Raw genomic sequence first — 57,671 nt, 5'->3', positions numbered from 1 at the left:
CCTGTACCGATGGAGCCTCCAATGGCAATCATCGTCAGGTGACGCGCCTTCAGTTCACGACGTAGCGTGGGCGCTTCTGTGGTTTTAGTTTCGGAAACCATGTGAAAATGCTATCCATCCAAAAAATGAGGCGCGATTGTAGCAGACGAAACGGCATTCTTCCGGCACAAATGCGCTGTTATAAGAGACCTTCATGACTGGCCGCGGATTATAAGTAAAGCAGAAAATAGAGGGTGCAAGGCGGTTAAAACGTAACCGCCATTATGCAAAAAGGAGTCATTACGACAGTGAACGTCCTATTCCCCCTGCTCTACCTGGTCGCTGTAGCGCAAAAAGCGCGTAATGGCATTGGAGATATGTTTTTGTCGATGATGAACACGCCACAGCGTGCGGACCAAACGTGGAAGCGGCACAGGAACTTCGCTCAGCGTTCCCGCCTGTAACTGCTCGGCAATGACCCGCCGTGACAAACAGCTGATCCCGAGGCCATGGCGCACCGCATGCTTAATGGCCTCGGAGTTACCCAACTCCATTGCCATCTGAAATCTCGGCAAATGAGACAACAGCAGGTAATCCACCAGTTCACGCGTACCCGATCCTCGTTCACGCAGGATCCACGGCGAAGCAGCCAGTTGTTCCAGCGTAACGGGTCCCTTTGTAAGCGGTGACGACGGTGCGGCGAACACCACCAGCTCGTCTTCCAGCCACGGTTCAGAGATAATTTCCGTACTGTGACACGGCCCTTCAATCAGCCCGATGTCTACCCGGAAATCCAGCACCGCATTGATCACGTCCTGGCTGTTGCCCACGCTAAGCTCCAGCGGCAAATCGGGGAAATCATGCCGATAGCGGGCGATCATGGCAGGGAGAATATAGTTGCCAATGGTGCTACTGGCATAAACCCGGATAGCGCCATTATCTTCGCGGAAAAGCTGTTCGATTTCGGTCGTTTGCTCAAGTAGCGCCAGCGCCCGTGGGTAGAGCAAGCGCCCGTGTTCGTTGACCACCAGTCGTTTACCAACACGGTCAAACAGTTGCACGCCGAGTTGCCCTTCCAGATCGGTAAGTGCCGCACTCACCGCCGACTGCGACAATGCCAGCATGACAGACGCCTGGGTCGTTGAGCCGCTTTTTAATACCTCAGCAAACACTTCAAGTTGTCGCAGGGTGATATGCATAGTCGTTTTCCACCGGATAACCGTTACTTATACCCTAAATAATTCGAGTTGCAGCCAGCGCACATGCAACCTGAAGTATGACGGGTATACCACTTATATAGATTAATTATAAATATATAATCAATTTTATTTTTAAACCACTTCGCCGTACTCTTTTACCCAGATAAAGGAGAAGGATATGACAGAACTCACCTTGCAGACTCATCGTCGTACAGCGTGGCATTTTATTCCGGGGCTCGCCCTGAGTGCAGTTATCACTGGGGTCGCCTTATGGGGTGGATCCATTCCCGCCGTTGCAGGTGCCGGGTTCAGCGCCCTCACCTTAGCAATCTTACTGGGGATGGTTCTCGGCAACACCGTCTATCCGCACATCTGGAAAAGCTGTGACGGCGGTGTGCTGTTTGCTAAACAACATTTATTACGTCTGGGGATCATCCTCTACGGCTTCCGCCTCACCTTCGCGCAAATTGCTGACGTCGGCGTCAGCGGTATCGTGATTGATGTGTTAACGCTAAGCAGTACCTTTATGATTGCCTGTTTCCTGGGGCAAAAAGTGTTTGGTCTGGACCGCCACACCAGTTGGCTGATTGGCGCGGGGAGCAGCATTTGTGGTGCCGCCGCCGTGTTGGCAACCGAGCCTGTAGTGAAAGCGGAAGCCAGTAAGGTAACCGTCGCTGTCGCCACCGTAGTGATCTTCGGTACCATCGCTATCTTCCTGTATCCGGCAATGTATCCGCTGCTGGCACACTGGTTTAGCCCGGAAACCTACGGCATTTACATTGGTTCCACCATGCATGAAGTCGCTCAGGTTGTGGCTGCCGGTCACGCCATTAATCCGGATGCGGAAAATGCCGCAGTTATTGCCAAAATGCTGCGCGTCATGATGCTGGCACCGTTCCTTATCCTGTTGGCCGCTCGCGTTAAACAGCTGTCTCCGGCCTCCGGTGGTGAGAAGAGCAAAATCACCATTCCGTGGTTTGCCATCCTGTTTATTGTGGTCGCGATTTTTAACTCGTTCCACTTTCTGCCGCAGTCGGTAGTGAACATGCTGGTAACACTGGATACCATTTTGCTGGCAATGGCGATGGCCGCACTGGGGCTGACCACTCACGTTAGCGCCCTGAAAAAAGCCGGTGCTAAACCGTTACTGATGGCCCTGCTGCTGTTTGTCTGGCTGATTGTAGGCGGTGGCGCGATTAACCTCGCTATCCACGCGCTGATGGCATAAACGAGCACGACTCACCTCCATTAACCCGCTATACTTCCTCCTTTTGCATTTGAGTATGGCGGGTTTAATTTATGAAATACATCGGAGCGCACGTAAGCGCCGCTGGCGGTCTGGCTAACGCCGCTATTCGAGCCGCAGAAATCGAAGCGACCGCATTCGCCCTGTTCACCAAGAATCAGCGTCAGTGGCGTGCTGCGCCGCTGACCTCCGAAATCATTGATGATTTCAAATCTGCCTGCGAGAAGTATCACTATACTTCCGCGCAAATCCTGCCTCACGACAGCTACCTGATTAACCTCGGCCACCCGGTCAGCGATGCGCTGGAAAAATCGCGTGACGCGTTTCTTGATGAAATGCAACGCTGCGAACAGCTTGGCTTATCCCTGCTTAACTTTCACCCGGGCAGCCATTTGATGCAGATTCCGGAAGATGAATGTCTGGCGCGCATTGCGGAATCGATCAATATCGCCCTCGCCCAGACCCAGGGCGTTACGGCGGTCATTGAAAATACCGCCGGACAGGGCAGCAACCTTGGCTTTAAGTTTGAGCACCTGGCCGCCATTATCGACGGCGTAGAAGATAAATCCCGTGTCGGCGTCTGTATTGATACCTGCCACGCCTTCGCGGCCGGTTACGATTTGCGTTCCGTTGAGGAATGCGAAAAGACCTTTGCGGAATTTGAACGAATTGTCGGCTTCAAGTATCTGCGCGGTATGCACCTGAACGACGCCAAGAGCACGTTTGGCAGCCGCGTTGACCGTCACCACAGCTTAGGTGAAGGCAATATTGGCCACGATGCCTTCCGTTGGATCATGCAGGACAATCGTTTTGACGGCATTCCGCTGGTGTTGGAAACCATTAATCCGGACATTTGGGCAGAAGAGATTGCCTGGCTGAAAGCCCAGCAAACTGAAAAAGCGGTGGCCTAATCATGAACGACAGGGAAAAGCAGATCCTTAAGATCCTGCGCCGCAATCCGTTGATTCAGCAGAATGAAATCGCCGATATTTTGCAGATCAGCCGTTCACGCGTCGCTGCGCATATTATGGATTTAATGCGTAAAGGCATGATCAAAGGTAAAGGTTATATCCTTACCGAACAGGATTATTGCGTGGTTGTCGGTGCTATCAACATGGATATCCGGGGTGTTGCAGACATCCATTATCCGCAGGCAGCCTCTAACCCTGGCAGCATTCATTGCTCAGCAGGCGGTGTAGGACGTAACATCGCCCACAACCTGGCGCTGTTGGGCCGCGACGTACATTTAATTTCCGCTGTTGGCAGTGACTTCTATGGCGAAACATTGCTGGAACAAACGCGTCAGGCTGGGGTTAACGTTTCCAGCTGCATTCGTCTGCATGGACACAACACCTCAACCTACCTGTCGATCGCTAATCAACAGGAAGAGACCGTACTGGCCATTAACGATACCCATATCCTGCAACAATTGACGCCGCAGTTGCTTAACGGTTCGCGAGATTTGATTCGCCATTCCGGTGTCGTACTGGCCGATTGCAATCTGACCGCCGAAGCCATTGAGTGGGTCTTTACTATTGCCGATGATATTCCGGTATTCATTGACACCGTTTCAGAGTTCAAAGCGGAAAAAATGAAAACCTGGTTTACACGTATTCATACGCTAAAACCCACGCAGAAAGAGCTTGCGATTTTATGGGGCCAACCTATTCATACTGATGCGGATCGCGTACTGGCCGTCAATAGCCTGCATCAGCAAGGGGTAAAACGCATTTTTGTCTGCCTGGAAGATGAATCCGTTTTTTGCAGCGAAAAGGACGGCGAACAGTTTTTATTGACGCCGCCTGAGCATACGGTGGTAGACAGTTTTGGTGCCGATGACGCTTTTATGGCGGGATTACTGTACAGCTTTCTGGAAGGCAGTGAGTTTCGTGAAAGCGCGCGCTTTGCCATGGCCTGCGCAGCATTATCGCGGGCCAGCGTCAGTATCAACAACCCAACGCTCTCTGCGGATAACGCTCTGTATTTGCTGCAAACAGCTTGAATGTCTGCCGGATAGCGCGCCGCTTATCCGGCCTACAAACTTTATTTTATGCCAGTCCGATAAAGAAACCGGCTATTGTGGCGCTCATCAGGTTTGACAGCGTTGCTGCTGCCAGCGCACGCATTCCAAGTTGCGCGATTTCCGGCGCACGCTGTGGCGCAATCGCCGAAAATGCCCCGACCACGACGCCAATCGAACCGAAGTTCGCGAAACCACACAACGCAAACGAGATAATCGCGATGGTCTTCACGTCCAGCGTTCCGCCCGTTTGCAGATACGGCGAGAAGTTGAGATAAGCGACAAATTCGTTGATCGCCAGCTTCTGTCCAATCAGACTACCTGCCAGCGTCGCATCGCTCCAGTCCACGCCCATAATCCACGCCAGCGGGGCTAACACATAGCCAAAGATCCCTTCCAGAGTGGCGTGTCCAAAACCAAACCAACCGCCAATTCCGCCGATAATGCCGTTAATCAGCGCGATAATGGCGACAAATGCCATTACCACCGTCGCAACGCCTGCGGCAATCTTCAGCCCGGTCATAGCCCCACTGGCCGCCGCTTCGATGATGCTTTTCGGTGGTGTTTCAGTAAATGACAGGTTTTCAAAGGTGACGCGAGATTCTTCCGTTGCCGGACTCAGCATACGGGCGAACAAAATGCCGCCAGGGATTGCCATCAATGATGCCGCCAGCAAATAGTCAATCGGGACGCCCATTCCGGCGTAACCAATCATCATTGAGCCAGCAATCGAGGCCATCCCGCTACAAATAGCGGTAAACAGTTCATTACGATTAAGGCGGTCAATAAACGGTTTCACGATTGCCGGGATCTCGTTTTGCCCGAGGAAAATCGTGGTTACTGCGACAAATGACTCGATCTTACTGATGTTCAACGCCTTCTGGAAAATACCGCCGAGGATGCGGATCAATAGCCCCATCACGCCAATGTAATAGAGCAGACTGATGAGTGCGGTCACAAAAATGATGGCCGGGAGCACCCGGAAGGCGAAGATAAACCCTGCCCCGTCAAACAGCACATCCATTTTTGGCCCAACCAGGGAGCCGAAGATAAATGCGCTACCCGCGTCACTATATGACATCACCTTGTGGACGCCGAGCGCGGCCTGTTCAACCAGCCATTTTCCCGGCGGGAAATAGAGCATAATACCGCCGATGGCAATTTGCAGTACCAGCGCAGCCCCAACGGTGCGCAGACTAATACATTTTTTATTTACTGACAGCAGAAACGCGATGGCCAGTAATACCACCATACCCACAACACTTCTCATTATATCCATAATGAAATTCCCTTCATGCCAGGAAACCCGGCGTTATCGCCAGGTTTTGGTAGGTTTGATATTCGCGGGCGACCGCATTCTGCCCGGGAAATTCTGTCAGGCGAGGCGTTGATACTCCTTCGCAATTTCACAGGCCAGCACTGCGTTGTTGAACACCAGTTGAATATTTGATTTCAGGCTGTCGCCACCGGTCAGCTCCGCAACTCGCGCCAGCAGGAACGGCGTACTTTCTTTACCCACGACGCCCTGCTCTTCCGCTTCTTTTACCGCCCGATCTATTGCCGCATTAATTTTCTCTTCTGCCATGGCAAACTGCTCCGGGATTGGATTAGCGACAACCAGGCCTCCATTAAGACCCGTTTGCCATTTCACCGCCATCGCGCGGGCAATCTCTTTAGCGCTGTCCAGACGGATACTGACTTCAAACGGACTGGTACGACAGAAAAATGCCGGTAACGCTTGGGTTCGATATCCAATTAACGGCACGCCAAAGGTTTCTAAATATTCAGTCGTTAAGCCAAGATCCAGAATAGATTTAGCACCAGCACAAATTACCGTGACATTGGTATGTGCCAGTTCCTGCAGATCCGCGGAAATATCAAACGTATGTTCAGCACCACGATGAACGCCACCAATTCCCCCGGTCGCAAATACTTTAATTCCAGCCAGCGCGGCAATAATCATCGTAGAGGCAACGGTGGTGGCACCATTTTTCCCTGCCGCGACCACAAATGGCAAATCACGACGACTTACTTTCGTAACGCTATGTCCTTCTCGTCCAAGCAATTCAATTTCATCTTTACTTAAACCTACTTTCATTATTCCGCCGATAATGGCAATGGTCGCAGGAACAGCGCCGTGCTTACGAATAGTTTCTTCTACTTCAATCGCTGTCTGAGCATTCTGCGGAAATGGCATTCCATGAGAAATAATGGTTGATTCAAGCGCAACAATCGGTTTTTTACTGTTTAATGCTTCCTGGACTTCTGGTGATATTTGTAATAATTCAGAGGAAAGAGTTAATTCAGACATTCTGTGTTCTCCACTATTGAGCTAACATTCGCAACAGACAAATCAGGGTTATTGGTATATTCACAGGCTAATGCCATTGATGAACACCCCTGCGCAAATCGAACCGAATCAATAAAGGGCATGCCGTCTACCCAGCAGGCGGCCAGTCCAGCCATCATCGCATCACCAGCCCCTGTGACATTAATGACGCGAGTTTTAATGGGGAGCGACCAACCACAACTCCCCGCAATATCACTGTAATAAACGCCGTCGCCGCCCATGCTGAGCACCAGCCGGTTTAAGCCGCGATCATGAAACCACGCGGCGACTTTGCTAACGTCATCACGCCCAGAAAGCGCAATACCGCTGAGCGTTTCGGCTTCAAGGCGGTTTGGTTTGAGGGTGTGAATTTTTGCAAGGCGGCCGCGAATTTTTACGCACTTCCAGGCCGACACCGGGTCAACAAACACCGGAACATCTCCGGCGTTTTCCAGTACCCATGCCAGAGCGTCTTCGCTGATATTGCAATCGGCGATAATGACTTTTGCCTGCCTAATAAAATCAAAATGCTGTGATAAAAATTCTGCTGAAATATGCTCGGTGATACTCATATCATTAATAGCCACCAGCATTTCACCAGTATTATCAAGCAGCGATAAATAACTGGATGTATTCTCTCCGGAAACGATAAGACACTTGTCGACATGTACTCCTGATTGATTAGTTTGTGCCAATAATGATTGACCATAAAAATCGTTACCAACCGCTGTTAGCAACCAAGAATTTTTACCCAGCAGCGCGAGATTATGTGCGATATTGCGTCCAACGCCACCGGGAGTGAATTTTATCTTACCTGGATTCGAATCCGCATAATTTAGAGAAGCATGCGAATACCCAGCAACATCCATATTGGCCGAGCCAATCGTTACGATGTATTCCTTTTCACGCATAGCACGTCCCTTGGCAATTAATTTGCCACAAATGAGTTCGTTAAAAATAACCAACGCCACACATCAGGTTATTAGAGCACATGTTCACTATCAAACATGTGTTCATAGTAAGCGTGTTTTTGACAAAGTAAATCCATCCACAAGCTATAAAGTCGATAGATATGAACAGAATCACAATTTTTTATAGATACAGTTTGTCAGGGAGAGAGAAAATGAGAGGTAGTACACAAATTGATCAGGTTAAAAAGCATCTTTGGTCATAACCGAAGGTTTTTCAGACGCGCCAGGCGAACTGGCGCGTATCAACTAAGCGAAACCAGATCCTCTGGCATATGGTTGTACAAAATCCGCCAGAAGTGCTCAGCCGTTTTATTCAGGCGGGTATCCATTCTATAAATATAGGCCTGAATAGGCACCATCAACTCCGGCGTGTCCAGACAAACCAGGCGTTTATCCCGTAGTTCGTTCACGATCGTCCACGCTGGCAGCCAGGCAATACCATGCCCATCCAATGCCATATTCTTCAATAGCTCACTCATCGAAGACATAAACAGCGTACGCGCCGAAATACTACCCACCTCCGCCAGGTGACGGTTAACCAATCTTCCCATGTAGGATGTGCTGGTATAGTTCAGTATCGGCACCTGCGGCTGATAGATATCAAACAACGCCTTACCCTGTGAATCCGCAGCACAGACGGGATACAGCTCAGACTCAAACACCTTCAAGCCGCAGAAAGGTGACTGCATTAAGTCTTCATCGCGAAAGGAGATAATGAAATCACTTTTCCCCTCGCGCAGCGTATTCACTGCCTGGACTACGTCAATCGCTTCGACGTGGTATACAAACTCCTCACCCCATGCTGACATTGAATGTACTAATCTGGGCAACATCGTCAGCGACAGAGAATGCGCTGCCGCTATTTTGATATTGGGAACGCCAAGCAGGTTGTGACCACTAAGCTCATCTAAGTTACATTCCAGCTGTTGCAGCAGGCTACGGGTCTGCGAATGGAATAACTTACCCTCCTCCGTCAGCTGCAGTGGACTCGTCGTACGGTCAAACAGCAACACCCCAACGGCGGATTCGAGCGCCTTGATCCGCCGGCTAAATGCCGGTTGGGATAGGTTGCGCTCCTCCGCTGCCTGGGAAAAATGACGACACGCTTCCAGCGTCAAAAAGTCATATAACCATTTTGTCTCGATATTTTTCATGCCTGTCACGCGGATGTTTAAATATGTCAATTAGTCTTAAGCATCATGCCTGAATATGCCCAGAGATGATATTCAACATCAGCATCTGTTGATTCGTTTTTTGCATAAAACCTTCGTTTTTGACATTAACCTGTTTCTTTACCCATCGACCACGACAGCTTATCGCCGCGGAATTTCAGGCATCTGCCTGATTACTGGCCTGCTGAGGTGGCAAAAGAAACTGCACCCATGCAGTTTTTGCATTGAACCATACATTATTGCATTTCTCCTCACGACACACTGCTGTTAAACATAGACACCAGACACACACCAGCCCTGATATTAAATATCGGTAATAGAGGTATATATTGTGAAAGGTTTAATTGGCGTACTTGGTGGTATGGGACCTGCTGCAACCGTCGATCTTTTTAATAAATTCGTCACCTTTACCGCAGCGCAACGCGATCAGGAACATATCCCATTAATTATTTCATCCATCCCTGATATTCCAGATCGAACTGATGCGTTAATGCATCATGGTCATTCCCCACTTCCGGCAATGCGTGATTATATGCATAAACTGGAAGATGCTGGTGCGGAGTGTATTGTGATCCCCTGTAATACTGCCCACTTTTGGTTTAATGAATTAAAAGAGTGCTGTCATACAGAGTTACTCAGTATCGTTGAAACCACCATGGATGAAGTCAAAAACTGCGGAAAATCACGTATCGGTTTACTTGCTACCAACGCCACCCTTTACATGGGACTCTACCAAAAAGGCATAGAATCTCTTGGCTTAACCTGTGTCAGCCCTGATTCATCCGGTCAGGAAAAAGTCATGGATAGTATTTATTGCTTAAAAGCCGGCGATCTTAAGCGGGCACAAACGCTGATGAATGAACAGGCTGAAATGCTCTTTTCACGCGGTGCAGAAGTCATTGTACTGGGATGTACTGAAGTCCCCGTCATTCTTGCCAACGCAGTCAAAAACTCACCAGATAAATATATTGACTCAACCGGTTCATTAGTACGCGCCGGTATTAAATGGTACGAAAAGCGGGTTGGCAAACATCATCTTCTGGCGCAATAACAGCCGTCACCAGTTTAATAAAACATTAAACAAACACTTATTTTAATAACAAATTATTCTCTGGCGGAGGCCATTATGGTTTGGTTAGAAATTATCGTCGTGTTGGGTGCAATATTTTTTGGTATCCGCCTCGGCGGAATAGGTATCGGTTTATGCGGCGGGCTGGGGCTGGCTATTTTAACGTTGGGATTTGATCTACAAATTGGTTCGCCCCCCGTTGACGTTATTCTCATTATTATGACAGTTGTCGTGGCAGCATCGGCGCTACAGGCCGCCGGAGGTATGGATTATCTGGTTCGCGTAGCCGGTAATTTCATGCGGCGTAATCCTAAATATATCAATATTATTGCACCGATTATCACCTGGTCGATGACCATTATGGCCGGAACAGGGTTCATTGTATTTTCTACCCTACCGGTGATTGCCGAAGTCGCCAAAGAGTCCGGTATCCGCCCTTCTCGTACGCTCGCCGGCTCCGTGGTCGCCTCTCAGGTGGCGATATCCGGTTCGCCGATCAGTGCCGCAATGGCGGCGATGCTGACCATTATGGAAGGCAACGGTGTCACCTTTATCCAGGTTATGGCGGTATGTCTGCCAGCTTCGTTTGTTGCCGCGATGATCGCCGCTTTTATCGCCTCACGTCAGGGATGCGAGCTACAAGATGATGAAGTCTATCTTGAACGCCTGCAAAAAGGGTTGGTGCGTAAATATGAAGGGCAAAACAGCACTGTACCGGGTGCCAAACTCTCAGTCGCCTTGTTCATGTTGGCAACGGTCGTCATCGTTATTCTTGCCGCCTGCCCGCAGCTACGCCCCGGATTTGATGCCGGCAACCCAATGAATACCCGGGATATCATCATTATTTGTATGTTATCTGCCGCTTGCCTGATGGTGGTGTTATGCAAAACATCAACCGATGCTATTGTCCTGACCTCCACATTTCGAGCAGGGATGAGTTCACTGGCCGTCATTCTCGGGATTGTTACATTGGGAACGACCTTCATTGATGCCCACTTAGCGGAGATTAAGGATATCGCAGGCGATATTCTACGGGCTTATCCGATGCTGTTGGCGCTGGTGCTGTTTGGTACCTGCGCACTTCTCTACTCGCAAGGCGCCACAACGCCGCTGATTATCCCTCTGGCCGTTGCACTTGGCGTACCTACATGGGCGATTCTGGCCTCCTATGTGGCGGTAACCGGGGTGTTTGTTCTACCAACATACCCGACTTCGCTGGCGGCAATGGAGTTCGACACCACAGGGACAACACGCGTGGGCAAGTATGTCTTAAACCATCCGTTTATGCTGCCAGGACTGGGTGGGATCATTGCTGGCGTGGCCTTTGGTTTTATCATCGCGCCAATGATTGCCTGAACCGTTTTACATATCTATCTTCAGGCAGCAGTTAATCGATAAAAAAAGGGGCAGAGAAATCTCTGCCCCTGATGTCAGCATTAAATCATGCCGCTTTTGCCACAACCTCATCTTCCGGGCGCTTCAGCACCGCGTAGGAGAGACCGGCTACCAGCGTACCGGCAATAATGGCCAGCAGGTATCCCAGTACCGGCGTAATTGCGCCTGGAATTAACAGGACGAAAAGCCCGCCGTGTGGCGCCATCAGTTTCGCACCCACTGCCATCGAGATAGCACCGGTAATCGCACCACCAACGATACAGCAAGGCAGAACGCGCATCGGGTCACGTGCAGCGAATGGAATAGCCCCTTCGGTGATAAAGCACAGGCCCAGTACCAGCGCTGCTTTGCCGCCTTCCTGCTGCGCTTTGTCGAACTTACGGCGCGCAACCAGCGTTGCTAAACCCAGAGCCAGCGGGGGTACCATACCTGCCGCCATGATGGCCGCCATCGGCGCATAAGTTTGCGTACTCAGCAGACCCACACCGAAAGCATACGCCGCCTTGTTAACCGGACCACCCATATCGGTACACATCATGCCGCCAAGAATCGCTCCAAGCAGCACCGCATTCGCCGTACCCATGGTTTGCAGCCAGTGGGTCAGACCTTCCAGAATGCCAGCCACCGGTTTGCCGATCAGGTAAATCATAGCCAGACCAACCACCAGGCTTGAGAACAGCGGAATGATCAGGATCGGTTTCAGCGCTTCCATACTCTGCGGGAGTTTCAACTTCGTGCTGATAAGCTTCGCCACATAACCGGCAAGGAAACCAGCAATAATCCCGCCAATAAAGCCGGAACCGGTGCTCACCGCCAGCATACCGCCGATAAGACCCGGCGTCAGACCAGGTCGGTCAGCGATGGAAAACGCGATATAACCTGCCAAAACCGGCACCATCAGCGCAAAAGCTGAACCACCGCCAATCTGCATCAGCGCCGCCGCCAGCGTACCCTGCTCTTTAAACGCTTCGATACCAAAAGCGAACGAGAGTGCAATACACAGACCGCCAGCAACCACCATCGGCAGCATGTAAGAGACGCCCGTCAGCAGGTGACGATATGCCCCCGCGCTCTCTTTCGTACTTTCGGTTGCTGAAGTCTGTGCTTTACCGGTTGGCTGGTACGGTGTTGCTTCTTCCAGCGCTTTGTCCAGCTCCTGCTTGGTTTTCTTCAACGCAAGACCCGTAGAGGTGCGGTACATCGGTTTGCCGGCAAACTTCGCCAGATCAACTTCAATGTCAGCTGCCACAATCACCAGATCCGCCTGAGCCACTTCTTCCGGCGTAATGGCATTGCCTGCGCCAACAGAACCTCGGGTTTCAACCTTCACCCACCAGCCACGTTTTTTCGCTTCTGTTTCAATCGCTTCAGCAGCCATAAACGTATGAGCAACACCGGTCGGACACGCCGTCACTGCCACTACACGTTTTGGACCACTGCTGGCCACAGGTGCTGTTGCAACCGGGGCACTGTAAGGTTTTGCATGGCCCTTCGCTTCGCTGAGGAACAGTTCAGGGTGCGCAACCGCACGACCAATGTCGCCCAGCCAGACTTTTTTGCCGTTCAGCGAACTGTCGGCAGGAAGCGTATCGCCCAGAACAATTGCCAGTTCGGCATCATTCGGATTATCAATAATTTCCAGATGTGCTTTCTGTGCCGCCGCTCCAAGCAGGGTTTTCGCCATGTAAGCGCGAGCCTGGCCGAGATTAGCGTCAATAATCAGCAGCGTTTTCATTATGCCTCTCCTGCTGTCAGTTAAACGGTTTTAAGTCGACACGCGCCATCATTGCGGCCAACTGAGGACGATCGGTAATGCCTACATTACTTTGGCTTACTGCCAGGGCGGCAACAGCCGTCGCCAGACGCAGGGTATGTTCACTGGACTCACGCATCAGCAGGCCGTAAATCAGACCGCCAACCATTGAATCACCCGCGCCGACGGTGCTGACCACCTCAACTGACGGCGGTTTAGCAATCCATTCACCTGAAGCGTTAACCCACAGCGCACCTTCCGCGCCGAGTGAAATCACCACGTGAGCAATACCCTGCTCGCGCAGCGCATGCGCCGCATCAATCACATCTTTCATTTCCGGCAGTTTGCGGCCTGCCCAGATTTCCAGCTCACGACGGTTTGGTTTCACCAGCCACGGTGCCGCTTTCAGACCCGCCACCAACGCTTCACGACTACTATCAAAGATAATGCAAGGACACTGACTGCGCAGGCGCGTCATCCAGTCGGTGAAGGCTTCCGGGCTCACGCCGGTCGGCAAACTGCCGCTGACGCACACCATGTCGAACTGGCCCAGCCAGCTCAGCGAGTCATTCACAAAGCGTTCCCAGTCAGCCGGGGTGACTTCAAAGCCGGAGAAATTAAAGTCAGATACTTCACCGTCTTTTTCGGTCAGTTTGACGTTGATACGGGTACGCCCTTGTACAACCTGAAAACGGTTGGCAATACCCAGCTCGCTGAACAACTGCTGAAAACCATCCTGGTTGTCTTTACCCAGGAAGCCGCCCACAGTGACATCGATACCTAAATCCTTCAAAACCTTAGCGACGTTAATTCCTTTCCCTGCCGCGTGCAGACCGGTAGTTTTAACCAGGTTCACTTCACCGCGTTCAATTTCCGGGCAAAAACCCACCAGGTCGTAAGCCGGGTTAAGGGTTATAGTCGCAACACGTCTGCTCATTACGCGCCCTCCCCCAGACCTGCCGCGATGGCTTCGCCAATCGCCTTCAGCGCCTGTTCAGCATCTTCGCCCTGGGCGGTAAAGCGCAGGTGATGTCCTTTTTTCACACCTAATGCCACAACTTTCATCAGACTGCGTCCATTCGCCGGTTTGCCGGTTCCATCAAGATTTGTCACGGTAATTTCACTGTTAAATTGTTTAATCGTATTCACCAGCATGGTGCCCGGGCGGGCATGTAAACCATGCTCATTGCGCACAATAAATTCGGCGCTCAGTACATCATCAGTTAAGGCGTCATCGCTGGTCAGCAGCGCCAGCACCGTTGCCGCATCGGCTTTCAACAAACGGTCAGCTTTATTATTCAGCAGCAGATCGCCAAGGCGCTTCAGCACGGCAACCGGTTGATCGTCATTCATGGCGACGGTCACCAGCAGGGCTGCCGCTTCACCTTCTACATCGAATGTTGTTGCTGCACGGCTGACCGCAACAGCGCTACGCACGTTGCCTTCAGCACAGTCATTCAGCCAGATCCCCTGACCGAGATTCATCGGCTGCTCATTGATTGCTCTGGCCACAAAGGTGGCGTCAACCGCACCGACTTCTTTCAGTCGTGCCGCGTTGAGTGCCTGCAGCGTCACCAGCGAGTTGGCCACGACATCCAGCGACAGCGTTTCGTTATCAAGCTTCAGCTGTTCGCTTTGCTTTTCGCCCATCAGCAGCGCACGCAGTTCTTCCGCCGTGGTCGCAGATTTCAGCTGTTCAGCGACGGAGTCATCGCTCAGCACGTGTGTCAGCTGACGCAGTAAACCGAGATGTTCATCAGAGCTTGCGGCGATGCCGATTGCCACATAAGCAACCTGCCCTTCGCCCCAGGTCACGCCCTGCGGAAACTGAAAAACCTGCACACCGGTTTTCAGCACCTGATCGCGCGTGTCCGTCGTACCGTGAGGAATCGCAATACCGTTGCCGAGGAACGTGGACGTCTGTTGTTCGCGCGCCAGCATGCCATCGACGTAGCCTTCCGCGACGTTACCCGCCTGCACTAAGGCAGCGGCAACCTGGCGAATAGCCTCTTCTTTATTCCCGGCCTGTTCGCCCGGGTGAATATCCTGAACAGATAACTGGAACATGGTTCTCCTCTCCCGCTGATTTGAAACGATTCAGCTAACATGAGAAAAAAGGCGTCACCTGACTACATCAGTTATGGCGAGATGACGCTGAAACGTTTCAAGAAGTCTTGCTCTTTTTTCTTCAGCACACAAGTAAAGTTGACAAATTACTTGCTGAATTTAGAGATAACGCACATTTTCTCTGCGAGGGAGAAAAAACTGCTGACGGAAAAACGGCGTCAGCTTGTCAGATTCAGCAACGTCAGCAAACAGCATTCTTTGACTGAAATGCTATTTTGATTTTTGATGCCGATTTTGATTTGGCTCCCTGTTTATTTTCTGACAAGCGGCGTAAACTCCGCGTCTCTTCACATCATTGATATCAAAACATGCATAACACCCCCGTAGCCGCCACACCCAAGGCGTTTGATTTAACGTCTTCGGCGTTCCTGCTTGTCGCATTTCTGACGGGTATCGCCGGTGCGTTGCAGACGCCAACGCTTAGCCTTTTTCTGACGGATGAAGTCCATGCCCGTCCCGGCATGGTCGGGTTCTTTTTTACCGGCAGCGCCGTGATCGGCATTTTGGTGAGTCAGTTTCTGGCCGGGCGCTCGGATAAAAAAGGCGATCGCAAAAACCTGATTGTGTTTTGCTGCGTGCTGGGGATGCTGGCCTGCGTGCTGTTCGCCTGGAACCGTAACTATTTTATTCTGCTGTTTATCGGGGTATTCCTCAGCAGCTTTGGATCGACTGCCAACCCGCAAATGTTTGCTCTCGCCCGTGAACACGCCGATCGCACAGGTCGGGAAGCTGTCATGTTCAGCTCAATATTACGTGCGCAGGTTTCGCTGGCCTGGGTAATTGGCCCACCGCTGGCCTACGCGCTGGCCATGGGGTTCAGCTTTACGGTGATGTATCTCAGCGCAGCGGTGGCGTTTGTTGTCTGCGGCGTAATGGTCTGGTTATTTTTACCCTCGATGAGTAAAAACGTGCCGCTCGCAACAGGCGCAGTTGAAGCCCCGCGCCGCAATCGACGCGACACGCTGCTGCTGTTTGTTATCTGCACATTAATGTGGGGCACTAATAGTCTCTATATCATTAATATGCCGCTGTTTATCATCAACGAACTGCATCTGCCGGAAAAACTGGCTGGCATCATGATGGGTACCGCTGCCGGACTGGAAATCCCGACCATGTTGATTGCTGGCTATTTTGCAAAGCGTCTGGGCAAACGTCTGTTGATGAGAATTGCCGTCGTCGCCGGATTCTTCTTTTATGCCGGTATGCTGCTGGCTCACTCTCCGGCGATATTACTTGGCTTACAGCTGCTGAATGCGATTTATATCGGCATCCTCGGCGGAATTGGCATGCTCTATTTCCAGGATCTGATGCCAGGACAGGCAGGCTCAGCAACGACCCTGTATACGAATACCATTCGCGTGGGCTGGATTATTGCCGGATCGCTGGCGGGGATTGCCGCTGAAATCTGGAACTATCACGCGGTGTTCTGGTTTGCGCTGGTGATGATCGTCGCCACCGTCGTGTGCCTTGCGCGCATCAAGGACGTTTAAGGCGCGGTCAGCGCTTCAAGCTCGATGAGATAAACCATGGCCTGGTGCGTCGTCTGTCCGCACATTTCCGCACTGGGCTGTAAACCGCCGCACACTTTTGGTCGTAGCGGCGAAGCAAAAATTTTGCAACGCAGGGATTCATCCAGCTGAACGCATGGCGTATTAGCAGGTTTGCCATCAGGCATGCCAGGGATGGGACTGGAGATTGAAGGCGCGGTGCAGCATGCACCACAATCCGGACGGCATTCCATACAGTACTCTCTTTATCGTAAACCATCGGATTGTGCGGGAAGCGCACAGTACCACCTTTTTGGCACCAGCAAAAGCATCAATTCCGCTTGCCTGAATGCCCCGGCGCGAGTAGTTTTACGCGATATTTTAGACACTCCTCACTACAGGATTTATTCGATGCCAAGAGCGAACGAAATTAAAAAAGGTATGGTACTAAACTACAACGGCAAGCTGCTGATTGTAAAAGATATCGATATTCAATCACCATCCGCACGTGGTGCAGCTACTCTGTACAAAATGCGTTTTTCTGATGTGCGTACCGGTCTGAAAGTTGAAGAACGCTTCAAAGGCGACGATATCGTGGATACCGTCACCCTGAGCCGCCGCGGGGTTGATTTCTCCTACGTCGATGGCAACGAATACATCTTTATGGATAAAGAAGACTATACCCCGTATACCTTCACCAAAGACCAGATTGAAGAAGAGCTGCTGTTCATGCCGGAAGGCGGTATGCCGGATATGCAGGTACTGACCTGGGACGGCCAACTGCTGGCGCTTGAACTGCCGCAGACCGTAGACCTGGAAATCGTTGAAACCTCACCGGGTATTAAAGGTGCTTCAGCGAGTGCGCGCAACAAGCCCGCAACCCTGAGCACCGGTCTGGTGATCCAGGTTCCTGAGTATTTGAGTGCGGGTGAAAAAATCCGTATTCATATCGAAGAACGTCGCTATATGGGCCGCGCAGATTAATTTTCTACCGCTCGCTGACGATAAGGGACAGCTCGTCTTTTAAGCATATATGGTGAACATGTGATTCCGGCTCAGGGTTCCGTTCACCTCATGCTCATCATTTCTCTGAAGCGCAGATACCCGTGAACGTGCAAGGGAGGCTCACCGCCGCCTCCCTTGCAACCCAGGCTCCCGACGGGAAAATCGTCGCTACGCGAGTTATTCGTCTTATGTCGTCTGCCTGTTGGGTCGGTGCCGAGCCTGCATCCCTGCAGGCCGTCCCCTCTGCCCGCATCCCTGCGGGCAGCCCCGGTCAGCCGTCAACGCCTCATCGATTTTCAGCCGGACCGTGGTCACCGCTGCACAGCTCTGACTTCCAGTTAAATTTGTTTTGCTGTTCAGATATATTCAAATAAAAATACAGGTGGTTAGGTGTGGGCTGGTCCGGCTGAAAATTGCCGACGTGTTTCCGTAAGGCCGGGAGAGCCAGCATGGATGCTGGCTCAGGGCGCGCTTTGCAAGGACGCTTCCTCGCGCCCGGCCCGATAGCCTGGAGGAATAAGCGGAGGGTATTGCGTAGCAACAATTTTCCCGCCGGGAGCCGGGATTGTAAAGGGCGTGGCGGAGAACGCCCTTTACACGTTCACAGGAATCCGGATTCCAGAGAAACGATGAACATGAGGTGAACGGAACTCTTTCTCCGAGATAGCCTGTTCTTTACCTCCGCCAGCGCAGGCTGTCCCTTTGTCATTTTCAGCGCTGACTGCTGAAATAAAAATCATCCATCAGCAGCGACTCCAGATACTGTTCATCCTCTTGCATAAAACGCACTATCAGATTAACCGCCTGAGGATAAAACCCCTCGTTATCCCGCACCAGACAAGCGTCGCGAAATAACGGTGCCCAGCACAGAATATGATGATGCAAAAAGTAATACTGCGCGGAGAATTTCTCCTCTTTAGCAACCATCTTCGCCATTAATGCCAACTGTACGGCAATATGATCGGAGGGTTCATTCTCCCGCGCCGCCAGCCCTTGCTCAACCAGCAGCACATTCATTTGCAGACGTTCTTCTGCCGCCGTCGTGTGTGGATAGTGCCCCGCATAGGGAGAAACACTAGCCGGCGGGGCCAGCAGAAACAACGAGGCAAAATCTGCGGCCAACTCAAGCTGTCGGGAGTCGCGCCGCAGAACCCGGCCCAGGCTACGCTCAAAACGTTTAACATTGGCAGATAATCCGGGGATCGCCTCGAGTGAGGCAATCCATGCCTGGCTATTGCCATTTTCCAGACTGGCGAGCTGTTTTTCATCCAGCTCACGAAATAACAGTTGCGAAAACCACTGGTACACAGCCGCCCGCTGCTGATGAATTTGATTATGCTGCACTGGTCCCCTCCTCTTTCACAATCTGCGGACCACCGAAAGCCGTCACCTGCGGGGCTTTCTGCTGATAACGCTCGACCTCCACCAGCACGGTATGTGCTGAAGGCCCCTGGGCCAGCTGTGAAGTACCGATATCCGCACTCAGCACGTTCGGGTCGCCATAGGTGCATAATGTCCCGGCTTTCCCCCCTTCCTGCGGGGAGTACCACGCGCCTTCATGAATACGGACCACGCCAGGGGTAAAATCCGGACTGATTACCACGCCAGCCAGTACCTGACCACGAGCGTTAAAAACGCGGGCGATATCACCGGCTTTTAAGCCACGAGTGGTGGCATCCTGTTCGCTGATATAAAGCGGCTCTCTTCCGGCAACTGCATAGGTGTTGCGAAACGCCTCGCTTGAGCACAACTGGGAATGTAGACGTTTATCCGGATGGCAGGATTGCAAATGCAGCGGGTATTTATCTTTTTTGCCGCTATGGGTACGCTCAAAGGGTTCCATCCACACCGGATGCCCCGGACAATCCTCATAGGCAAAGCCTGCGATGGTTTTGCTGTAGATTTCAATAAGACCTGACGGCGTTCCCAGCGGATTCAGGTCTGGCTGCTCACGAAACTCGCCGTGACGTACCCACGGCTGACCCGGCGGATATTCAATATATCCGTCACCCTGCCAGAACGTTGTGAAGTCCGGTAAGGTAACACCGAGCGACGCCCCCATCTTCACACCTTCGTCATAAAGCGCCTGTATCCACTGCATTTCATTCCGGTTTTCACGGTACACCGCTTCCTTATCAAATCGCTTACACAGCCCGGCAAAGATGTCAAAATCATGCCGCGCTTCGTATTGCGGTTTAACAATCTGATGCAGCGCCATCAGCCCTTTATTCGAATGCGTGCCGAACTGCTCAATATCGTTACGTTCAAAACGGGTGGTCACAGGCAGAACGATATCGGCAAAACGGCACGACGCGGTCCATTGGTGATCTAACACCACCACGGTTTCCAGCTTTTTCCACGCGTCGATCATGCGGTTCCTGTCCTGCTGGGCGTGGAATGGATTGGCCGCACTGTAGATCGCCATTTTGATGTCAGGATACGTTAACGTCTCACCGTTGAAGGCAATCTTGTTGCCTGGCGCAAGCAGGCAGTCAACGATACGCGAAGTGGGGATATGCTCCGATGCGCCGCGAAAATCCGCTTTGTACTTCGCCTGCGGGGGATTCGTAATACTCCCCAGCCCGGAGAGCACTGGCCCGGTCGATGTTACCGTCCCACCCCCGTTATAGTGCCAGCCAAATCCGACCCCGCCGCCGGGCAAACCAATTTGACCGACCATACTGGCCAGTACCACCAGCATCCACGGATACTGCTCACCGTGGTGCATGCGTTGTACGCACCAACCGCCCATAAACTGTGTCCTGCCTTTCACCAACAGGCGGGCGAAGTCTCGGATCTGCTCTGCTGTCAGCCCGCAGATTTCAGCCGCCCATTCGGCATTTTTCGGCTGCTTATCACTCTCGCCCAGCAGGTACGGTAAAAACTGTTCAAAGCCGACGGTGTAATCGGTAATAAACGCCGTGTCGTACAGTTTTTCTTCGTACAGGGTATGCGCCAGTGCCAGCATTAACGCGACATCGGTTTGTGGCCGCAACGCCAATTGCTCGCAGCCAAGATAGTTTTGAGATTTGCTACGCACTGGATCAACGCTGATAACGCGCATCTTATTCTGCGCTACCGCCTCTTTAATCTGCTGCCAGTAGCCAAATGCATCGTGATCGGGAACCAAAAACTCGATCTGCAAGTTCTTGATCGGATCGCAACCCCACAACACGATGGTATTGCTGTTTTGAATCACCAGCGGGAGTGACGTCTGCTGCTCATAAACTTCCAGTGAACCAATCACATGCGGTAAAATGACCTGGGCCGCTGCCGCAGAATAGTCTCCGACAGTTGTCACATAGCTACCATGCAGGCCAAGTCCCCGGTCCATCGCCCCGCCCGCTTTATGGTATTTGCCTACCATTTGCCAGTCAGCAAGCCCGGTAAATACGCCTGATGAACCATAGGTTTTTTGCACCCGCTCCAGCTCTTCGTACAACAAATCCAGCGCCTGATCCCAACTGACCCGTACAAAACGGTTATCTCCGCGCTGGCTGCGATCCGACTCCTCACGTTTAAGCAGCCAGTCCAGACGCACCATCGGGTAGCGCACCCGCGACGGGTTGTAGACCACTTCACGCACCGCGTTCAGCATATCGCAGGGATATTTGTCATGTTTGAACGGACGGGTTTCGGTCCACTCACCGTTGACCACTTTGGCTTCAAAAGCGCCATAGTGCGAACCTGATTGAATCCACTGTTCGGGATTTTCCCCCGCTGCCCACACTTTTGATATCAGCGGATTAGGCGCCAGTGCGCTGGCAGCACCCACCGCCAACATACCGCTGAGAAAACGGCGGCGGGACGGATTAAAGTCATGAATATCCATACATTATCCTTACTTTTTGTTGGTGTCAGACACATCGCTGGCGTGGGTCTGGAGGTATTTCAACAACGTACGTTCCTCCACCGGATTAAGCCGGTAATAGGTCGACATGGCTTTCAATCCAGCGATCCAACCATTAGCGGTATATCGGGTCGTAGGAGGAGTGCTATGACAGGCGCTACAGGTGGATTGCAGCATTTGATCTGAGTACTCCCAGATTGGCGCAAGTGTGCTGATAAAGTCCTGATCGGTGGTCCAGGCGGTGACGCTCACCTGCTGCCATTCCTGATGTGAATCAGGATCGACCTGGGTTTGTAGCACTTTTACGTTCGCCATCAGGGGCTCATCGAGCACGGCGGAGAAAACGCGTTTCCCCATATACTGGGTGATCACCCGTCCACGCCCTTTGCTTTCACGCCAGCCCGTAATTTCGAGCTGGACGTTACTGCCTTCTTTTTTCAGCACCTTGGCCTCGGTGGCGGGAAATAACAGCGCCTTCCCTGCCGGACTTTCTGCCGTTGCCGCCAATGATTTTTCGCTTAATGAGAACAGTGTGGACGCATCCGTTGGCGTATCTCCCTGACGCTGTAGCTGCTTAAAGCGATCGCGAAAACCGCTGCTCATATCGGGTTTGTGATGGGCTATTCCTTTGTGGCAATCGATACAGTTACTGTCTTTTGCTGCCGCCGCGCTCATTTGCGCCGCCGCATTTGCCGATTGCTTGCCATGATCCATTGCCTCATAGCTATGGCAGGATTTACACGCCGCTGAATTATTCGCGCTCATGCGCGCCCACTCCCGTTGGGCCAGCTCCGAGCGTTTGGCAGCAAACTTTTCCGGAGTGTCGATAGAAGGAGAAATAAAGGTGTGATAGAGATCGTTTAAGGCTTCAGTTTTACGAATAAGCGTTGGAACAACGCCCGGTGGAATATGACAATCCTTACACTCAGCCCGCACGCCAGACGCGTTGCGAAAATGCACGCTGGTTTTATATTCCTCTCCAGCCGTGCGCATCGAGTGACACGATAAACAAAATTCGGTGGTACTGGTGTAATGAACGCCTTGCCACGTTCCCCAAATAGCCAAGGCCATTACTAACGCCCCGACGAATGCGCACCACAATGCGCTCTTTCTTATCCACGACATGCTTGCCTCCATTTTTTAATAGCGACACGCTAAGGGATAATAAAAATCAAAAATAGAGACAGCGAACGCAGATTATAGGAACAGCATCCACTCTATGAGGTGAGTCAAATAGTAAAGATCAGAAATTCGTAATATAGTGACCATCTGTAAATAAGGAATTTCTTATGCTAACACTGACGCTCAATAGAGAAAGCCGTACTCCGCTGCAACTGCAGATATTTCAATTTTATTTCCAGGCAATTCAGCAGGGTGATTTGCTTTGTGGAGACAAACTCCCCTCTATTCGCGAGCAGGCTCAGGTATTGCACGTTGCTAAAATAACGGTGGTGATGGCCTATGATAAGCTGATGGCGGCTGGGTTAATCAAGAGCCGACACGGCATTGGCTATGAAGTGATATTCACCACGCCTGTACGTATAACCCCAACTCATGTGCCCGTAACCCAAGGCTCCCCACCGGTAAAACCTAAAGCTGCCGGGGTCTCTACCGATGTTTACGCCGAGCCTGGACGAGAGTGCTACTGCCGGATGGGCGTCCCCGACCCCAACGCTTTTCCCTGGTCAAGCTGGCGGAAATGGAATAATGCTCCAAGCATACTTAAAGAACAATTATTTACCCGGTACCATTCACCAAATGGATTATTTTCACTACGTGAGCAACTGGTCAGATACCTTAATTTATCCCGCGGAATTAATACCCGAGCAGAGAACATCATCATTACCAACGGGATTCAGGAAGGATTATCACTGCTCAGCCAAATATTTATTATTCATCATGCTGCCAGTCAGCAAAAAAAGTGCCATATTGTGACCGAATCCCCTTGTTATTCTGGCGCATGGCATCTTTTTAATTATTACGGTGCAGACATTACGTCAATTGCCGTAGATAACCACGGGCTGCAAACAGATAATTTACCCGAGTATGAAACCCAGCTTTGTTATGTTACTCCAGCTCATCAGTATCCGATGGGAAGTGTGCTTTCGCTGGAGCGCCGTCAGTCATTATTAACGTGGGCGCAACGCGTCGGCGCTTACATCATTGAAGACGATTACGATGCCGTTTTTACCTATGGGGACAATCCCCTTCCCGCGCTGAAAGCCATGGATTATCACAACCGGGTTATCTATATGGGGACATTTTCTAAAACGCTGGGGCCAGGCGCACGGCTTGGCTATCTTATTTGCCCTGATGAACTGCTTCCGGCGGTACAGAATATGAAAGCGCTCAATAACAACGGCAGTCAGTGGTTGTTGCAGCAATTTTTAGCCGAACTGATGCAAAATCAGGTTTTTTATACGCATATCAGCAAGCTGGCCTGCAGCTATGCGACGCGCCTCACTCTGTTACGCGATGGCCTGTCCACTCTGTTTCCCGAAGGGAAAATCGCTGGCGCAACGGCAGGTCTGCACCTCTCGTTACGCATTGCCAGACATACCGAATTCATCGTCAGGTTGCAACAAAGCTGCTTGTTGGCTGGGATCCGTTTCGACACTCTGCCGGATATAGAAAATGGATCAGAAGCCGCATGGCGCAAAGAAAACAGCGATGCTGTTATGTTTTTTGGATTTGGTGGATTGCAGATACAGCAGATCAATAAAGTGCTGACAGTGCTGGAGCAGGCGCTCGCGCAGCCTTGATGAATAACAGGGATTGCACCTGTAGCGCAATCCCTGTTGTTAGACTTACAGCAGGTCGCGGAACTGCGTTTGTTTCAGCGCCAGCTCAACGCCGCGGACTTCTGCCAGTCCTTTCAGGCGACCAATCGCCGAGTAGCCCGGATTGGTTTTCTTGTGTAGATCGTCAAGCATCTGGTGTCCATGATCCGGACGCATCGGGATAGGACGCAGATCGCCCGCCTTTTTACGCCGCTGCTCTTCGCTCAAAATGGCAGCCACCACCGATACCATATCCACATCACCCTGCAGGTGCGCACCTTCGTGGAACGTTTTCGGGTTATCTTCACGGCAGGTCGAGCGCAGGTGCGTGAAGTGGATACGATCGCCAAAGGTTTCGATCATTTTCACCAGATCGTTATCAGCGCGCACGCCGTAAGAACCGGTACACATGGTGAAACCATTATTAATACTGTCGACGGTTTCTTTCAGCCACTGCATATCTTCGATAGTCGAAACGATACGCGGCAGACCGAGGATCGGGCGCGGCGGATCGTCAGGATGCACGGCCAGACGCACGCCGACTTCTTCTGCCACTGGCACAATCGCCCGCAGGAATACCGCCATATTTTCGCGCAGATCGTCTTTACTGATGCCGTCATATTCAGCAAGGCGCGCACGAAACTGATCCAGCGTATAGCCCTCTTCTGCACCAGGCAGGCCAGCAATAATATTGCGTGTCAGCTTTTCAATTTCTGCATCGCTCATGGCATTGAAATAGTCCAGCGCCTGGCGCTGTTCTTCGTAGGTATAATCCGCTTCAGCTCCCGGGCGTTGCAGAATGTGCAGCTCGAAAGCTGCAAAGGCAATCTGGTCAAAACGCAGCGCTTTGGAACCATCCGGCAGCTGATATTCGAGGTCGGTACGCGTCCAGTCGAGGATCGGCATGAAGTTATAGCACACGGTATCGATGCCGCAGGTCGCCAGATTACGGATACTCTGCTGATAGTTGGCAATCCACTTTTGATATTGACCTGAACGCGTTTTGATATCTTCGTGGACAGGGATACTTTCCACCACCGACCAGGTCAGCCCTTTTTCAGCCAGAATGGCCTGACGCTGTTGAATTTCTTCTACCGGCCACACTTCACCGTTAGGAATATGGTGCAAGGCAGTTACAACACCCGTTGCGCCAGCCTGACGCACATCATCAAGCGATACCGGATCGTTAGGTCCGTACCAACGCCAGGTTTGTTCCATTGTTTTACCCTACAAGTTGTTATACCAAATTAAATCACCTTAATGACGACTACCATACAGGCATCCGTTAGATGATCAACACATTGCCGATGATTGGTTGATCAAGCTCACATTCCCCGGATAAATGAGGCACACCAATTCAATTTGCTGTCATATAACTTTATACTGCCATTGTTAATTAATGGTTAATCAGGTGTATTTAATGAAAACTATTGCCTCAGCGCCACTGGCGGAAAATGTCATGATGCCGCAGTACGACCGCCAGCAATTAAAAACGCGGATTGTACATTTTGGTTTCGGTGCTTTTCACCGCGCCCATCAGGCGTTACTCACCGACAGGGTGCTGAATGCGCAGGGTGGAGACTGGGGTATTTGTGAGATCAGTCTGTTCAGCGGCGATCGACTGATGAGCCAACTGCGCGAACAGGATCATTTATTTACCGTGCTGGAGAAAGGGGCCAACGGCAACCAACCGATTGTTATCGGCTCCGTCAACGAATGTCTCAACGCCAGGCTGGATTCACTGGCGGCTATTATTGAAAAATTCTGCGAGCCTCAGGTGGCTATTGTCTCGTTAACCATTACGGAAAAAGGCTACTGCATCGATCCGGCTACAGGCTCGTTAGACCTCAGTAATCCACGTATTGCTCACGATCTGCAAACACCGACTGAACCGCACTCTGTCCCCGGAATTATTGTTGAAGCGCTACACCGCCGGCGTGAACGCGGGCTACAGCCGTTTACCGTCCTCTCTTGCGATAATATCCCGGACAATGGTCATGTGGTAAAAAACGCCGTACTGGGAATGGCGGAAAAACGTTCACCAGAACTGGCAACCTGGATTCAGGAGCATGTCAGCTTCCCGGGTACCATGGTGGATCGCATTGTTCCTGCCGCTACCGAAGAGTCACTGGCTGAAATCGCACGCGAGCTGGGCGTTGCTGATCCTTGCGCAATCAGCTGCGAACCGTTTATCCAGTGGGTGATTGAAGATAATTTTGTGTGTGGCCGCCCAGAATGGGAAACGGCGGGCGTCCAGATGGTCGAAAACGTCTTGCCGTGGGAACAAATGAAACTGAGGATGCTGAACGGCAGTCATTCGTTTCTCGCTTATCTCGGTTATCTGGCCGGGTTCCAGCACATCAGCGACTGTATGCAGGACAGCGCATTTCGTGAAGCCACCCACCGTCTGATGCTCAACGAACAGGCGCCTACGCTGCAAATTACCGACGTTGATTTAGACCAGTATGCCCTAAGCCTGTTGGAGCGTTTTGCCAACCCAGCGTTGAAACATAAAACCTGGCAAATTGCGATGGACGGTAGCCAGAAATTACCCCAGCGCATGTTGGAAGGTATCCGCGTACATTTAGCCCGCCAAAGCGAATGGCCGCTGCTGGCGCTCGGTGTCGCAGGCTGGATGCGTTATGTGAGCGGCGTGGATGACTCAGGCGCCGCAATTGATATTCGTGACCCACTAAGTGAGAAAATTGCCGCTCTGGTTAAACAGAGCACAGAGTCAGAACGTGTCAGCGCCCTGCTTTCGCTGCGCGAGATTTTCGCCACCGATCTCGTCCAGAATCCGCAGTTTGTCGCGGCCATTCAGCAGGCCTGGCAACGCATTGCCCAATACGGTGCGCATCAGGCTGTCATTGATACGTTAAAAAGTTAACGATTTCTGCCATTAAACAGGACGAAGCGCGTCTTCGTCCTCTCACCCCTTCTCTTTTTCACCGTTTTTCGCCAGGATTGTTAAATGCCATTACGGTAATTTATGAATCTGGAGTAAATGTGACTAAAACCAATCTCATCACCGGTTTTCTCGGCAGTGGCAAAACCACCTCTATTCTTCATTTATTGGCAAACAAAGATCCTGCTGAGAAGTGGGCCGTGCTGGTTAATGAGTTTGGCGAAGTTGGCATTGATGGCGCGCTACTGGCTAACAGCGGTGCGCTGTTAAAAGAGATCCCCGGCGGCTGTATGTGCTGCGTTAACGGTCTGCCGATGCAGGTTGGTCTCAATACGCTGCTGCGTCAGGGAAAACCTGACCGTCTGCTCATTGAACCCACCGGCCTCGGCCACCCTAAACAGATTCTGGATTTACTCACCGCACCGGTTTACGAACCGTGGATCGATCTGCGTGCGACCCTCTGTATTCTTGACCCGCGGCTGTTACTGGATGAAAAAAGCGTCGCCAATGACAATTTCCGCGACCAGCTGGCCGCCGCAGATATCATTGTTGCCAACAAAACCGACCGTGCCACGACGGAAAGCGAAGACGCCCTGCAAAGCTGGTGGCAACACTATGGAGGTAATCGCCAGTTAGTTCATGCCGACCATGGACAAATTGATGGACAGCTACTGGATTTGCCCCGACTAAACCTGGCAGAGCTTCCTGCAAGCGCGGAGCACGCCCATAGTCATGCCGACAAAAAGGGGCTAGCAGCGTTGAGTCTACCCGCACAGCAGCGCTGGCGTCGTAGCCTGAACAGCGGACAGGGCCATCAGGCCTGCGGTTGGATTTTTGACGCCGATACTGTGTTCGATACTATCGGTCTGCTGGAATGGTCGCGTCTTGCTCCTGTTGGACGAGTGAAGGGGGTAATGCGTATTAAAGAAGGACTGGTACGCATTAACCGCCAGGGAGACGACTGGCATATAGAGACGCAAAACGTCGCGCCACCAGATAGTCGTATTGAACTCATCGCCGATACCGAGACCGACTGGAATGCGCTACAGAGCGCATTGTTGAGACTTCGTTTAGGCGCTAGCGCGTAAGGTTGCCTTCGTTTTTTAGCAATGGTAAACGACGATGAAAACCCGATACCCTCTAATCCTCCTGCTTAATATTGTGGGCCTGGCACTGTTTCTGTCCTGGTATATTCCAGCCGGGCATGGGTTCTGGTCTTCACTGGATACGGGCGTTTTCCGCTTCTTTAATCATAAACTGGTGGAAAGTCCGCTGTTCTTATGGGTTGTTGCTATAACCAATAACCGGGCATTTGATGGCTGCTCATTGCTGGCAATGGGCGCATTGATGCTGCACTTTTGGCTCAAAGAGACATCGGAAGGTCGCCGACGCATTGTGGCTATCGGTTTGGTTATGCTGCTTACCGCAGTGATATTAAATCAGCTGGGCCAGGCGCTTATTCCCGTTAAACGTGCCAGCCCAACCCTGATGCTGGATAATATTTATCGCGTCAGCGAACTGCTGCATATTCCGACCAAAGATGCGTCGAAAGACAGTTTTCCTGGCGATCACGGCATGATGTTGCTTATTTTTTCCGCATTCATGCTGCGTTATTTCGGAAAAGTCGCAGGAATAATCGGCCTTATTATCGCTGTGGTTTTTGCCTTCCCACGCGTAATGATTGGCGCCCACTGGCTCACCGATATCGTGGTTGGTTCCATGACGGTGGTCTTGATTGGCCTTCCCTGGTGGCTAATGACGCCATTAAGCGACCGATTAGTCACTCTGTTCGTGAATTATCTACCCGGCAAAAACAAACAATTTTTAAACAAATAACGCAGAGTAATTAACATCATCAGGGATACTTCTGATTCCCTGATGATGCCTGGCAATATTTCATCATTCTGATTGTCATTCTCCTGTCATCTTATTCATGTTTAAAATGAGTAAGTTGCGTGTTTTTTACCCTGATTGTTCTTAATTTAGACAATGCCGTTTATTCACTTTCTGTATCAATTTTTCTTATAAGAAATCACGTAAAATCACTCGCATTGACCGGAACGATCGGGTAATCTCGAACACGTTTTGCCTCGCGGGATAATTATTCCCTTTCAGAATAAATTTGTGCGTTCTGCCACAGATTTGACCTTAAGGAATTGTCTCATCGTGCGATGGTAATTAGTCTCGTCACGTTTGGCATTTTTTATAACGATATTTATCGTTAAGGACTTCAAGGGAAAACAAACAAAATGGTCAAATCTCAACCGATTTTGAGATATATCTTGCGGGGCATACCCGCGATAGCAGTTGCGGTTCTGCTTTCTGCATGTAGCACAACGAACACCGCCAGGAATATGCATTCTGAGACGCATGCTGTGGGCAATGGAGATAACTCTTCACTGCAAGCCTCTCAGGATGAATTTGAAAATATGGTACGTAATATCGATGTTAAATCACGTATTATGGACCAATATGCTGACTGGAAAGGCGTGCGTTACCGCCTTGGCGGCAGCACCAAAAAAGGTATTGATTGTTCAAGCTTCGTACAACGTACGTTTCGTGAGCAATTTGGTTTAGAGCTTCCTCGCTCAACCTATGAACAACAGGAAACGGGTAAATCCGTTTCGCGCACTAATCTGCGTACAGGCGATCTGGTTCTGTTCCGTGCTGGCTCTACTGGCCGACACGTCGGTATTTATATCGGCAACAACCAGTTCGTACATGCCTCGACCAGCAGTGGCGTTATCATTTCCAGCATGAACGAGCCTTACTGGAAAAAACGTTACAACGAAGCTCGCCGGGTTCTGAGCCGCAGTTAATTTCGTTTGGCAGCTATCCCTTGGCTATCCTGATGAGACATATAAAAAAGCACTGCTACGGCGGTGCTTTTTTTTGCTTTGCCCTTGTGACTAAGAAAAATCTCACAACATGAGTCATTTCAGGTTATATTCATACAGGATAAGTGGTTACTTCAGGTAAACATAAGGAACTATGTTAAGGCGCTCCTCTTCTTCCGATCGGAAACTCCTGCTCACCTGCGTTATAACGGGGATAGTCGTCGCGTTACTCGTCAGCTCACTGCAGTTTTTTATGTCATGGCATCAACGAAACGCAAAGTACGACACGCTAACGTCTAACATACAAAACTATATTGAAAGTTTCTTCGCTGACCTTGAAACCACCACCAACACACTACAACCTCTGGTAAAAGACACCTGCTCGCAAGCTTCAGCTCAACTCACTTCCAGCGCCGCGTTTAGCCTGAATGTGCGGGCCTTTTTGCTGGTAAAAGACGGTATCGCTTTCTGCTCTTCAGCAACCGGTTCAATGAATACGCCTCTTCAGCAATTGGTTCCCGTGCTGGACATGACGAAAGATATCGATATGGATCTCCAGCCCGGTACGCCAATGATGCCGAATAAACCGGCAATACTCATTTGGTATCGCAATCATTCATTACAGAACAGCGGCGTTTTTGCCACCCTGAATGTTAACCTGGCACCCTATCTTCTCTATAACGCTCGGCAAGATGATTTCAACGGTGTGGCACTCATCGTCGGGAAGACGGCTATCACCACGTTTTCCAAACAATTAATCCCCGTGTCTGAACTCCCTGCTCTCCCATCATATAATGCAGCCTTGTCTACATTCCCGTTGGAGGTGCGTTTTTACGCGGATCGGTGGACGTATAAAGATGTGGGATACGCCATCATGCTCGGATGCATGGCCGGGATCATGACCGCTCTCCTTCTCTGGTACTACATCTATGCCGTCCGTTTACGCCCGGGGAAAGATATCCTTAACGCCATCAAACACAATCAGTTTTATGTGGTGTACCAGCCCGTGGTAGAGGTGCAAACGCTGGAGGTGAAAGGTGTTGAGGTACTATTACGCTGGCATCACCCGACCACCGGTGAGATCCCCCCGGATGCCTTTATTCATTACGCAGAATCACAGAAAATGATTGTGCCGCTAACCCAGCACCTCTTTAAGTTGATAGCCCAGGACGCGCCGATGCTGCAAAAAGTATTGCCCGAGGGCGCAAAACTGGGGATCAATATCGCGCCAACGCACTTACACGGCGAGACGTTTAAAGATGATATTCAACGCCTGTACGCCTGCCTTCCCGCGAACTATTTTCAACTGGTGCTGGAAATCACCGAGCGGGATATGCTGCATCAAAACAAGGCAATCGAACTATTTGAATGGCTGCATTCAGCAGGTTTTGAGATTGCCATTGATGATTTTGGCACCGGTCATAGCGCACTTATTTATCTGGAACGCTTTACCGTTGACTACCTGAAAATCGATCGCGGCTTTATTAACGCCATTGGGACGGAAACCCTGACCTCTCCGGTTCTGGACGCCGTGTTGACACTCTCTAAACGTCTTAATATGCTGACGGTTGCTGAAGGGGTAGAAACACCTGAGCAAGCCCGTTGGCTGCGCGAACGTGGAGTACATTTTTTCCAGGGATACTGGATTAGCCGACCATTAAAGCTTGCTGATTTCGTGCGTTGGATGGCACAGCCCAATAAGCCGACGTGGTGATCGCAGTATGCGATTCATATATTCTCACTCGCCGCTACATCCCTTATCTTTCAGGCATGATGCCCGTCGGGTTGTGGCAGGAAAAGGAAATCGCTTTTATATGATCCCTCGCGTACTGCTTCTGTTTATCGCCCTCATCGGGTTTAACGCTCAGGCGCAATCCATCAAAGAAAGCTATGCTTTTGCTGTACTGGGTGAACCTAAGTACGCATTTAACTTTAATCACTTCGATTATGTTAATCCCGCAGCCCCTAAAGGTGGTCAAATCACCCTCTCCGCCATTGGCACATTTGACAACTTTAACCGCTATGCAATGCGCGGTAATCCCGGCGCACGTACCGAAACGCTTTACGATACGCTGTTTACGACCTCTGACGATGAACCTGGTAGCTATTACCCACTCATTGCCGACAGCGCACGCTATGCTGACGACTATTCCTGGGTAGAAATTGCCATTAATCCACGAGCGCGTTTTCACGATGGATCACCCATTACCGCCCGCGACGTCGCATTCACTTTCCACAAATTTATGACTGAAGGCGTGCCGCAGTTTCGTCTGGTCTACAAGGGAACAACGGTAAAAGCCATCGCGCCATTAACCGTACGCATTGAATTAGCCAAACCGGGTAAAGAGGACATGCTCAGCCTGTTTTCATTACCCGTGATGCCAGAGAAGTACTGGAAAGATCATAAGCTCAGCGATCCCTTATCCTCGCCACCGCTCGCCAGCGGCCCTTATCGCATTACCAAATGGAAGATGGGCCAGTATATTGTCTATTCGCGCGTCAAAGATTATTGGGCCGCTAATCTCCCCGTCAATCGTGGACGCTGGAACTTCGATACCATCCGCTACGACTATTATCTGGATGATAACGTCGCCTTTGAAGCGTTTAAGGCCGGTGCGTTTGATCTGCGTCTTGAAAATGATGCCAAAAACTGGGCGACGCGTTATACCGGGAAAAATTTTGCGAATCATTACATCATCAAAGATGAACAAAAAAATGAATCCGCCCAGGATACGCGCTGGCTGGCCTTTAATATTCAGCGTCCGGTGTTCAGTGACCGACGGGTGCGGGAAGCCATCACGCTGGCCTTTGATTTTGAATGGATGAATAAAGCCCTGTTCTATAACGCCTGGAGCCGGGCCAACAGCTATTTTCAGAATACCGAATATGCTGCGACAAAATACCCCGATGCAGATGAACTGGTGATTCTCGCGCCCTTGAAAAAAGATCTCCCTCCTGAGGTCTTCAGCCAAATCTATCAGCCGCCAAAATCAAAAGGCGATGGCTACGATCGTGAGAACTTGCTGAAAGCCGATACCTTACTGGAACAAGCCGGATGGGTACTCAAGGGGCAGCAGCGCGTAAACAGCGTCAGCGGTAAACCTCTGAGCTTTGAACTATTGCTCCCGGCGGGCAGCAACAGTCAGTGGGTGTTGCCGTTCCAGCACAACCTGCAACGCTTAGGCATTACCATGAACATCCGCCAGGTTGATAACTCACAAATCACCAACCGCTTACGCAGTCGCGACTATGACATGATGCCAAGGTTGTATCGCGCAATGCCGTGGCCGAGTTCAGACCTGCAAATTCTGTGGGCTTCTCAATATATTGACTCCAGCTATAACGCCCCCGGTGTGCAAAGCCCTGTTATCGATAAGCTGATCGGTCAAATCATTGCCGCGCAAGGTGATAAAGCCAAACTGATCCCACTCGGCCGGGCACTGGACAGAGTTTTAACCTGGAATTACTACATGTTGCCGATGTGGTTTATGGCCGAGGATCGTATCGCCTGGTGGGACAAATTTTCGCATCCGGCTATTCGCCCAATTTATACCATTGGCCTCGACAACTGGTGGTATGACGTCAACAAAGCGGCGAAACTGCCCGCAGCCAGACGGCAGGGAGAATAGATGGGCGCTTATCTGATTCGACGTCTGCTGCTGGTGATCCCAACGCTTTGGGCCATCATCACCATCAACTTTTTTATCGTGCAAATTGCCCCCGGCGGTCCGGTTGAACAGGCCGTCGCCGCCATTGAGTTCGGGCAAAGCGGGGCATTACCTGGCGCGGGTAGCGAAGGCGTTCGCGCCAGCCATGCGCAAACCGGCGTTGGTAACATCAGCGACAGTAATTATCGCGGCGGCCGGGGTCTGGACCCGGAAGTCATCGCGGAAATCACTCGGCGCTACGGGTTCGATAAGCCCATTCATGAGCGTTATTTCAAAATGCTTTGGGACTATATTCGTTTCGATTTCGGCGACAGCCTGTTTCGTAGCGCCTCTGTGCTGACGCTTATCAAAGACAGCCTGCCGGTTTCCGTTACGCTGGGCCTATGGAGTACGCTCATCATCTATCTGGTGTCAATACCGCTTGGGATCCGCAAAGCGGTTCACAACGGCAGCCGGTTTGATGTCTGGAGTAGCGCATTTATTATTATTGGCTATGCCATTCCGGCCTTTCTGTTTGCCATTTTGCTGATCGTCTTTTTTGCCGGGGGCAGCTACTACGACCTGTTCCCGCTGCGCGGGCTGGTTTCCGCCAATTTTGACTCCCTGCCCTGGTATCAGAAAGTGACCGACTACCTTTGGCATATTACCCTGCCGGTGCTGGCGACGGTAGTTGGTGGGTTTGCCGCGCTGACTATGCTGACCAAGAACTCATTTCTGGATGAGGTGCGCAAACAGTATGTCGTCACCGCACGCGCTAAAGGGGTCAGCGAGAAAAATATTCTGTGGAAACATGTGTTTCGCAATGCCATGTTGCTGGTGATCGCCGGCTTCCCGGCGACGTTTATCAGCATGTTTTTTACCGGTTCGCTGCTGATTGAGGTGATGTTCTCGCTTAACGGTCTGGGACTACTGGGGTATGAATCCACCGTATCACGCGACTATCCGGTAATGTTTGGCACACTCTATATCTTCACCCTGATCGGTCTGCTGCTGAATATCCTCAGCGACATCAGCTATACGCTGGTCGATCCCCGTATTGATTTTGAGGGACGCTAATGTCGCGATTAAGCCCCGTCAATCAGGCCCGCTGGGCGCGCTTTCGCCACAACCGTCGCGGCTACTGGTCGCTGTGGATTTTTCTGGTGCTGTTCGGTCTTAGTCTGTGTTCAGAACTGATTGCCAATGATAAGCCGTTACTGGTGCGCTACGACAATAGCTGGTATTTCCCCCTGTTCAAAAACTACAGTGAAAGCGACTTCGGCGGACCGCTGGCGACCCGGGCTGATTATCAGGATCCGTGGCTACAGCAGCGCCTGGAAAACCAGGGCTGGATCCTGTGGGCACCAATACGCTTTGGGGCGACCAGCATTAACTTTGCCACCGATAAGCCCTTCCCTTCCCCGCCTTCTGCACAAAACTGGCTGGGAACAGACGCCAACGGCGGTGATGTACTGGCACGGATCCTCTACGGCACACGTATTTCTGTCTTATTTGGCTTAATGCTCACCCTATGTTCGAGCGTGATGGGCATTATGGCTGGCGCAATACAGGGCTATTATGGCGGCAAGGTGGACCTGTGGGGGCAACGATTCATTGAAGTTTGGTCCGGTATGCCAACGCTGTTTCTCATCATTCTACTGTCGAGCGTTGTCCAGCCTAACTTCTGGTGGCTGCTGGGTATTACCGTGCTGTTTGGCTGGATGAGCCTGGTTGGCGTGGTGCGCGCGGAGTTTTTACGTACCCGAAACTTTGATTATATTCGTGCCGCTCAGGCGCTCGGCGTGAGCGATAGCAGTATTATTCTGCGCCATATGCTACCCAATGCGATGGTTGCCGCTCTGACCTTTTTACCGTTTATTTTGTGCGCCTCGATAACCACTCTAACCTCGCTGGATTTTCTTGGGTTTGGCTTACCGCTTGGCTCGCCATCGCTCGGAGAACTTCTGTTACAGGGTAAAAACAACCTGCAGGCGCCGTGGCTTGGCATCACCGCGTTCATCTCCGTTGCCCTGCTCTTATCGCTTCTGATCTTTATTGGTGAAGCGGTACGCGACGCGTTCGATCCCAACAAGGCGATTTAAGATGACACAACCTCTGTTAGCTATTGACAATTTATCGGTAGGTTTTCGTCAACAAGAGACCGTGCGCACCGTGGTCAACAGTCTGTCACTGCGCGTTGATGCCGGACAAACGCTGGCGCTGGTGGGTGAGTCCGGCTCAGGTAAAAGCGTGACCGCGCTATCTATTTTACGGTTATTGCCCTCCCCTCCGGTCGTCTACCTTTCCGGCGACATCCGTTTTCATGGTGAATCATTACTTCACGCCGATGAGCAAACGCTTCGCGGCGTGCGGGGGAATAAAATCGCCATGATTTTCCAGGAACCAATGGTGTCACTGAACCCGCTTCACAATCTGGAAAAACAGCTTTATGAAGTGCTGTCGCTGCATAGGGGAATGCGTCGGGAGGCCGCGCGAGCAGAAATCCTGACCTGCCTGGATCGCGTTGGCATCCGTCAGGCGGCCAAACGTCTCGCAGACTACCCGCACCAACTGTCCGGCGGGGAACGCCAGCGCGTGATGATCGCCATGGCATTGCTAACACGACCGGAGCTGCTGATTGCCGATGAACCGACTACCGCGCTGGACGTTTCCGTTCAGGCACAGATCCTGCAACTGCTGAGGGAACTACAGCGCGAGCTGAACATGGGATTACTGTTCATCACCCACAACCTCAGTATTGTGAAAAAGCTGGCCGATACCGTGGCGGTCATGCAAAACGGTCAGTGCGTTGAGCAAAATAAAGCAGCACAGTTGCTCACTGCGCCCACGCATCCCTACACACAGAAGTTGCTAAACAGTGAACCTTCCGGCGACCCGGTACCTTTACCGGCCGGACAAGCCCCGCTGCTGGAAGTGGAAAAACTGCACGTCGCCTTCCCCATCCGCAAAGGTATCCTGAAGCGTGTGGTGGACCACAACGTCGTGGTTAACAATATCAGTTTCTCTCTGCGGCCCGGTGAAACGCTGGGGTTGGTAGGTGAGTCTGGGTCGGGGAAAAGCACTACCGGACTGGCGCTCCTGAGGTTAATATCCTCACAGGGAAGTATTGTGTTCGATGGTCAGGCGCTGCATACCTTAAATCGTCGCCAGCTGTTGCCGGTCCGTCACCGTATTCAGGTGGTATTTCAGGATCCCAACTCCTCGCTTAACCCACGCCTGAGCGTGCTACAGATTATCGAGGAGGGGTTACGCGTTCATCAGCCAACCCTGTCAGCCGAACAACGCGAGGCGCAGGTGAAAGCGGTGATGACGGAAGTGGGACTGGATAGCGAAACGCGGCATCGTTACCCGGCTGAGTTTTCCGGCGGTCAGCGTCAACGTATTGCCATCGCCAGAGCATTGATTCTCAAACCTTCCTTGATTATCCTGGATGAGCCAACATCATCGCTAGACAGAACCGTACAGGCGCAAATCCTGACGTTGTTAAAGTCCTTACAGGAAAAGCATCGGCTGGCTTATATTTTTATCAGCCATGATTTGCACGTAGTACGCGCGTTATGCCATCAGGTTATTGTGCTACGTCAGGGAGAGGTCGTGGAGCAAGGGCAATGCGAGCACGTATTTAACGCGCCACAGCAAGCCTATACGCGTCAGCTGCTTGCGCTAAGCTGACGCTCAAAACGGATTGTTATTTGAAAACGGCTCTGCGATGGCCACGCCGAAGTTTTTCAGTCTGCAGGTCGCGGCAAATTCATCCTGGCGATTCACAAACAGGCACGGCTCCCCTTCGCATTCCAGTACGGAACAAGGAACCTCAATGTCGCTAAGGGCCTGGCTGAGCTTATGCATGACTGACCATGCGCTGTCACCATCAGGGCTGAGCAATTTGAGCGCCACCAGGCTGTTCTCATTGCTCTGACCGTTTTGCGGAATCGGTTCAACCTTTGAACCTGCGAAACCCACCGACCAACGATAGCTCTGCGGCAGACGATGAACGATTGAGAGTTGTAATGTCATCACTTTCTTTCCCTGGAAGCACAATCACTTCACAATTATTTTACATCAATATTAACACATCATTGACAATACGTCTTCAGACAGTTGGTAAACGTTTACACCCTGTCTTTATGCCGCTTTCCGAACCAGGTAATTAAAATTATTCAATGGTTCCGGCATATTTCCGGGCTATATGTACTCGTTTCTGCGATCTAACTCAACCTTTTTAACTACAATGATGTGACTTTTTACATAAATTGATTTTACATAAAATAAACATAACCAGGGGAACTGATAGATTTGCGGTTGATGTATATCAACTCTGGAGGCCTTATGGCCCCCAGGATGTGTAATAGATCACCGTTTTTGGGCGCGACTGGCGTAAAGACAGAAGAGAATTGAACAGGTAGCGCAAAATGCAATCGACCATATCATTGGCCAGGCCGAGTTAAAGGTCGCCAGAGACAACAGCGCCCCAACGATGGCACCAATGCCGAAGCGGAATGTCCCTGCCAGCGATGACGCCGTTCCTGCCATATGTGGAAACTCATCCAGAATAACCGCCATAGCGTTAGATGACACCATCGACACACAGCCAACAAACGCCGCAACGCCCACGACCAGAGCCCAGAACCCCAACCCAAACAGTGTGCTAAAGACCATCCAGCCAGCCATCACGAACTGGATCCACAGACCAGTACGGAACATATTCAATGCCCCAACCCGACGCACAAAGCGGCTGTTGATAATAGTCATCACGAACAGGAATACGATGTTCAGTGCGAAGTAATAACCGAAATGTTGCGGTGAAACGTGGTTGATCTCAATGTAGACAAAGGGTCCGGCGCTCAAAAACGAGAACATCCCGGCAAAACTGAATCCGCTGGCCAGCATATAGCTCAGCACACGTTTATGACGAAACAGCGAGGCAAAGTTGCCAATAGTAGTACGCAGGCGAAACGGCTGGCGACGCTCTACCGGCAGAGTCTCTTTGATCAGTGTAAGGATCATCACCGACGCCAGAATAGCCGCCATGGCGAGGATCCAAAAGATATAGTGCCAGCTCAGCCATACCAGCACCCAGCCACCGATAATCGGTGCCATTAATGGCGCAATTGTCGTGACCAGCATGACGAATGACATCATGCGCGAAAACTCTTCTTTCGGATAGATATCACGCATCAGGGCGTTGATAACCACGCTCGCTGCAGCAGCAGCCAGGCCGTGGAAGAAACGCATCACGATCAGTTGATCGATGGTTTGCGCCAGTGCGCAGGCCACAGCCGCCGCCGCAAACACCAGCGTCCCGCCCAGGATCACTGGCTTGCGTCCAAGGCTGTCTGCCATTGGCCCATAGAACAGTTGCCCCACTGCGAACCCCAGAATATAGGTACTGAGGGTCATCTGCGCGCTACCTGCTGGCACACCAAACTGTTCAGAGATAACAGGCAGCGCCGGAAGATACATATCAATCGACAACGGCATCAACATGGCTAACAAGCCAAGGATAAAGACAATGGCAATTGACGAGTTCTGCCGGGTGGTCACATTTAGCTCCTGAAATTAACGCGGGGTTAAGTTAACGCTGGCGATTTCTTCTTCAGTCAAAGGACGGTATTCACCTGGCGCCAGATCCTCATCAAGCCTGATGTCACCAATCCGTTCACGGTGCAGTTCCACAACGTGGTTACCCACTGCGGCAAACATACGTTTAACCTGATGATAGCGCCCTTCGCTGATGGTCAAACGCACCTGAGTTGGCGTAATCACTTCCAGCAAGGCCGGTTTGGTCAGGTCTTTCTCATTGTGCAACTGTACGCCATGGGCAAACTGTTCGGCGGTATCATCTGCCACTGGCGACTCCAGCGTCACCAGATAGGTTTTCTCACAATGGTGACGAGGAGAGGTGATGCGATGCGACCACTGTCCGTCATCGGTCATCAGCACCAGTCCAGTGGTGTCGATATCCAGACGCCCTGCCGCATGCAGTTTGTAGGCAACCGGTTCATCAAGGAAATAGAGCACCGTCGGGTGATCGGGATCATCCGTTGAGCAAACATAACCCTGAGGCTTATTCAGCATAAAATAGCGCGGGCCATTTTGTTGAACCAGGGAATTACCGTCATATTCTACGTCGTGTTCTGGCAGCAGCTTAAAAGCGCTATTTCTGACGATTTCACCGTCGACGGTAACGCGGTTAGCACGGATCTCACGCCCGGCAATAGCGCGGCTGACGCCGAGTTGCTGAGCGATAAATTTATCAAGTCGCATGTGTGTGATTTTGCCTGTAAAAATACGAGAATCGGGTTTACGCCCGAAAAGTGGGACCGTTATCCGCCCAGTATAGCGGCGTTATACCATCCCTCAAGAGAAATGATTCATGGCATACTACTCCTTGTTATTGTTTATTTTAGTGAGCCCATGATTTTTACTCTTCGCCCGTACCAAAAAGAAGCCGTGGACGCCACGCTCAACCATTTTCGCCACCACCGCACCCCGGCGGTTATCGTCCTGCCAACCGGCGCGGGCAAAAGTCTGGTGATTGCCGAGCTGGCCCGCGTAGCGCGTGGTCGCGTACTGGTACTGGCGCACGTCAAAGAACTGGTCGCACAAAACCATGCGAAATATTGTGCGCTGGGGCTGGAAGCCGATATTTTTGCCGCAGGCCTGAAGCGTAAAGAGAGCCACGGAAAAGTGGTATTTGGCAGCGTACAGTCGGTAGCGCGTAATCTGGACGCCTTTCAGGGAGAATTCTCCCTGCTTATCGTCGATGAATGCCATCGCATTGGCGATGATGAAGAGAGTCAGTATCAGCAAATCCTCACTCACCTGACCAAAGTAAATCCTCACTTACGCCTGCTCGGACTTACCGCCACACCTTTTCGTTTGGGCAAAGGCTGGATTTATCATTTTCATTATCACGGAATGGTGCGCGGCGATGAAAAAGCACTGTTTCGCGACTGCATTTATGAATTACCGCTGCGCTACATGATTAAACACGGCTACCTGACACCGCCAGAACGCCTCGACATGCCGGTAGTGCAATATGACTTCAGCCGCCTGCAGGCACAAAGTAACGGCCTGTTTAGCGAAGCGGACCTGAATCAGGAACTGAAAAAGCAGCAGCGAATAACGCCGCATATCATCAGCCAGATTGTCGAGTTTGCCCAGACGCGTAAAGGGGTGATGATTTTCGCCGCCACAGTTGAACACGCCAAAGAAATTCTGGGTCTGCTGCCTGCTGACAACGCCGCACTTATCACCGGAGACACGCCTGGCGCCGAACGCGACGTGCTGATTGAAGAGTTCAAAGCCCAACGTTTTCGCTATCTGGTGAATGTGTCGGTCCTGACCACTGGCTTCGATGCCCCGCACGTCGACCTTATCGCCATTCTGCGCCCGACCGAGTCAGTTAGCCTTTACCAACAAATTGTCGGTCGTGGGCTGCGCCTGGCGCCGGGTAAAACCGACTGTCTGATCCTCGATTACGCTGGTAACCCGCACGACCTGTACGCGCCGGAAGTTGGTGCGCCGAAAGGGAAAAGCGACAACGTTCCAGTACAGGTGTTCTGTCCTGCCTGCGGCTTTGCCAACACCTTCTGGGGCAAAACAACGGCCGACGGCACGCTGATTGAGCACTTTGGCCGCCGCTGTCAGGGATGGTTTGAAGATGATGACGGCCATCGCGAACAGTGCGATTTTCGTTTCCGTTTTAAAAACTGCCCGCAGTGCAACGCGGAAAATGACATCGCCGCCCGCCGTTGTAGGGAGTGCGACGCGGTACTGGTTGACCCGGATGACATGCTGAAAGCCGCGCTCAGGCTTAAAGATGCGCTGGTCCTGCGCTGTAGTGGGATGGTGTTACAAAATGGCCAAGATGAAAAAGGCGAATGGCTGAAAATTACCTATTACGATGAAGATGGCGCCGACGTTAGCGAGCGCTTTCGTCTGCACACTCCCGCGCAGCGTACAGCCTTCGAGCAACTGTTTATTCGCCCGCACACCCGAACGCCTGGCATTCCCTTACGCTGGATAACCGCCGCCGATATCCTCGCCCAGCAGGCGCTGTTACGTCATCCTGATTTCGTGGTCGCGCGCATGAAAGGTCAGTACTGGCAGGTCCGTGAAAAGGTCTTCGATTATGAAGGACGCTTTCGTCGGGCACATGAATTACGCGGTTAATCGTACTTTTGATTGATGTACCAGCCGTTTGAGTATAGAATCTCGCCCGCTTTTGCATACGCAAAGCAGATCACTTACCTGTTGCTGGGTCGCCTGTAGCAGGAATTATTAAAGAGAGATTTAAATGTTTACTATCAACGCTGAAGTACGTAAAGAGCAGGGTAAGGGTGCGAGCCGCCGCCTGCGTGCCGCTAACAAGTTCCCGGCAATCATCTACGGTGGCGCAGAAGCCCCGATTGCTATCGAACTGGATCACGATGCAGTTATGAACATGCAAGCTAAAGCTGAATTCTACAGCGAAGTTCTGACCATCGTTGTTGACGGTAAAGAAGTTAAAGTTAAAGCTCAGGCTGTACAGCGTCACCCGTTCAAGCCGAAGCTGTCTCACATCGACTTCGTTCGCGCGTAATCGCAAACAAGTTGAAGAAAAACCCCGCCAAGGCGGGGTTTTTTTATGGGATTTTGTAATCGATACTGATGGTTCTCGTCGACCGGATAAGGCGTTTACGCTCTCACCCGGCAAACGGTTTTATTTCCCGCCCGACGTGCGACGCTGCAGCTGGTCGCGCAGGTTCGGCGGCGTACCTTTGATGGTCAAAGTATCTGTAGCCGGATCCCAGAAAATACGTTCACCCAGTAGCATGGCGTCGAAGTTGATGGTTAACCCACCGCCGCTTCCGGCAAATTTGGTTAACTGACGCAGCGTACTGCGATCCGCCGGGAAACTCTCTTCCAGCTCGTAGCCTTTATCAGCGGTAAATTCGCTGAAGCTAACTTCACTGACGCCGGAAAGCTCTTTGGACAGCGACTCCAGCTCGATCTCTTCACCGGCTTGTAGCTGTTCGTTGCAGTAGCTGTACACCTGCTGACGCACGTTCTGGCGTTCAGCTTTATCGAGCTGCGCCTCGGCAGTAAAGTCATCGACCGCCTGCAGCAGGCCACGGTTTTGCGCTTTGGCATTCAGACCTTCGCTGGCACCGAGGAAATCCATAAAGAAATCGGCGACTTTGCGCCCTACCCGCCCTTTCAGGAACGTCAGATAGCGCGTGGACTCCGGATTGGTTTCCCATTCGGTTAAATCAATACGCGCCACGATATCCGCATGATTGATGTCCAGATAGTGCGTCGGATTGATATCCAGATTTTCATTGACGCGCATGCTGCTTAAATTGTTCAGCACGGCGACCAACAGATACTCTACCGCCAGATAGCGGTAATGGCAGAACAGGACAATGCCGCCGTCGGCAAAAGGATATTTCGCCAGCTCGTCCCGCAAGCGTCCGGTCGCGGCACGACTAAATGCCAGAAAATCCTCTTCGCCCTGACGCTGTAAACGCAGCGTTTGTGCCAGTTCACTCTCTTCGCTAAACAGGCCATAAGCTTTATTCTTGGCGCTATATACCCGATGCAGCTCAGCCATCATATCGACAACCGTCGCTGTCGGTTCCAGTAATGAATCGCGCAAGACCAGCTCAAGGTTCTGCTCGTCACGTTTGATAAGCTGGTGCAGGGCAATCTGGTTGATATCCAGACTCATGATAAACTCTCCTTTTAGACCGGGCGGTATTCAACCACCTGCCGGGCAGTGACGCAATAGAAGATAAAAAAGCAGAAAAAAAACTGTCTGTACGGTAATATGTTGCCCTTTCATGAACAGACTGATTTCGATTTATGCCACAAATTTCCCGCTATAGTGACGAACACGTTGAACAACTGCTGAATGAGATGCTCAACGTACTGGAAAAACATAAGGCGCCGACCGACCTTTCCCTGATGGTACTGGGAAATATGGTGACTAACCTTATCAATACAAGCATCGCACCGGCCCAGCGCCAGGCGATTGCCAACTCTTTTGCCCGCGCATTGCAGTCTTCGGTAAACGACGACCAAGCGCATTAAGAGCCTGCTCCGGGGAAACGAACAACAGTTTATGGTAACTCATCGTCAGCGCTACCGTGAGAAAGTCTCCCAGATGGTTAGCTGGGGGCACTGGTTTGCCTTGTTCAACATTCTGTTGGCCGTGGTACTCGGTAGCCGTTACCTGTTTGTCGCCGACTGGCCGACAACGCTTGCAGGTCGTATTTATTCCTATGTAAGCCTGGTCGGACATTTTAGTTTTCTGGTGTTTGCCACCTATCTGCTAATCCTGTTTCCCCTGACGTTTATCGTCATGTCCCAGAGGCTGATGCGATTCTTATCAGCTATTCTGGCGACAGTGGGCATGACGCTGTTGCTAATCGACAGCGAAGTTTTCACCCGCTTCCATTTGCACCTCAACCCGATCGTCTGGGAACTGGTCATCAACCCTGACCAGAATGAAGCGGCGCGTGACTGGCAACTGATGTTTATCAGCGTGCCAGTGATTCTGTTAATTGAAATGCTGTTTGCGACCTGGAGTTGGCAAAAGCTGCGTAGCCTGACGCGTCGTCGCCACTTCGCCAAACCGTTAGCCGCATTCTTCTTCATTTGCTTTATCGCCTCGCACGTGGTGTATATCTGGGCGGATGCCAATTTCTATCGCCCGATTACCATGCAGCGCGCGAATCTGCCGCTCTCCTACCCGATGACGGCGCGTAAGTTCCTGGAAAAACATGGTCTGCTGGATGCGCAAGAGTATCAGCGTCGCCTGATCGAGCAGGGGAATCCGGAAGCAGTTTCTGTGCAGTACCCGCTGAGCGAACTGCGTTATCGCGATATGGGCACCGGCCAGAACGTCCTGCTGATCACCGTCGACGGCCTGAACTATTCACGCTTTGAAAAGCAGATGCCTGCGCTGGCTGAATTCGCCGGGCAGAATATCTCCTTTACGCGTCACATGAGCACTGGCAACACCACGGATAACGGGATTTTTGGCCTGTTTTACGGCGTCTCACCAAGCTACATGGATGGGATTTTATCGACCCGAACGCCTGCGGCGTTGATTTCCGCGCTGAACCAGCAGGGCTATCAGTTAGGGCTATTCTCTTCGGATGGCTTTACCAGCCCGCTTTATCGCCAGGCGCTACTGTCAGATTTCTCCATGCCAAGCGTGCAGACGCAATCTGACGACCAAACCGCAAGCCAGTGGATTAACTGGCTGGGACGCTACGCGCAGGAAGATAACCGCTGGTTCTCGTGGGTCTCCTTTAACGGGACCAACCTTGATGACAGCAACCAGAAGAACTTTGCCAAACGCTATGCCAGCGCCGCTCAGGATGTGGATGCCAACATCAACCGCATTCTGAGCGCCCTGCGCGACTCCGGCAAACTGAACAACACGGTGGTGATTATTACCGCAGGTCGGGGCGTGCCGCTGACGCAGGAAGAGAACAACTTTGCCTGGTCGCGAGGCCATCTGCAGGTTCCTCTGGTAATTCACTGGCCGGGAACGCCTGCACAGCGCATCAATAGTCTGACCGATCATACGGACCTGATGACAACGCTGATGCAGCGCCTGCTGCACGTCAGTACACCTGCTAACGAATACTCGCAGGGGCAGGATCTGTTCAATGCAACCCGCCGCCATTACTGGGTTACTGCCGCTGACGGCAGCACGATGGCCGTTACCACACCCGAGATGACGCTGGTGCTGAACAACAACGGTAATTATCAGACCTATAATTTGCGCGGCGAGAAAATAAAAGATCAGAAACCGCAGCTAAGTCTGCTGTTACAGGTTCTGACGGATGAGAAGCGATTTATTGCTAACTGATTAATTATAAATCAGTTAGCGAGACATGCTCTTGCATTCGTAGCGGAAAGCAGTAGTATTAGCAGCCATAGCGTCGGCACGTAGCGCAGCCTGGTAGCGCACCGTCATGGGGTGTCGGGGGTCGGAGGTTCAAATCCTCTCGTGCCGACCAAAAATCCTCGAAAAACCAGCCTGTTACGGCTGGTTTTTTTATGCCTGTTTTCTGAGCGCTCCGCGTTCCTGGCATCATTAATGATGTACGTGATAACTCCAAATATTGCGTGTGAGGAATTGTAGCCATCACCATCTTCTGACAGCGCTTCCCTTCTCCCGTTCTCCAGATTTATCAGGTGGGGCTGAGGGTGAGTTCGGTATCACTTGATCCTGAATTCCCCATCTATCGCGCATATCAGCAGCGAACCATCACAGGCTGAAAGCGACGCATCCACAACAAGTAGCGCCCCCTGGATTATCCCTTCCCTGAAATGTGAACGCGATGCCCGTATGAAATAAGTCGCTGCGGGCTGGCTGATTAGCTGCTGATCGAGGGAGATCCTTGTTTCAACGTAATCATTGACAGGTGAAGGGAAGCCCATGGCTATAGTCCTCCGTTTGGATTGAACAGCTGAAAGGTACGGTTCTCCCCTTCCTGCGTTGATACATCGCGGAATGTTGTCACATACTACTCGATCCATTCGTTAGGCTGCTTCATCGTCCAGTTCCAGTTAACCTTGCTCAGTTCCTGGACAAACCGCTGTGTGGTGGCATCAATTAACCCCTCTTGAATACCGGATAAAAACACAGTATAAATACTGTATATACATCCAGCAAAAGGCTACAAGCAATGTTCGTGGAACTCGTTTATGACAAAAGGAATTTTGATGGTTTGCCCGGAGCAAAAGATATCATTCTGGGAGAATTGACGAATGAGGGTTCAGCGGATCTTCCCCGATGCTGATGTTCGGGTTAAACCGATGATGACACTACCGGCGATCAACACTGACGCCAGCAAACATGAGAAGGAGCAGATAAGCCGTACTGTTCAGGAAATGTTTGAAGAGGCTGATATGTGGCTAGTTTCAGATTAAACGCCTTGAACCGTCATATTGCTTAAGTACAATCCGCCGTGACTGGCAATCATTCAATACTCGCACTATCGAACGTTCGCCAGTCGGCCGCAATCATGCTCTTGCATACGGTGTGGTTGCGGCAACTCTTGTTACAGTTCACCATCAATTGGCCAGCCAGGTCATCTTTAATGATTTCCGTTATTACGCCAAATATCGGCAAAGGAACACTGCTTAATATGATTCAGTAACCTATGGTTATCATATATTGGAACAAAACGACAATTTCAAAAAAAATAATATCAATGAAAATTATTCACCATTGAACAATCCTTTGCAACAACCAGTTATTTTGTATATCCGTTGCTTATCAGTTTTAATATCACATGATCCTTCCCGCCTCATGTTGATACTGATAGAATGTTTCCATGTGACTGATATCAAAAAATATGTATTCAACATTCTTGTAGTTATTGGATAGGTATAAAACACGGATTGCTTAAAAATGAACTCTTCTATTACCATTGTTACAGCATTTTTCGATATAGGACGAGGAGACTGGACGAGTAATAAAGGTTTCTCTCCTCACTTAGAGAGAACAGCTGATACCTATATTCAGTACTTTGAAAATCTGTCTAAATTGGATAATGACATGGTCATTTTTACATCCAGTGAACTTAAACCCAAAATTGAAGCAATTAGAAATGGGAAAAACACTGTTGTAGTGGCTTTAGATATTAATAAGAAATTTCAAAGCATAAAAAAAAGAATTGCACGAATTCAAAAAGATAATGAGTTCATTAGCAAACTTGAAACTCGCCAGTTGATAAATCCCGAATACTGGTCCCCAGACTATGCACTGGTTTGCAATCTAAAAACATATTTTGTAAACAGAGCTATAGAGTTAAATCTTGTGAATGATGATATGGTTGCATGGGTTGACTTTGGTTACTGTCGTAGTGCAGACGTAACCAGAGGGTTATCTCGATGGGACTATCCTTTTGACCGCAACAAAGTAAATTTCTTTACAGTTAAAAAAGGTTTGACCGTCAAAACTATCCATCAGGTTTTTGACCACATGATTAACAATCGTTCCTATATTATTGGTGGGGCAATTGTAGCAACACAAAAGAAATGGAAAGAGTTTTACAAACTGGTTTGTCAGTGTCAAATAAAAACACTCAGAAATAATATAGTTGATGACGATCAGGGTGTTTTTATAATGTGCTATCATTACAACCCTAAATTAATAAAACTAAATTACCTGGGTAAGAACCGCTGGTTTAATCTATTTAAACTATTCGGAAGAAAAGATTTAATTACTTTATTAAGAAGATTAAAGGTCTCTCTTATAGGTAAATAATTTTTAATTGAGGTATGAACAATGCCGATTCTAACCAGCCCCGGCATTGTTTTGCTTTTTCCTGCGCAGCCTGTCCCTGAAAAAATGCTTTTTCCGCCTCTGCATCATGAACCTATTGTGTGCCGTCCCATTTAACGTATCCCCCTTCGGGAGCCATTGATACAACATTATCAGGCAGGGACCCCAGCGTCTCAACCCACATGGGGAAATTAGAGCCGGTTAAAAGTTGTGAGCCACTCATTTATGTTACTCAGACCAAGTCTGAGTAAGGCTATCACACATAACTAAATTTAATTTATGGTGCAGGGAGTAGACAGTGTACATATCAATATTTACTTCTCAACGATGATCTGCGTCGTTTAAGACCGACATCACTATATTAAGGGAAGTGCATATATATGATGATATTGACTTTTTTTCACACGGAGCTAAAGTTAAATGTCTAAACGTAAGTCTAAAATTTACGAAAATCCCGGTCTTGACTCAACAATCTTTGTTGAACCGCAGCAAATTGCCAATACAGCCAATGCATTTCGTGAAGTGGTAAATAGCCTTAATAATGGCTATCTAGACGTACACGATGTTAGACGGAATGTCCTTTATACCAACGCAACTTTAGCGATTGAGCTTTATTTTAAAGCATTCTTGGTCAAAAGAATTCCTGCGCCTTACGATTTCACCATCGAAAATGGCCAGGCTACAAAAGCTGAATTCGATGATGAAAACCGCGTGACTAATTGGCATTCACGCCTAGATCTTCTTGAAGAACATAAAACGCACAACTTAAAAAAGCTTTTCAATGCACTTAGCGACACACAAAAAAAATGTGTCACACAAGAGATTTTGCAAACATGTAACACGATCCAGACCGCTACGGATCTATTGCAATTCCTTGACACTATTAGGAACTACTTTGTTGATAAGCGTTATGAATTCCAAGAATTCATCTATGGTGTTCCAAAAGACTCAAATATTATCTATACCTTGATTCCCGTCTTAAATGCCATTGGTAAAGTGCTTGCTAACCCACCAAATGCACCATTTCCAGACATGACTTTGTTATAAGGAAGGTTATAGTTTCAATGTTATTAAGCTCCTTTTTAGAAACATAAAGGTCTAATCTGATCTAAAGCATCTAAACAACATGGGAGAAACGTCCCCTAACCTATTGATGTATATAGAGCAGATTTTGGCATAAAAGCACTGTTTGTTTACACATGCAAATAGCAATTAGAACCAGCAATGGCGCGGCTCTCAGTGTTTCATAAGCGGTGTCATGGGGTGTCGGGGGTAGGAGGTTCAAATCCTCTCGTGCCGACCAAAAATCCCCGAAAAAACAACCTTAGGGCTGGTTTTTTATGTCTGAGATTCATCATTCCTGAGTATTACTACGGCTTTCAGTACAGGTTTTACTACTTACCCATGCACAAATTGGGGTAAAATTTATCCTCTCATCAGCGTGATGAATCTGGACGATTGATGCGCTGAAAACAATAATGATACTAATAAAAACTCAGGAGAATAGTATGCCTGAAGCAACGCCTTTTCGGGTGCTGATTGTTGACGACCACCCACTGATGCGGCGAGGAATTAGTCAATTATTGCAACTTGATCCCGCCTTTAACGTAGTCGCGGAAGCGGGTGATGGTGCCAGCGCTATCGACCTGGCAAACCGCCTGGACCTTGATGTGATCCTACTGGATCTCAATATGAAAGGGATGAGCGGACTGGATACCCTGAATGCGCTGCGTCGGGATGGCGTCACCGCGCAAATTATTATTCTTACCGTATCGGATGCCGCCAACGATGTGTACGCTCTAATTGATGCCGGCGCGGATGGTTATTTACTTAAAGACAGCGATCCTGAAGTCCTGCTGGAGGCTATTCGCAGTGGTGCCAAAGGTGGTAAAGCCTTTAGTACCCGCGTCAGCGAATATTTGCGCGAGCGCGACCTGTTTGGCGCTCAGGAAGACCCATTCAGCGTTCTCACCGAACGCGAACTGGATGTGTTACATGAACTTGCTCAGGGGCTGTCGAACAAACAGATTGCATCAGTGCTGAATATTTCTGAACAGACGGTGAAGGTGCATATTCGCAATCTGCTGCGCAAACTCAACGTGCGTTCTCGTGTAGCTGCCACCATTCTATTTTTACAAACACGCGGCATGCAGTAATCAGATATTGCCCGATAGCGCTACGCTTATCGGGCCTACAAGTCACGTGCATCAGTAGGCCGGATAAGACGCTTTGCGTCGCCATCCGGCATCTTCCACTCTTACTTCTCCTGCGGCGTTAGCTGCTCCATCGCCTGCTTAATGCTGCGTTCTATCACCGCCCGACGGGTATCATTGGCCGGTAATAATTTCAGCATCATCTCCCATGCCGCAACCGCCTCGCCAAAGCGCTGCTGTTCAAAAGCGTTAAACGCATACATGCTGAGAACCCGCACGTTGGCATGTTCGCCGCGTACCAACTGGCGTAGCAGCTCCCCTCCCCGACGGTTATCGTCAGGATCGGAAGAACGGGTCAGCGCTTCCGCATAGCCCAGCGCAGCATCGCTGTTTTTCGGATCCAGTCGATAAGCATTGGCATAGGCTTCAGTGGCCGTACTGGCGTTACCAAGTACCATGCCAATGCGCCCAAGCATGATCCAACCTTCAACGTTGGCAGGATCGGCTTGTAAGCGAGTGCGCAAACCCAACGCCAGACGCGTCATATCTTCTTCATTGAGCGGATCAGCTTTTGGATCCAACGCCCGCTCCAACAGCATAGGTGCCTGAGCGGTGGCCTGTTGCCAGATCTGAACCTGCTTATAGTTGCCGGTTTCATAATAGCTCACTGCGCCAACCCCCAGCGCCACCACGATGCCGGGCACAAACAACCCGAACCCACCGCGCTTGCCATCCGGGATAACGTCATCAGGAAACTCTTCCTGTTTTACCCGGACACGTCGGCGAGTACGGGCGAAAATAATCCAGCCACCCAGACCAATCGCAACCACCGGCATCACCCACAAAAGTACAGTAAGCGGCGTCAACGGCGGATCGTAAGTGACGAAATTGCCGTAGCGGGCCACCATGTAGTCGACAATCTCTTTCTGACTTTTTCCTTCCTGCATCAGTTCGTACACTTTCTGACGCAGGTCGGTGGCAATCATCGAGTTAGAATCGGCAATACTGTTGTTCTGACATTTAGGACAGCGCAACTGTTCGGTAAGCTGACGGAACTGCTGCTCCTGCGCTTCATCCTTAAACTGCATCACATCGATGGTCGCAAGGGCGGATCCCGAGATAACCAGCATCAGCAGGCCCAGTAAAAATCTCATTGCGCAGCCTCCCTACTGTACTTATCCCACAACGGTTTGATCTCGCTCTCCCACACCCTGGCATTCAAATCGCCGGCATGGCGATAGCGAATAATACCTTTCCCGTCGATCAGGAACGTCTCCGGCGCACCGTACACGCCAAGATCCAGACCAAGCATACCGTCGCCGTCAAACAGGCTTAATGAGTAAGGATTGCCCAGCTCTTTCAGCCAGACAATGGCTTTCTGACGATCGTCTTTATAGTTCAGCCCCACTACCCGCACGCCCTGCGCAGACAGCTGATTCAGGTACTGATGTTCGGCGCGACAGGTCGGACACCAGGTCGCCCAGACGTTCAGCAGTACCGGTTTGCCCTGGGTCAGCACATCGGCCTGATAATGCTGCCCCGGATTTTCCAGCGATTCGAGGCGGAATGTCGGAACGGGTTTGCCGATCAGCGCCGACTCCAGATTAGTGGGATCGTCCCCCTGAGCGTTACGCGCCAGCTGCCACAGCAGCGCCGCCGCAATGATCAGAAAAATAATAAACGGAATTAACAGTGCGTTGCGCTTCATACAGCCTCCGACGCATTTTTTTGCACCGCGGCGCGAGGACGCGTGCGCTGACGATAGCGTGGATCAAACAGGCAGAACAATCCGCCCAGCGCCATCAGCAATCCTCCGGCCCAAATCCAGCGAATAAACGGTTTGTAGTACAGACGCACAGCCCATGCGCCGTTATCCAGTTCTTCACCCAGCGCAGCGTACAGATCGCGTGTGAATCCGCCGTCAATTGCCGCTTCAGTCATCATCGAACTGGTGCTGTTATAGAAGCGTTTTTCCGCATGCAGCGTAGCTTCTGGTTTACCATCTCGGGTAACGCCAATAATGGCGACACCGCCCCGGTAGTTAGGTCCGGTAATATCTTTCACTTCGCGGAACGTGAACTGATAGTTATGGATACTGACGCTATCACCTGCCTTCATGCGCACATCGCGTTCAACACTGTAGTTCTGGCTAAAGGCAATACCGACAATAGTAATCGCCAGCCCAACGTGGCCCGACACCATGCCCCAATAGCTTGGTGTTAACTTCGTTCCGCGGGAAACTCGCAGGAACGCTTCGGACACCGCCAGCACGAATATCCAGCATGCCATCGCCAGACCCACCACCGTCATAGCGGCAATGCGATCCTCAAACAGCCACGGCAGCAGCAGCGATATAACAAGCGTGGTGACAAACGCGATAATCAGTAACGTTTTCAGTTTACGCGGTCGGTCACGGCCCCAGCGCACTAATGGCCCTATTCCCAGCAACAGCGCGAACGGTGCCATCAGCCAGGTAAACATGGTGTTGAAGAACGGCTCGCCAATCGAAATGCTGCCCAGCCCCAGCTGTTTGTGCACCAACGGCAGCAGCGTACCCAATAGCACCACCAGCATGGCGGCAATAAGCAGAACGTTGTTGCCCAACAGCAGAGATTCACGCGACCACAGCGCGTTGTTTACCCGTGAGCGGACCTTGTGACCGCGAACCGCAAACAGCAGCAGGGAGCCGCCAATCACTAATACCATAAAGGCCAGAATAAACATCCCGCGCGACGGATCGGAGGCAAAAGCATGCACCGACACCAGCACGCCGGAGCGCACCAGGAAAGTCCCCAACAGGCAAAGCGAGAATGCGCAGATTGACAGCAGCAGCGTCCAGGCTTTAAAGCTGGCACGCTGTTCGGTGACCGACAACGAGTGCATCAGCGCCGTTCCCACCAGCCATGGCATAAACGAGGCATTTTCAACTGGATCCCAGAACCACCAGCCGCCCCAGCCCAGCTCGTAATAGGCCCAGGCGGAACCGAGCACAATACCCAGCGTCAGGAACACCCACGCCGCCAGCGTCCACGGACGCGAAAAACGGGCGAAGGTACTGTCCAGTCGGCCACTCATCAACGCGGCAATCGCAAACGCAAAGGCCACGGAGAAACCGACATACCCCATGTACAGCAACGGCGGATGGAAAATCAGCCCCGGATCCTGCAACAGCGGGTTCAGGTCGCGCCCTTCAATAGGGAAGTTGGGCAACGTACGGGCAAATGGATTGGAGGTAAACAGAATAAACAGCAGAAAGCCAACGCTGACCATCCCCATCACCGCCAGCACGCGGGCGACGATGTCCAGCGGCATACGCTGGCTGAATGCCGCAACGGCGAACGTCCAGCCGCTCATCAACAGTACCCACAGCAGCAGAGAGCCTTCATGCGCGCCCCAGGTTGCTGCCACCCGATACCAGACCGGAAGCTGGGTATTGGAGTTGCTGGCAACGTAGGTGACGGTAAAGTCATTAACCACGAAGGCGTTGACCAGAATCAGGAACGCGCCCATCACACAGATAAACAACACCCAGGCAAAGGGCCGCGCGGAAGCCATCATCCGTACATCGCCGCGCGCTACGCCCCACAGCGGATAGACCGACAGCAGTAACGCCACGCCTAGCGCAAGGCACAACAGCGCATTGCCAATTTCAGGCATCATGACGTTTTATCCTTATACACGCTTTCCGGACGACGATGGTTTTCCTGCATCGCTTTTTCAACTTCTGGCGGGGTGTAATTTTCATCATGTTTGGCCAGAACCTCTTTGGCCTGTACATGATTTCCCTCGTCCAGTTCGCCCTGAACAACAACACCCTGCCCTTCGCGGAACAGATCCGGCAGAATACCTTCATAGGTTACATCCACCACACCTTCGGCGTCATAGATGCTGAAATTCACCTTTAATGACTGCGGATCGCGCTTTACGCTACCGGGCATCACCATACCGCCCACGCGCAGACGCTGACCGACTTCAGGCATCTGCTGCGTTTCGCGCTTACCGTAGAGTATCTCTCCCGGCGTATAGAACAGGTCAATATTGGAACGCAGCGCATAAAGCACCAGCGTAATGGTCAAAGCCAGACCCGCCAGTACCGCACAGGCTATCCATAACCGATTTTTACGTCGAATATTCACGCCGCCTCCCGTTGCACTTGCGCCGCACGCATACGTGCTTCTCTCGCCCGCTGCTGCGCTACACCGCGTAAAATTGCGCGATGCTGTAACGTGGAATGCACTACCAGCACCACCAGCGGGATAACGCTCATCGCTACGGCAAGCCAGACATACAAGGCGTAGCCGCCCATCGCGAAAAAATCACTCCATGATGCAAATGCAGGGGTCATTGGCGGCCTCTTTTTAAGATCAGTTCGCTCACCCACGGGCGGCGTTTTTCCATCATCAAAATCAGGTTACGCATGCGCATCAGCGCCAGCGTGACAAACAGTAACAGGTAGCCGACGATCGCCAGACGCAGCGGCGTACGCATCGCCGGATCTATGCTTTGCTGCATGCGGGTAGAACCCTGATGCAGCGTATTCCACCACTCAACCGAGTAGTGGATAATCGGTAAGTTGACCACGCCAATCAGCACCAGAATACCGGCGGCACGACCTGCCAGACGGCGGTCATCAAAGGCATGCCACAGCGCAATGGCGCCAACGTAGAGAAACAGCAGCACCAGTTCAGAGGTGAGTCGGGCATCCCAAACCCACCAGGTTCCCCACATCGGTTTGCCCCATGCGGAACCTGTCACCAGCGCAATAAAGGTAAACACTGCACCAATCGGCGCCATCGCAGCCAGCGCCAGATTGGCCATTTTCATCTGCCAGACCAGGCCGATAAACGCGGCAACGGCCATCGAGGCGTAAATGCCCATCGACCAGATTGCCGCCGGAACGTGCAGATAAATAATGCGATAGCTCTGCCCCTGCTGATAGTCTGCAGGCGCAAAACCAAAGCCCCAGACCCATCCCGTTATCAGTACCACCGCGCTGGCAATCGCCAGCCACGGGATAAACCAGCCACAGATCTGATAGAGCCGAGGGGGCATCGCCAATTGATGAAGTGTTTTCCACATAGTTCAGTCACCAGACTCCATAAATTAAAATCCGTTGTGCCGGAGCGCCTTGCCCGGCCTGCACATCTAATTCTCGTTACTGCACGCTTATCCGTAACGCCGCGGCTGTGGCAAACGGGCTTAACGTGGCGCTGCCGACCAGCAACGCACCCAGAATCGCCATGTACCCTTCAACCGGTAAGTGCATAGAAGCCGCATCCATCGCGGCGGTCGCAAAAATCAGTAAGGGTATGGTGAGCGGAAGTACCAGCACGCTTAACAGCACGCCGCCGCGCTTTAAGCCCACCGTCAACCCTACGCCCGGCGCGCCGAGAAAACCCAGCGTCGGCGTTCCGAGTAACAAGGTCAGCGCCATAATTTTCCAGCCGTACATATCCATGCCCAGCAACAGCGCCACCAGCGGCGAGAGGATCAGCAGCGGCAGACCTGTCACGACCCAGTGCGCCATCACTTTCGCCAGCACCACGGCCGGTAGCGGTAACGGCAGCAGCATCAGTTGCTCAAGGCTGCCATCCTGTAAGTCATCACGAAATAGCCGTTCCAGCGCCAGCAATGACGCCAGTAGCGCCGCAACCCAGATGATGCCCGGCGCTATGCGCGCCAGCAGCTGTGGCTCCGGCCCAATACTCAGGGGGAACAGCGTAATAACAATCAGGAAGAACCATAAAGGATTAGCAATTTCCGCACTATGACGAAACGCAACTCGCAGTTCTAAACGAAAGATTCGCCACATCATTGCGTTGCCCTCTCACTGGTCAGCGCAATACGTCGCACTTTATCGGTTTCAACATTGAGCGGTTGGTGGGTGGTGAGAATAACAATACCGCCCTGCTCCGTATGCTGCGCCATACGCTGAGTCAGTCGCTCAACGCCGTTAACATCAATGGCGGTAAAGGGTTCATCGAGGATCCACAGTCGGGCGCGGGTCAGCCACAAACGGGCCAGCGCCACGCGCCGCTGTTGTCCGGCGGAAAGTTGGTTCACTGGGATATCTTCATATCCGGCAAGTCCCGCCTGCGCCAGCGCAGCCAGACACTGCGCGATGTCGCCGTCATGATGGAAGAAACGCAGGTTCTCCAACGCCGAAAGCCGGGTTTTTATCCCCGGCTGATGTCCAATCCACAGTAGTTGCTGATGGTAGCTGTCCCGCACGTGATGCAGCGGTTGCTCTTGCCAGCAAACCTCCCCTGCGTCGGGACGCGCCAGCCCGGTAAGCAACCGCAGCAGAGTGGTTTTCCCTGCGCCGTTGCTGCCGGTAATTTGTACCCATTCCCCTGCGTTGACGCGAAATGACAACTCGCTGAACAGTATTCTGTCATCCCGCTCGCAAAGTAATTCTCTGGCTTCAAGCATACCTGGTTATCTACATCCTGTTAAAAGCCCGGTTTGACTTCGCGCATATCAGGCAGTTTGTGCGCTATCCCTTTATGGCAGTCAATACAGGTTTGCCCGTCTTTCACGGCCTGGTCGTGCATTTTGGCCGCGACGCCTTTCTGGGCGGTTAAATCCATAAACTCGAAGTTGTGACAGTTTCGACACTCTTGCGAATTGTTATCTTTCATACGCCGCCACTCATTTTGCGCCATCGTTAAACGATGATCTTCAAATTTCTGCGGTGTATCTATTAACCCCAGTGCTTTCGCGTACAGCTCTTTACTGGCCTTGATCTTACGGATCATTTTCGGGCCCCACTCGTGTGGGACATGGCAATCAGGGCAAGTCGCTCGCACACCACTGCGGTTGTTGTAGTGTACGGTTTCCATGTATTCCTGGTACACCGTATTGCGCATTTCGTGACAGCTAATGCAGAACTCTTCTGTATTGGCCTTTTCCATACCGGTATTAAAGCCGCCCCAGAAAATAATGCCGCCCACAAAGCCGATTAACAACAGCGTGCCGAGCGCCAGACGGCTGGGGCGACGCCACCATTGCCAGACGCGCTTAATCCAGCCTGGTTTACGGTTAGAATTTTCCATAATGACCTCTTATTTCCCGTAACCTTTCGAGGGGGTGAAGGTATTTTCAACAATCGGCGCGGCGTCAGCCTGCGGAACGTGACATTGCAGACAGAAATAACGACGCGGCGCGACTTCAGCCAATACCTTGCCGTCGCTATCCATAAAGTGCGTCGGACTGATGCGCGGCGCACCGGTGGTACGATAGCTTTCCACACCGTGGCATTGCAGGCAGCGGTTGGTGTTAGTCGTCACCTGATATCCTTCAACGCTGTGCGGAACCATCGGCGGCTGATTCACATAGTTCAGCGGCATACGCACTTGCTCTTTCGGCATGCGAATCGCCCCTTCCTGTGTTCCTGAGACTTCCGGTGACTGGCTCAGATCCACTCCGTT

General features: G+C 51.3%; 52 protein-coding genes, 1 tRNA gene and 3 pseudogenes (2 of these 56 only partly in view). 26 read left to right on the top strand and 30 right to left on the bottom strand.

Annotated elements, in window-relative coordinates; all coding sequences use genetic code 11:
- Both lysP and yieE read right to left on the bottom strand, forming a co-directional pair.
- Window positions 1-101 carry the 5' portion of a lysine-specific permease gene (gene lysP, locus OGV98_RS05645; protein WP_003027419.1) on the bottom strand. It extends 1,369 nt beyond the left edge of the window, so only the first 101 of its 1,470 coding nucleotides appear in the window; its start codon is at window positions 99-101; its stop codon lies beyond the left edge, outside the window.
- Window positions 102-296: 195 nt separating this feature from the next.
- Entirely contained in the window at window positions 297-1,178 is an 882-nt protein-coding gene (gene yieE, locus OGV98_RS05640; RefSeq protein ID WP_003027421.1) for a DNA-binding transcriptional regulator YeiE, read from the bottom strand.
- Between the two features lie 178 nt (window positions 1,179-1,356).
- Here yieE and OGV98_RS05635 point away from each other — a divergent pair, with 178 nt between their 5' ends.
- The 3 genes from OGV98_RS05635 (at window position 1,357) to OGV98_RS05625 (ending at window position 4,426) form a co-directional block, all read left to right on the top strand.
- Window positions 1,357-2,406 carry a YeiH family protein gene (locus OGV98_RS05635; RefSeq protein WP_003027424.1) on the top strand — a complete coding sequence of 350 codons (1,050 nt, stop codon included), beginning with the start codon at window positions 1,357-1,359 and terminating at the stop codon, window positions 2,404-2,406.
- 71 nt (window positions 2,407-2,477) lie between these two features.
- On the top strand, window positions 2,478-3,335 hold the full coding sequence (gene nfo, locus OGV98_RS05630) for a deoxyribonuclease IV (protein WP_016150659.1): 858 nt from the start codon (window positions 2,478-2,480) through the stop codon (window positions 3,333-3,335).
- Between the two features lie 2 nt (window positions 3,336-3,337).
- A complete protein-coding gene (locus tag OGV98_RS05625; protein ID WP_003027430.1) occupies window positions 3,338-4,426 on the top strand; it encodes a sugar kinase in 1,089 nt (362 codons plus the stop codon).
- Window positions 4,427-4,472: 46 nt separating this feature from the next.
- Here the strand turns inward: OGV98_RS05625 and OGV98_RS05620 are convergent, their stop codons facing one another.
- From OGV98_RS05620 to hypT, 4 genes are all read right to left on the bottom strand, one after another.
- The gene (locus OGV98_RS05620) at window positions 4,473-5,723 is read right to left on the bottom strand and encodes a NupC/NupG family nucleoside CNT transporter (protein WP_048232390.1); all 1,251 of its coding nucleotides are present in this window, start codon (window positions 5,721-5,723) and stop codon (window positions 4,473-4,475) included.
- Window positions 5,724-5,819: 96 nt separating this feature from the next.
- Entirely contained in the window at window positions 5,820-6,755 is a 936-nt protein-coding gene (locus OGV98_RS05615; protein ID WP_003027432.1) for a pseudouridine-5'-phosphate glycosidase, read from the bottom strand.
- Window positions 6,743-7,684: a pseudouridine kinase gene (locus OGV98_RS05610; protein WP_003845170.1), complete on the bottom strand. Its 942-nt coding sequence runs from the start codon at window positions 7,682-7,684 to the stop codon at window positions 6,743-6,745. Before OGV98_RS05610 ends, OGV98_RS05615 begins: the two co-directional genes overlap by 13 nt.
- A 302-nt stretch (window positions 7,685-7,986) precedes the next feature.
- Window positions 7,987-8,898 (bottom strand): hypochlorite stress DNA-binding transcriptional regulator HypT, encoded by a 912-nt coding sequence (gene hypT / locus OGV98_RS05605; protein ID WP_003840090.1) that lies wholly within the window; start codon window positions 8,896-8,898, stop codon window positions 7,987-7,989.
- 349 nt (window positions 8,899-9,247) lie between these two features.
- On the opposite strand from hypT, the gene cuyB reads away from it, so the two are divergent.
- Window positions 9,248-9,967: a cysteate racemase gene (gene cuyB, locus OGV98_RS05600; protein ID WP_003840089.1), complete on the top strand. Its 720-nt coding sequence runs from the start codon at window positions 9,248-9,250 to the stop codon at window positions 9,965-9,967.
- Window positions 9,968-10,042: 75 nt separating this feature from the next.
- The gene (locus OGV98_RS05595) at window positions 10,043-11,341 is read left to right on the top strand and encodes an anaerobic C4-dicarboxylate transporter (RefSeq protein ID WP_202581157.1); all 1,299 of its coding nucleotides are present in this window, start codon (window positions 10,043-10,045) and stop codon (window positions 11,339-11,341) included.
- Between the two features lie 85 nt (window positions 11,342-11,426).
- Here OGV98_RS05595 and fruA read toward each other — a convergent pair whose 3' ends face one another.
- Genes fruA through fruB form a run of 3 tightly spaced genes read right to left on the bottom strand, consistent with a single transcriptional unit; the run spans window position 11,427 to window position 15,200 of the window.
- Window positions 11,427-13,115 (bottom strand): PTS fructose transporter subunit IIBC, encoded by a 1,689-nt coding sequence (gene fruA / locus OGV98_RS05590; protein ID WP_202581156.1) that lies wholly within the window; start codon window positions 13,113-13,115, stop codon window positions 11,427-11,429.
- A 16-nt stretch (window positions 13,116-13,131) separates the two neighbouring features.
- Window positions 13,132-14,070, bottom strand: coding sequence for a 1-phosphofructokinase (fruK, locus tag OGV98_RS05585; RefSeq protein WP_003027446.1), 939 nt, complete (start codon window positions 14,068-14,070; stop codon window positions 13,132-13,134).
- Window positions 14,070-15,200 (bottom strand): fused PTS fructose transporter subunit IIA/HPr protein, encoded by a 1,131-nt coding sequence (gene fruB, locus OGV98_RS05580; RefSeq protein WP_044711441.1) that lies wholly within the window; start codon window positions 15,198-15,200, stop codon window positions 14,070-14,072. The genes fruK and fruB overlap by 1 nt, the downstream gene beginning before the upstream one ends.
- A gap of 368 nt (window positions 15,201-15,568) precedes the next feature.
- On the opposite strand from fruB, the gene setB reads away from it, so the two are divergent.
- Window positions 15,569-16,750, top strand: a complete 1,182-nt coding sequence (setB, locus tag OGV98_RS05575) for a sugar efflux transporter SetB (RefSeq protein ID WP_016150664.1) — start codon at window positions 15,569-15,571, stop codon at window positions 16,748-16,750.
- On the opposite strand, the gene OGV98_RS05570 is transcribed toward setB, so the two are convergent.
- On the bottom strand, window positions 16,747-17,001 hold the full coding sequence (locus OGV98_RS05570; RefSeq protein ID WP_003027451.1) for a YkgJ family cysteine cluster protein: 255 nt from the start codon (window positions 16,999-17,001) through the stop codon (window positions 16,747-16,749). The two genes, setB and OGV98_RS05570, sit on opposite strands and share 4 nt — an antisense overlap.
- A gap of 157 nt (window positions 17,002-17,158) precedes the next feature.
- Between OGV98_RS05570 and yeiP the strand changes: the two genes are divergently transcribed.
- Window positions 17,159-17,731, top strand: coding sequence for an elongation factor P-like protein YeiP (yeiP, locus tag OGV98_RS05565; protein ID WP_003027452.1), 573 nt, complete (start codon window positions 17,159-17,161; stop codon window positions 17,729-17,731).
- 732 nt (window positions 17,732-18,463) lie between these two features.
- Here yeiP and torD read toward each other — a convergent pair.
- Genes torD through torC form a run of 3 tightly spaced genes read right to left on the bottom strand, consistent with a single transcriptional unit; the run spans window position 18,464 to window position 22,727 of the window.
- A complete protein-coding gene (torD, locus tag OGV98_RS05560) occupies window positions 18,464-19,096 on the bottom strand; it encodes a molecular chaperone TorD (protein ID WP_202581153.1) in 633 nt (210 codons plus the stop codon).
- A complete protein-coding gene (gene torA, locus OGV98_RS05555) occupies window positions 19,086-21,584 on the bottom strand; it encodes a trimethylamine-N-oxide reductase TorA (RefSeq protein ID WP_057101376.1) in 2,499 nt (832 codons plus the stop codon). The genes torD and torA overlap by 11 nt, the downstream gene beginning before the upstream one ends.
- A 9-nt stretch (window positions 21,585-21,593) precedes the next feature.
- A complete protein-coding gene (gene torC / locus OGV98_RS05550) occupies window positions 21,594-22,727 on the bottom strand; it encodes a pentaheme c-type cytochrome TorC (RefSeq protein WP_048232400.1) in 1,134 nt (377 codons plus the stop codon).
- A gap of 164 nt (window positions 22,728-22,891) precedes the next feature.
- Here torC and pdxR point away from each other — a divergent pair, with 164 nt between their 5' ends.
- Window positions 22,892-24,364 (top strand): MocR-like pyridoxine biosynthesis transcription factor PdxR, encoded by a 1,473-nt coding sequence (gene pdxR / locus OGV98_RS05545; RefSeq protein ID WP_202581152.1) that lies wholly within the window; start codon window positions 22,892-22,894, stop codon window positions 24,362-24,364.
- 45 nt (window positions 24,365-24,409) lie between these two features.
- Here pdxR and uxuA read toward each other — a convergent pair whose 3' ends face one another.
- The gene (uxuA, locus tag OGV98_RS05540) at window positions 24,410-25,600 is read right to left on the bottom strand and encodes a mannonate dehydratase (RefSeq protein WP_202581151.1); all 1,191 of its coding nucleotides are present in this window, start codon (window positions 25,598-25,600) and stop codon (window positions 24,410-24,412) included.
- Window positions 25,601-25,802: 202 nt separating this feature from the next.
- Here uxuA and OGV98_RS05535 point away from each other — a divergent pair, with 202 nt between their 5' ends.
- From OGV98_RS05535 to yejF, 9 genes are all read left to right on the top strand, one after another.
- A complete protein-coding gene (locus tag OGV98_RS05535; RefSeq protein ID WP_049016379.1) occupies window positions 25,803-27,269 on the top strand; it encodes a mannitol dehydrogenase family protein in 1,467 nt (488 codons plus the stop codon).
- 119 nt (window positions 27,270-27,388) lie between these two features.
- The gene (locus OGV98_RS05530; protein WP_016150669.1) at window positions 27,389-28,375 is read left to right on the top strand and encodes a CobW family GTP-binding protein; all 987 of its coding nucleotides are present in this window, start codon (window positions 27,389-27,391) and stop codon (window positions 28,373-28,375) included.
- 34 nt (window positions 28,376-28,409) lie between these two features.
- Window positions 28,410-29,123: a phosphatase PAP2 family protein gene (locus tag OGV98_RS05525; protein ID WP_003840063.1), complete on the top strand. Its 714-nt coding sequence runs from the start codon at window positions 28,410-28,412 to the stop codon at window positions 29,121-29,123.
- 413 nt (window positions 29,124-29,536) lie between these two features.
- Window positions 29,537-30,106 (top strand): bifunctional murein DD-endopeptidase/murein LD-carboxypeptidase, encoded by a 570-nt coding sequence (mepS, locus tag OGV98_RS05520; RefSeq protein ID WP_003027474.1) that lies wholly within the window; start codon window positions 29,537-29,539, stop codon window positions 30,104-30,106.
- 172 nt (window positions 30,107-30,278) lie between these two features.
- Window positions 30,279-31,838, top strand: a complete 1,560-nt coding sequence (locus OGV98_RS05515; protein WP_071685221.1) for a cyclic di-GMP phosphodiesterase — start codon at window positions 30,279-30,281, stop codon at window positions 31,836-31,838.
- A gap of 100 nt (window positions 31,839-31,938) precedes the next feature.
- Complete coding sequence (locus OGV98_RS05510) at window positions 31,939-33,753, top strand: extracellular solute-binding protein (RefSeq protein ID WP_200017718.1); 1,815 nt, start codon at window positions 31,939-31,941, stop codon at window positions 33,751-33,753.
- Complete coding sequence (locus OGV98_RS05505; protein ID WP_003834575.1) at window positions 33,754-34,848, top strand: microcin C ABC transporter permease YejB; 1,095 nt, start codon at window positions 33,754-33,756, stop codon at window positions 34,846-34,848.
- Complete coding sequence (locus OGV98_RS05500; RefSeq protein ID WP_003840055.1) at window positions 34,848-35,873, top strand: ABC transporter permease; 1,026 nt, start codon at window positions 34,848-34,850, stop codon at window positions 35,871-35,873. Before OGV98_RS05505 ends, OGV98_RS05500 begins: the two co-directional genes overlap by 1 nt.
- Before the next feature lies 1 nt (window position 35,874).
- On the top strand, window positions 35,875-37,464 hold the full coding sequence (gene yejF, locus OGV98_RS05495; RefSeq protein WP_044701144.1) for a microcin C ABC transporter ATP-binding protein YejF: 1,590 nt from the start codon (window positions 35,875-35,877) through the stop codon (window positions 37,462-37,464).
- Between the two features lie 3 nt (window positions 37,465-37,467).
- Here the strand turns inward: yejF and OGV98_RS05490 are convergent, their stop codons facing one another.
- The 3 genes from OGV98_RS05490 to rsuA form a co-directional block, all read right to left on the bottom strand.
- Entirely contained in the window at window positions 37,468-37,812 is a 345-nt protein-coding gene (locus OGV98_RS05490) for a YejG family protein (RefSeq protein WP_085951589.1), read from the bottom strand.
- 333 nt (window positions 37,813-38,145) lie between these two features.
- A complete protein-coding gene (locus tag OGV98_RS05485; protein ID WP_003027494.1) occupies window positions 38,146-39,336 on the bottom strand; it encodes a Bcr/CflA family multidrug efflux MFS transporter in 1,191 nt (396 codons plus the stop codon).
- A gap of 15 nt (window positions 39,337-39,351) precedes the next feature.
- On the bottom strand, window positions 39,352-40,059 hold the full coding sequence (gene rsuA / locus OGV98_RS05480) for a 16S rRNA pseudouridine(516) synthase RsuA (RefSeq protein WP_044711485.1): 708 nt from the start codon (window positions 40,057-40,059) through the stop codon (window positions 39,352-39,354).
- Between the two features lie 150 nt (window positions 40,060-40,209).
- On the opposite strand from rsuA, the gene radD reads away from it, so the two are divergent.
- Together radD and rplY are read left to right on the top strand one after the other, a co-directional pair.
- Window positions 40,210-41,970, top strand: coding sequence for a DNA repair helicase RadD (gene radD / locus OGV98_RS05475; RefSeq protein ID WP_202581150.1), 1,761 nt, complete (start codon window positions 40,210-40,212; stop codon window positions 41,968-41,970).
- A gap of 124 nt (window positions 41,971-42,094) precedes the next feature.
- Complete coding sequence (gene rplY, locus OGV98_RS05470; protein WP_003027502.1) at window positions 42,095-42,379, top strand: 50S ribosomal protein L25; 285 nt, start codon at window positions 42,095-42,097, stop codon at window positions 42,377-42,379.
- A 120-nt stretch (window positions 42,380-42,499) separates the two neighbouring features.
- Here the strand turns inward: rplY and yejK are convergent, their stop codons facing one another.
- Window positions 42,500-43,507 carry a nucleoid-associated protein YejK gene (yejK, locus tag OGV98_RS05465; protein ID WP_003027504.1) on the bottom strand — a complete coding sequence of 336 codons (1,008 nt, stop codon included), beginning with the start codon at window positions 43,505-43,507 and terminating at the stop codon, window positions 42,500-42,502.
- 134 nt (window positions 43,508-43,641) lie between these two features.
- Here yejK and OGV98_RS05460 point away from each other — a divergent pair, with 134 nt between their 5' ends.
- From OGV98_RS05460 to OGV98_RS05450, 3 genes are all read left to right on the top strand, one after another.
- The gene (locus OGV98_RS05460) at window positions 43,642-43,869 is read left to right on the top strand and encodes a YejL family protein (protein ID WP_003027506.1); all 228 of its coding nucleotides are present in this window, start codon (window positions 43,642-43,644) and stop codon (window positions 43,867-43,869) included.
- Between the two features lie 31 nt (window positions 43,870-43,900).
- Entirely contained in the window at window positions 43,901-45,661 is a 1,761-nt protein-coding gene (gene yejM / locus OGV98_RS05455; RefSeq protein ID WP_202581149.1) for an LPS biosynthesis-modulating metalloenzyme YejM, read from the top strand.
- Window positions 45,662-45,735: 74 nt separating this feature from the next.
- Window positions 45,736-45,812 (top strand) — tRNA-Pro (locus OGV98_RS05450).
- Between the two features lie 58 nt (window positions 45,813-45,870).
- Here the strand turns inward: OGV98_RS05450 and OGV98_RS05445 are convergent.
- Both OGV98_RS05445 and OGV98_RS23590 read right to left on the bottom strand, forming a co-directional pair.
- A pseudogene (locus tag OGV98_RS05445) lies at window positions 45,871-46,236 on the bottom strand (HumD family translesion DNA polymerase); the annotation flags it as partial.
- 2 nt (window positions 46,237-46,238) lie between these two features.
- Window positions 46,239-46,460, bottom strand: a pseudogene (locus OGV98_RS23590) (DNA polymerase V).
- A 24-nt stretch (window positions 46,461-46,484) separates the two neighbouring features.
- Between OGV98_RS23590 and OGV98_RS05440 the strand changes: the two are divergent.
- The 4 genes and pseudogenes from OGV98_RS05440 to narP all read left to right on the top strand — a co-directional run bounded on the left by OGV98_RS05440 (window position 46,485) and on the right by narP (window position 50,244).
- Window positions 46,485-46,728, top strand: a pseudogene (locus OGV98_RS05440) (DinI family protein).
- Window positions 46,729-47,212: 484 nt separating this feature from the next.
- Window positions 47,213-48,070: a protein YibB gene (gene yibB / locus OGV98_RS05435; RefSeq protein ID WP_003840041.1), complete on the top strand. Its 858-nt coding sequence runs from the start codon at window positions 47,213-47,215 to the stop codon at window positions 48,068-48,070.
- Between the two features lie 438 nt (window positions 48,071-48,508).
- Entirely contained in the window at window positions 48,509-49,135 is a 627-nt protein-coding gene (locus OGV98_RS05430) for a hypothetical protein (protein WP_003840038.1), read from the top strand.
- Window positions 49,136-49,596: 461 nt separating this feature from the next.
- Entirely contained in the window at window positions 49,597-50,244 is a 648-nt protein-coding gene (gene narP, locus OGV98_RS05425) for a nitrate/nitrite response regulator protein NarP (protein ID WP_003027518.1), read from the top strand.
- A 101-nt stretch (window positions 50,245-50,345) separates the two neighbouring features.
- Here narP and OGV98_RS05420 read toward each other — a convergent pair whose 3' ends face one another.
- From OGV98_RS05420 to napB, 10 genes are all read right to left on the bottom strand, one after another.
- Window positions 50,346-51,395, bottom strand: a complete 1,050-nt coding sequence (locus OGV98_RS05420; RefSeq protein ID WP_202581148.1) for a cytochrome c-type biogenesis protein CcmH — start codon at window positions 51,393-51,395, stop codon at window positions 50,346-50,348.
- Window positions 51,392-51,949, bottom strand: a complete 558-nt coding sequence (dsbE, locus tag OGV98_RS05415; RefSeq protein WP_286551074.1) for a thiol:disulfide interchange protein DsbE — start codon at window positions 51,947-51,949, stop codon at window positions 51,392-51,394. Before dsbE ends, OGV98_RS05420 begins: the two co-directional genes overlap by 4 nt.
- A complete protein-coding gene (locus OGV98_RS05410; RefSeq protein WP_057101386.1) occupies window positions 51,946-53,901 on the bottom strand; it encodes a heme lyase CcmF/NrfE family subunit in 1,956 nt (651 codons plus the stop codon). The genes dsbE and OGV98_RS05410 overlap by 4 nt, the downstream gene beginning before the upstream one ends.
- Window positions 53,898-54,377 carry a cytochrome c maturation protein CcmE gene (ccmE, locus tag OGV98_RS05405; RefSeq protein WP_003834619.1) on the bottom strand — a complete coding sequence of 160 codons (480 nt, stop codon included), beginning with the start codon at window positions 54,375-54,377 and terminating at the stop codon, window positions 53,898-53,900. Before ccmE ends, OGV98_RS05410 begins: the two co-directional genes overlap by 4 nt.
- Entirely contained in the window at window positions 54,374-54,586 is a 213-nt protein-coding gene (ccmD, locus tag OGV98_RS05400) for a heme exporter protein CcmD (protein WP_003027536.1), read from the bottom strand. The genes ccmE and ccmD overlap by 4 nt, the downstream gene beginning before the upstream one ends.
- A complete protein-coding gene (locus OGV98_RS05395) occupies window positions 54,583-55,320 on the bottom strand; it encodes a heme ABC transporter permease (RefSeq protein ID WP_003027538.1) in 738 nt (245 codons plus the stop codon). The genes ccmD and OGV98_RS05395 overlap by 4 nt, the downstream gene beginning before the upstream one ends.
- Window positions 55,321-55,396: 76 nt before the next feature.
- The gene (gene ccmB, locus OGV98_RS05390; RefSeq protein ID WP_003027542.1) at window positions 55,397-56,056 is read right to left on the bottom strand and encodes a heme exporter protein CcmB; all 660 of its coding nucleotides are present in this window, start codon (window positions 56,054-56,056) and stop codon (window positions 55,397-55,399) included.
- Window positions 56,053-56,673, bottom strand: coding sequence for a cytochrome c biogenesis heme-transporting ATPase CcmA (ccmA, locus tag OGV98_RS05385; RefSeq protein WP_003027545.1), 621 nt, complete (start codon window positions 56,671-56,673; stop codon window positions 56,053-56,055). Before ccmA ends, ccmB begins: the two co-directional genes overlap by 4 nt.
- Before the next feature lie 20 nt (window positions 56,674-56,693).
- Window positions 56,694-57,296 (bottom strand): cytochrome c-type protein NapC, encoded by a 603-nt coding sequence (gene napC, locus OGV98_RS05380; protein WP_003027548.1) that lies wholly within the window; start codon window positions 57,294-57,296, stop codon window positions 56,694-56,696.
- A gap of 9 nt (window positions 57,297-57,305) precedes the next feature.
- Window positions 57,306-57,671, bottom strand: the 3' portion of a protein-coding gene (gene napB, locus OGV98_RS05375) for a nitrate reductase cytochrome c-type subunit (RefSeq protein WP_003839442.1). It continues 84 nt past the right edge of the window; the window shows 366 of its 450 coding nt (coding positions 85-450); the start codon falls outside the window, past its right edge; the stop codon is at window positions 57,306-57,308.

It is taken from the genome of Citrobacter sp. Cf136 (genome assembly GCF_030333815.1).
GTDB classification, from domain to species: Bacteria; Pseudomonadota; Gammaproteobacteria; order Enterobacterales; family Enterobacteriaceae; genus Citrobacter; species Citrobacter freundii.
Note: the sequence above shows the minus strand (reverse complement) of the source record. Positions and strands in the feature narration are given on the sequence as shown.

Bases quoted from the DNA above. Each gene is read 5' to 3' on its own strand.
- yieE (WP_003027421.1), bottom strand. From the start codon at position 1,178: ATGCATATCACCCTGCGACAACTTGAAGTGTTTGCTGAGGTATTAAAA.
- OGV98_RS05635 (WP_003027424.1), top strand. From the start codon at position 1,357: ATGACAGAACTCACCTTGCAGACTCATCGTCGTACAGCGTGGCATTTT.
- nfo (WP_016150659.1), top strand. From the start codon at position 2,478: ATGAAATACATCGGAGCGCACGTAAGCGCCGCTGGCGGTCTGGCTAAC.
- OGV98_RS05625 (WP_003027430.1), top strand. From the start codon at position 3,338: ATGAACGACAGGGAAAAGCAGATCCTTAAGATCCTGCGCCGCAATCCG.
- OGV98_RS05620 (WP_048232390.1), bottom strand. From the start codon at position 5,723: ATGGATATAATGAGAAGTGTTGTGGGTATGGTGGTATTACTGGCCATC.
- OGV98_RS05615 (WP_003027432.1), bottom strand. From the start codon at position 6,755: ATGTCTGAATTAACTCTTTCCTCTGAATTATTACAAATATCACCAGAA.
- OGV98_RS05610 (WP_003845170.1), bottom strand. From the start codon at position 7,684: ATGCGTGAAAAGGAATACATCGTAACGATTGGCTCGGCCAATATGGAT.
- hypT (WP_003840090.1), bottom strand. From the start codon at position 8,898: ATGAAAAATATCGAGACAAAATGGTTATATGACTTTTTGACGCTGGAA.
- OGV98_RS05595 (WP_202581157.1), top strand. From the start codon at position 10,043: ATGGTTTGGTTAGAAATTATCGTCGTGTTGGGTGCAATATTTTTTGGT.
- fruA (WP_202581156.1), bottom strand. From the start codon at position 13,115: ATGAAAACGCTGCTGATTATTGACGCTAATCTCGGCCAGGCTCGCGCT.
- fruK (WP_003027446.1), bottom strand. From the start codon at position 14,070: ATGAGCAGACGTGTTGCGACTATAACCCTTAACCCGGCTTACGACCTG.
- fruB (WP_044711441.1), bottom strand. From the start codon at position 15,200: ATGTTCCAGTTATCTGTTCAGGATATTCACCCGGGCGAACAGGCCGGG.
- setB (WP_016150664.1), top strand. From the start codon at position 15,569: ATGCATAACACCCCCGTAGCCGCCACACCCAAGGCGTTTGATTTAACG.
- OGV98_RS05570 (WP_003027451.1), bottom strand. From the start codon at position 17,001: ATGGAATGCCGTCCGGATTGTGGTGCATGCTGCACCGCGCCTTCAATC.
- yeiP (WP_003027452.1), top strand. From the start codon at position 17,159: ATGCCAAGAGCGAACGAAATTAAAAAAGGTATGGTACTAAACTACAAC.
- torA (WP_057101376.1), bottom strand. From the start codon at position 21,584: ATGGATATTCATGACTTTAATCCGTCCCGCCGCCGTTTTCTCAGCGGT.
- torC (WP_048232400.1), bottom strand. From the start codon at position 22,727: ATGTCGTGGATAAGAAAGAGCGCATTGTGGTGCGCATTCGTCGGGGCG.
- pdxR (WP_202581152.1), top strand. From the start codon at position 22,892: ATGCTAACACTGACGCTCAATAGAGAAAGCCGTACTCCGCTGCAACTG.
- uxuA (WP_202581151.1), bottom strand. From the start codon at position 25,600: ATGGAACAAACCTGGCGTTGGTACGGACCTAACGATCCGGTATCGCTT.
- OGV98_RS05535 (WP_049016379.1), top strand. From the start codon at position 25,803: ATGAAAACTATTGCCTCAGCGCCACTGGCGGAAAATGTCATGATGCCG.
- OGV98_RS05525 (WP_003840063.1), top strand. From the start codon at position 28,410: ATGAAAACCCGATACCCTCTAATCCTCCTGCTTAATATTGTGGGCCTG.
- mepS (WP_003027474.1), top strand. From the start codon at position 29,537: ATGGTCAAATCTCAACCGATTTTGAGATATATCTTGCGGGGCATACCC.
- OGV98_RS05515 (WP_071685221.1), top strand. From the start codon at position 30,279: ATGTTAAGGCGCTCCTCTTCTTCCGATCGGAAACTCCTGCTCACCTGC.
- OGV98_RS05510 (WP_200017718.1), top strand. From the start codon at position 31,939: ATGATCCCTCGCGTACTGCTTCTGTTTATCGCCCTCATCGGGTTTAAC.
- OGV98_RS05505 (WP_003834575.1), top strand. From the start codon at position 33,754: ATGGGCGCTTATCTGATTCGACGTCTGCTGCTGGTGATCCCAACGCTT.
- OGV98_RS05500 (WP_003840055.1), top strand. From the start codon at position 34,848: ATGTCGCGATTAAGCCCCGTCAATCAGGCCCGCTGGGCGCGCTTTCGC.
- yejF (WP_044701144.1), top strand. From the start codon at position 35,875: ATGACACAACCTCTGTTAGCTATTGACAATTTATCGGTAGGTTTTCGT.
- rsuA (WP_044711485.1), bottom strand. From the start codon at position 40,059: ATGCGACTTGATAAATTTATCGCTCAGCAACTCGGCGTCAGCCGCGCT.
- radD (WP_202581150.1), top strand. From the start codon at position 40,210: ATGATTTTTACTCTTCGCCCGTACCAAAAAGAAGCCGTGGACGCCACG.
- rplY (WP_003027502.1), top strand. From the start codon at position 42,095: ATGTTTACTATCAACGCTGAAGTACGTAAAGAGCAGGGTAAGGGTGCG.
- yejK (WP_003027504.1), bottom strand. From the start codon at position 43,507: ATGAGTCTGGATATCAACCAGATTGCCCTGCACCAGCTTATCAAACGT.
- OGV98_RS05460 (WP_003027506.1), top strand. From the start codon at position 43,642: ATGCCACAAATTTCCCGCTATAGTGACGAACACGTTGAACAACTGCTG.
- yejM (WP_202581149.1), top strand. From the start codon at position 43,901: ATGGTAACTCATCGTCAGCGCTACCGTGAGAAAGTCTCCCAGATGGTT.
- yibB (WP_003840041.1), top strand. From the start codon at position 47,213: ATGAACTCTTCTATTACCATTGTTACAGCATTTTTCGATATAGGACGA.
- OGV98_RS05430 (WP_003840038.1), top strand. From the start codon at position 48,509: ATGTCTAAACGTAAGTCTAAAATTTACGAAAATCCCGGTCTTGACTCA.
- narP (WP_003027518.1), top strand. From the start codon at position 49,597: ATGCCTGAAGCAACGCCTTTTCGGGTGCTGATTGTTGACGACCACCCA.
- OGV98_RS05420 (WP_202581148.1), bottom strand. From the start codon at position 51,395: ATGAGATTTTTACTGGGCCTGCTGATGCTGGTTATCTCGGGATCCGCC.
- dsbE (WP_286551074.1), bottom strand. From the start codon at position 51,949: ATGAAGCGCAACGCACTGTTAATTCCGTTTATTATTTTTCTGATCATT.
- OGV98_RS05410 (WP_057101386.1), bottom strand. From the start codon at position 53,901: ATGATGCCTGAAATTGGCAATGCGCTGTTGTGCCTTGCGCTAGGCGTG.
- ccmD (WP_003027536.1), bottom strand. From the start codon at position 54,586: ATGACCCCTGCATTTGCATCATGGAGTGATTTTTTCGCGATGGGCGGC.
- OGV98_RS05395 (WP_003027538.1), bottom strand. From the start codon at position 55,320: ATGTGGAAAACACTTCATCAATTGGCGATGCCCCCTCGGCTCTATCAG.
- ccmB (WP_003027542.1), bottom strand. From the start codon at position 56,056: ATGATGTGGCGAATCTTTCGTTTAGAACTGCGAGTTGCGTTTCGTCAT.
- ccmA (WP_003027545.1), bottom strand. From the start codon at position 56,673: ATGCTTGAAGCCAGAGAATTACTTTGCGAGCGGGATGACAGAATACTG.
- napC (WP_003027548.1), bottom strand. From the start codon at position 57,296: ATGGAAAATTCTAACCGTAAACCAGGCTGGATTAAGCGCGTCTGGCAA.